Source organism: Acinetobacter sp. A47 (genome assembly GCF_000805455.1).
Lineage (GTDB): Bacteria > Pseudomonadota > Gammaproteobacteria > Pseudomonadales > Moraxellaceae > Acinetobacter.
This window is the reverse complement of record NZ_JSUS01000049.1, coordinates 57,672-115,342: the sequence shown is the minus strand read 5'-3', so window position 1 is coordinate 115,342 and position 57,671 is coordinate 57,672. Positions and strand designations below refer to the sequence as shown.

Sequence of the window (57,671 nt, the reverse complement as noted above, 5' to 3'; positions counted from 1 at the left end):
AATCTGCGGCACGTTGCGTGGTCAGCTCATCATTTAAGGTTTCGCAGGCTGCAGCCACATAGCGTGCTGTTGCCGCCGCACTTAAAGTCAAGGCACGGGTTTCAGCCAGCGGCTTGCCATTATCGCGGGTTTGCAGCTTTGAAAGTTCATCGACACGCGCTTCAATAATGTCGGCCACTTTATATAAAATACGGGCACGTTCATGCGGCATGCTATTGCGCCATTCGGCCTTACGCCAAGCCGCATCTGCCTTTTCAATGGCTTCATTGACATCGTCCAGACTCGCCGTTGAAATTTCAGCATTCACTGACTGATCTGCTGGAAATAAACTTTGAATCGTAGCGCCTTTACCTAATCGCCATTCACCTGCGATATAAATTTCCTTGACCATGATCACATCCTTTAAATCTGAATTGCTTCAACACTGTTGCGGCAAGCGCGAATTACACTTAATGCAGCCAAGGTCGAGGTTTTGGGATTACTCGCCAATGGCACACCGACCAGTTCAATGGTCATTTCACCAAACACGCCTTCTGCCACAATGGTGTGTTTGTTTTTGTTGCTGTTTGGATCAACTGTCAGCTCTACCAGGGTGTCATCCATGCCCAGTCCTGCCAGTGCAATCGTGGCGGCCACATTGGCATTGGCTGGAAACTTCAAGGCAGCTTCTCTGGCAGTGCCACGAAAAAAAACCGTTGCTTCGCTGACCTGATCAAGATCGACCAGCTGTTCTGCATAGCTGCCACGCCAGCTTTTCGGACTCTTACAGCCCTTGTAAGTGACCTTTTCCAGACCGCCTTCTTTGGCTGCCGAGATGCCATCGATCCCTGCAATTGCACCGGCCAATAAATGCAGATGCGCATCGTGTTGTTCTGCCGTGTTTTTCAGTTGAGTTAAAAACTCGTTATCGGCCAGAGTGCCCACTGAAATCAGCCCAATGGTCCAGCCTTTTTCCAGCACTTTTTGCGCATGTTCTTTCACCGCTGCCTGACCCGCCACTTCAATCACATAGTCCGGTGTACCCTGACATTGATCAATTGAAGAAATGACCTGTACATCAGCCGCAACCTGTGCCCGTACTTTGTCTATACTGCGTGCAGGAACCACAATCCATTTAAGTTGCAGGTCTTGGGGCATATGCGCATACACTTCTGCTGCCATGGCGCCAAAACCGATCATCATTAACTGCTTCATGTGACCACCTTATAAATGCTTGTTAAAGCCACCAGAAACATCCAAGGCCGAACCTGTGGTATAGGAAGCTAAAGGCGATGCCAGAAATACCAGCGCACGTGCCGGTTCTTCCGGCTTGCCTAGACGTTGCATTGGAATACCACGGTTTTTGGCAATATTGCCAGTCCACTGCTCCCATGTTGCATTGAGGTCTGAACGGGTTTCAAAACGGCGTTTCCACTGGGCCGATTCCACCATGCCCAACAGGATTGAGTTGACCCGGATGCCGTACTGGGTAAATTCATGCGCCAGTGAATGGGTCAGGTTCAGCAATGCCGCACGTGCAGATGAAGTGGCAATCATGTGTGGTTCAGGTTGCAGGGCCAGCAAAGAATTGACATTGGTAATCGACCCGCAAGCCGACTTTTTTAAATCTTCCAGAAATGCCCGCACAGGATGCAACACACTGAAATACTTCAGTTCAATTTCCTTCATCCAGTCTTCGTCTTGAGTATTTTCAAAATTAGATACACGGCCCTGACCTGCGTTATTGATCAGCATGTCGACATTACCCAGCTGCTGATTGACCTGCTGGGCAAAGCGTTCCACATCTTGTTTATCCAAAACATTGCATGCGCTGGTGAAAATGTTGGCATGCGGATATTTTTCTAAAATATAGTGTTTTGATGTCGCCAGACGCTGCTCATCGCGACCACACCACGCCACCTTGGCGCCTTCTGCAACCAAAATTTCGACTGCAGCCAAACCAATGCCTGACGAGCCACCTGTGACAACTGCTACTTTTCCTTCAACTTGGAAGCTCATATCCATATCTCTCGTTTAAGTCTTAATAGGCCGATAAAACAATGTCGTTGAACTGCTCAGGTTGATCGACATAACTCAGATGACCTGCATCTGTAATGAGATGACATCGGCTCAATTGCATTTCTACAGCCAGTTCCCTGATCGCTTGCGCAGGCGTAATTTCATCCTTGTCACCTGCAATCACCACGCAAGGAACCGTCATTCCTGTTAAATAATTTCGAATTTCGTCATAGGCCAGCAAATAAGATGCCCGGGTAAAACCGTCTAATGTCAGTTGCTCCATCACTTCACTAACCAACGCCAGTGCCTGAGGTTCCTGTTTATAAACCAGATGCGGTCCACGACTGGCTGCCATGCCCGCATTGCCCAGGGTTTTCAACATATTCGGGCGTTTTTGATAGATCTGTGCCTTGGTATCTTCATCGGAACGTTGATAGCCTTGTGCTGCATTGGCAAGCACCAAGGTCTGTACCCGTTCAGGATAAAGATGGGCAACCGCACTGGCCTGTAAGGCACCCAGCGAATGGCCAATCAGCATGGCTTTTTCAATGTTCAGCGCATCCATCAACGCCAATACCCGTACTGCATAATCGCTTGCATTGGGCTGATCTGTGCTTAAGCCATCGGATAAGCCATAACCCGGTGCATCCCAGGCAATGACATGAAAATGCTGACCAAGTGTCTCCAGCTGCTTGATCCAGGATGCTGAACCCGAGCTAATCCCATGTAGCAAAATCAGCGGCTGGCCTTGGCCTGCCTCACGATAGGCTTGCACAGCACCATTGACGACAACGGTTTTAACGGAATAGTGAGTTAAGCGCTCAGTCAGGGTCATCATGTCATTCCTTCAACTTTATGAAATCAATCGGATTAACGTTTAATCTGAGACAATGGATGCTCAGGTGGATAGTTTGGAATGGTCGGTTTGCCTGTCCCCAACATCACACACATCAAGGCATCTTCCTGACCCGGATTGAACAGGCCGCGGTAAATTCCCGGTGGAATTGAAATCAGGTCACGCTCTTTTAACCGGGTTTCAAATTTTTCGCCGTTATGTTCAATAAACAGGTCAATTTCACCACGTAACATGAAAAACACTTCTTCCACATCGTGATGAATGTGCAAAGGCCCTTCGCACTGTGCTGGAAGCACCATGGTGGAGAAGGTAAAGTTTTCGGCCGGAACCGTGTTGCCATCATTGACGACACCAGTTGCTCCTGTGCCCATATAACGCATTTGTGCACGACGATATTTCGGGTCGTAATCGGCCTGAAATTTCAGGGCATCAAAATCATATTTACGGGTTTCAAAGCGTGCGATACGAGTGTTTAACCAGTCTTCTAAACTCGTACCTTCAGGTTGTTTCCATGATTCAAATTGTTGAGTTGTCATGTTTTAACTCCTAGGTTCTTTGATGAATAGTTTGATTAATAACGTTTTAATAACGGAAGCAAGAAGAATGACCCGATCACAGCCACAGCTGCCAAAAAGGTAATTCCCAGATTAAAACTGTGGGTTTGCATCACGATATAACCGATCAGAACAGGTGCAATGGCACTGGCAAAGTTGCCCATTCCGTTGAAAATTCCACCCGCAGTTGCACCGACATCGGCAGTGGTGACACGGGCCAGCAAGGCGAATACAGCTGCGACACCAAAGCCCCACGCCATTGCACTTAAAGACATGGCCGCGATGACTAAAATCGGGTCAGTCATAATGACCATGACATACATAAAGATGCCTGCGACCAATAGCCCGCTAGAGACCTGAATGGCACGGCGGCCCAGTTTGTCGGAAAGGAAAGCTCCAATCACTTCGCCCACCAGCATGGCAATAAACGGCAGACTTGAATAAGCACCAAATTCTTTCAGGTTAAAGCCCTTGTCCTGAATCAGGTAGGACGGTACCCAACTGTTGAGCCCCCACAAATAAGTCATCAAGGCAATATTGAAAATACAGACCAGCCAGAATGCACGGTTCTGCAGTAACAGCCTGGTGTTGTGAACATGCCCTTTAAAATTGACCCGTTTGCTGGTTGACTCCAGCTCAATGGTTTTCTTGAGTTTCAGATGGCGTAAACCAAAAACAATCGCCAGCAGTGCAATCACGGTCAGGCCGGCCATGACAAAAAAGGTTGTATGCCAGTCATGTTTTGCCAGCACGGCTGCGGTAATGGGAAAACCCAGAAATGCACCAACCGGAGTTCCTAGCAGGAACATGGTTGAAGCGCGGGCCTGTTGGCGATCGGTATAGGTCTGTTTCACGATGGCATAAGCCAGCGCAAACAAAGGGCCTTCAGCGAGACCGAGTAATACCCGTAAAATCAACATGCCCGTGTAGTTGGTGGTAAAGCCCATGCAGAACATCAGGATGCCCCACGATGCGACACTCCAGAACAGCATTTTCTTCGGATTAAAAATATCGCCGAGAAAGCTTAGAAATACCGATGAAAAACCATAAGCCAGCAAGAAACTGGTCATCAGCCATCCAAGCTTGGCCTTGTCTTGTGCAATGCCCATGGCACCTTGAAAGTGTGGATCTGCAAATAATACGGCAATACTGATTTTGTCGAAGAATGCCAGTACGACACATACCATCAGGACAAAAGCAGGAACCCAGTGCTTTAATCCACTTTTCTCTTCATTACTCATACTTCATTCCTTCGATTGAGTCATGAACCGGATCTGGGGCTGTTGATATTTCACAAATACTTGCGATGGCTGAAAGGTCAACAGTCCCGAAGGTTTATGGTTTTAATTTCATTACATTAAATTCAGGGTCTGCCAATAAGTCTGGGTCTAACACGGTATTTGACTGCATCCAGCGCTTTGCCAGTTTGACCAGTTTTGAATCATTGATGGCGATCATGTTCAACAAACGGTTCTGATCATCCAGATACAGATAACTGCATTGATCCTCTGCGCTTTTGCGAACCACAATCTGCCCGGTTTTTTCAGCCTGATAGGTACCTAAGATCTGAATATTGCAGTGATACTGATCTGACCAGAGCCAAGGAATATCGCTATATTCGGTTGCAATCCCCAGCATTGATTTTGCTGCGGCAATCGCCTGGTTCTGTGCATTGGCCCAGGACTGGATGCAATAACCAAGCCCGGGATGAATTGCAACATCACCTGCGGCATAAATATCCTGGTCAGATGTCTGCCCAAAGCCATTCACTACAATGCCATCCTTGACGTCCAGACCTGCACTCACGCCCAACTCCTTGGCAATCTCCGCACCGGCACCGACCACCACACAATCGAACAGCTCACTTGCATCCGGATGATTCACCACCTCAACTTTTTGCTGGCCGGCTTCAATCAAATGCAGGTTTTTACTGTTTAAATGAATCCGGGTACCTTGCTGCTCATGCAGATTTTTCAGAAAATCCGAGACATCGGGGCTGACACTCCGTGCACACAGACGCTCGCCATATTCAAAAATATGAACGTCCTTCCCCTGTTTACGTGCGGTCGCAGCAATTTCCAGACCAATCCAGCCACCACCAATGACAGCCAGTTTCTGTGAATGCTGCAAGATTCCGGACAAGCGCTCACAATCCTGAACATTACGTAACGTCACTACATTCGGAATAAACTGCCACGTGTTTACCGGCACACGCGCACGACTGCCTGTGGCAATCAACAATTTGTCATAGGGTAAAACCTGACCATTTTCCAGAATCACCTGCTTCTGCTGGCGATCGACCTGTGTAGCAAGTGCTGGCTTGTGCCATTGAATATTAAAATCCTGTACCTGCTCTGGAGAAAACAGATGCAAGCTTTCATAAGTCGCTTCTTTTGAAAGCACCTGCTTTGATAATGGTGGGCGTTCATAAAACACACGGTCTTCATTGGAGACCACATGTATTTCACCTGAGTATCCATGCTGGCGCAGGGTGCTGACAGCCCAACCGGCTGCCTGTCCCGCTCCCACAATAACGATTCTTTCCATGACTTGCTCTCCCTGCCTGAACTGTTATTTATGCAGGTTTGACCTGACGACGGGTATGATCATCGAGGCCACCTTCAATTGCCCATTCAGTGAATAACTCCAGACGATGTTCTTCTACACGCGGCTGCCATTCTTCAGTCAGGTAGTCATCATTGGTGTAATACTCAAATGCCCCACCAAGCGGTGAATTGACATACCAGAAATAAGCCGAAGAAATCGGATGACGTCCCGGACCAATGAAAGTCGACCAGTCAGAACGGTTCATGTGCAATCCGCCACCAATCACCTCATGAATATCCCGTACCACAAATGCCACATGGTTGAGGCCGGCAGGTTTATTTGGAATCGAAAGCAGGAACAGGTCATGATGGAAACCCTTACCGCGACAGCGTAAGAATGCCCCACGATTGCGATAAGCATCCGACAGAAAGAAACCCAGCTTTTCGATATAGAACTGTTCTGTCTTTGCCAGATCAGGTGTGAAAAACACCACATGCCCAATCGCGACTGGCTGTCCCTTATCATAGACAGGGCTGGCGGCATTGACACGTTGCACGTTGCCGTACTGGTTAATGCCTTCGGTTTTTAAAGCCGGTAAATCTTGGGTAAAGCTTTGCTGGAAACGGATGGTCATACCATTCGGATCGATGCATTGCACCATCTCCGCAGTCGCCTGATAGCCGTCTACATCCTTTAAAGCCGAGGCTAAATTTGCCAAATCCTGATCAGTATCATCTAGCCCCCAAGTCACTTCACGTAAAGTTGAACCTGCCTCAATGGCTTTTGGTAAACGCTGGTCATCACAATCAAATAAATAAATCTTGCTGCCATTTTGGGTCTGGTAAAGATCAGCTCCCTCAATATCTGATGGCTGACATTGCAGGCCAAAATCGGCCAGAAACTTATTCGAGGCAGCTCTATCCTCAACGCCAAACTTTAATATCTCAATCCCTGTAATCATGAGATGACTCCTTAATTAAAGACAAAACCGCCATTTACCGGAATATTCTGCCCCGTCACAAACGAGGACAAATCTGACAGTAAATAAAGGGCTGTTCCGTTCAAATCCTGTGGTAATTGCTGGCGTTGAATCGCACGACCATTGACATATAAATCATGTCGTTCTTGCGGCACATAAGCGGTGGCTTCGACCAAAGTCAGTCCGGGTGAAAGCGTGTTGATACAGATATTGAATGCTCCAAGCTCTCTGGCCATGGAACGGGTCATTGCAGTTAATGCACCTTTGCTGGCCACATAGGCCATGAGGTTGGGAGCGCCCCATAAAGCGGTATCCGAAGCCACATTAATGATCTTGCCAGCGCTGGACTGTTTCAGATAAGGCACCGCCGCCTTGGTCACTAACCATGTCCCTTTGACATTGATGTTCATGACCCGATCCCAGAGATCAGGGTCATATTCCATCATGCTTTTACCACCGACATTGGTTGCCAGTGCAGCACAATTGACCAGACCATCCATACCACCTAAATGCTCTGCCGCTTGCTGAACGGCCTGTTCAATCGAGTCGGCATCGGCCAGATCAATGCTTACCGCCTTCACCTTTAAGCCTTGTGCTTGCAAAGCAGCGGCTTCGTGTTGCGCCAGGTCGGTCAAGATATCCGCCATGACCACTTGTGCACCTGCTTCTGCGATGGCTTGTGCAAAGTCCCGGCCCAAGCCTCTTGCCGCACCTGTGACAAGGACTTTTTTGTCCTGCAACAATGCGACATTAACCATGAACTTCTTCCTGCATTTCAATACGGTTCGACGTATTCAATGCTGCAATTTTCTTGAGCTGTTTTTCCGCTTCTTTTTTCATTAAACGGCGTAAACGGGACAGACCGACATCATGTTGATATAGGAATTCGTGTTGGCGGGCATTCGGTGCAAGATTTTCTAAAATGATGCGATCCTGCTCCAGTACATCCCAGTGCAATTTTTCCAGATGGTTGCGGTAAAGGAAGCGCCAGACATTGCGTTGCCAGCCACTGACTTTACGGCAGCGCCAGAAAAATACACGGGTATTGTTGGCATCAATCGGGGTGGCATAACCGACAATCCAGAACTCGCCACCTGGACCAAAGTCTTTACGATACGGGATGGAAAGACGTAACCAGCTTGCACCTGTGTTGGCATATTCCACCCAGTCAAAATTGACACCCACCTGACCTTCTTTTTCAAATACAAAGCCATGCTCGGTTGAACGATGTTTCATTTCCGCAGTACGGTCACCTTCAGCCATCGAGTGTGAGGTGCAATGCAGATAACTACCGTGCATCGGGTCCATCACATTATCAATCGCATATTGATGATTCACCTTCCAGTCCGCCTGACACAAGAATGAACTCCATTCTTCGCTTGCCAGTTGTTCCGGAAAATCCAACGGCTTCGGCGCTTCATTGACCTCAATGCCGAACCACAGGAAAATTGCACCATGCTGTTCAATGACCGGATAGCTTTTGACACATGAGGTGCCTTTCATCGGGCATTCATGCACTGCCGGTACATCTTCCACCACACCATCATGGCGGACTTCAACCCCGTGATACCAGCAAGCCACACGATTGCCCAGATTCCAGCCTAAAGAAAGGCGTGCACCACGGTGCGGGCAGCGATCTTCCAGCGCATGAACCTGACCTTCTGCATCACGCCAGACCACGATATTTTCACCTAAACGGGTAATGCCTACCGGGTTCGCGGCCACTTCCCAGCTGGCCAGCACCGGATGCCACTGGTCACGTAAACCTAAATCCAAATATTCTTCTACACTCGGCGTTACTGATACTGCTGCGTTCATTACTTTCGTCCCTGAATTAATAACCTAAACGTTGCATTTCTTCTGAGAACTTTTCAGAAGTCCAAAGTTCGCCCGATTCACAGCGGAAACCTTGCTGGTTTAAAGACTGCACCAGATCGCCAAGCTCTGTGACACCTGTAGAGAAAGCCTGAATGAGATGCTGAACAAAATCCTGTTCATAGACGGTTGGTTCTTTATAACGTGTTTGCCACACCAGCAGCTCTGCCTGCCCCGGGATCTGGATATTGTTTATCCCTGCTTCGGTTGCCGGCGTGGCATGAATCCAGTTCGCCAGCTTTTCATTAAAAGTTTTCATGAGATTCCATCCTTAAAATTAAAACTTATAATTGAATCTGAATATCCTGCCCTTCCACGCGTACCGGATAAGTGCACAAATCACGGCAGCCCGGACCACTTTGCAACTCACCGGTCTGAATATCAAAGATCGCCTCATGCAATGGACATTCCACGGTCCGGTCTTCAATAAAGCCTTCGGTTAATAAAGCAAAAGCATGGGGGCAAACATTCTCGATCGCGAAATAATGGTCATCGATAAAAAATACGCCAATTTTCTTACCGTCGACTTCAATGGCTTTCGGCTCGTCTTCGGTGATGTCGTCTTGCTGACAAACTGAGATCCAACTCATCCTTGCATCCTCATTTGTTTTATATATAAAACATTATTTGATATAACAAACTTTAATACAGAATACTCCTATGTTTAAATTTATGTCAAACTAAATAAATTGATAAAATTCATGCATTTGATATTTATTACACATTCTTTTACGTTTTACTAAAAAACTTTTGTTTTACATATAAAAATTATTTTGTCTGCTGATTTGCAGTTACAATAGATTTGCAAGAAAATGAAATATACTGATTTGCGATTTTTGACAGGAAAATTGAACAGATGAATTCAACCATTGAAACAGACTCTCAAGAATCTGATGCAATAAAAAATGAGGAACGCTATTTAGTCCCTGGCTTAGTCCGTGGTTTGGCAATCTTGCAAGCTTTTAACCAGCAAACCCAAGAAATGACAATTACAGAAATTGCTGAAATTCTGGATGTTAACCGTTCCAGTGCCTTTCGTCTGGTTTACACACTTGAGTCTTGCGGCTTTTTACGCAAGGCTTCACAAAAAACCTATGCCCTTGACTCAAAAGTGATGGAGCTCGGCTTTAACAGTTTATCCAGACAATCCTTACTGGATCTGGCCACGCCGTTAATGAAAGAGTTACGTGACCAGACCCAGCTCGCTGTTCACCTCTCGATTCTGGAAGGAACGCATATTGTCTTTATCAATAACATCCAGTCCAACGGAACCTTTACCAGCAATATTGGTTTGGGTACACGCTGGCCCGCCCATGCCACCGTGATTGGTCAAATGCTACTGGCCGATTTAAACGAAGCGGAAATCAAGGAACGCTACAAAGGCTTTAACCAGTGGGAAACCTTCTCTGAACTCACTCCCAAAAACCTCAAGGAACTATTACAGCGTTTAAGCTTTGTGAAGACCCAGCGCTCCATGGTGAGCTGGGGACATTACAATCATGATATGGCAGCCTGTGCCGCCCCGATTTATAAACAGTCCACTCATAAAATGGCTGCTGTCTTATCGGTCAGCTGTCCGCTTGGCAGTTATGATGAACATTATTTTAGACATGAGGTTGCCGAAGCGGTCATTCAGACCGCAGACAAGATTTCCAAATTTATCTACTAATATAAAAAGCAGCTTTCGCTGCTTTTCTTTTAACTCTGAATTGCCAGGTTCTGGTTCTGGCTTAAAGATCCGCTTCTAATTTGTTTTTTAAACGTTTATCCATAAACTGGAATAATGGTCGGGATAGGTTCATTACCCATGTTGGTGCGGTATTCAGTAACGCATTGGCCACCAGTCCCGCTTTACTGCTCACCCGATAAGATTTTTCTTCTATGGCCTTGACGATCCATCCGGCTGCCGTTGGGGTATCCAGCATTTTCATATGCTTATAAATGGCTGTTTTTGATGACATCGGGGTTCTGACCATCGGAAAATACACAATGCTGACATCAATCCCCTGATCTTTCAGCTCCATCGATAAAGAACGGGAAAAAGACTCCAGTGCTGATTTACTGGCCAGATAGGCCGAAAATAAAGGAATGGGAACTTGCGTAGACATGGTCGAAATATTGACAACATGTCCTGCACCATTTTCCAGAAAATGAGGTAATACATGCAGGGTCATATTCACCGCAGCAAAATAATTGATCTGCATGGTACGTTCATAATCATGTAAACGGTCTAGCGACTCAACAATCGGACGACGGATAGATCGGGCTGCATTATTGACCAGCACATCAATCTTTTTATGCTCGGCTAAAATCAATGTGACGCAGGCTTTTAACTGCCCAGGGTCAGTAATATCTGCCGGATAAATAAAGGCCTGCCCAGCTTGTTCCTTAATCGCCTTTTGAATACGTTGTAATTCTTCAGCACGACGTGCAATAAGACAAACCTTGGCGCCTGCTTGTGCAAGCTGAATGGCTGCCTGTTCTCCAATCCCGCTTGAAGCACCTGTAATCAGGATTGTCTTATTGCTTAAATCCATTGTTTTTCTCCTGCAAATAATTATTTGATGGTTGACCTTGCTGTCTTGCCTGCTCACCTGAACAGCTATCCGGGGCCGTCCTCTGCATTGTCTTCCGTGTAAATACAGCCGCTCCAGCTATTCTGGCTAGATAAATCCGGGTTGATGCCGTGATCGCTCAATGTGTCGGGCGACCTTTCTGAGTCCTCGGGTGACAGACCATCTCAACTGGCTTAATACCAGCGTTGAGAGTAAGGGAATGTGACTATCTAACCAGATGCTATAGCTCAAGGAGGTGCGCCCGTCCCGTGCCTCAAACTCCAGACGTCCCAAATGAAAAGGAAATATAGCGTTACTTAACATTTGATACTCAATCATGTGGTTCGGAACGATTTGAGTGACTTCTTCCTGAATAAACTTGAAAGGTCCTATTCCCATATGCCTGACTGAACCAATGCCATCACGATTATGCGGATCTTGAGAATTGCGGATCACCACCGAATGAAGTGGCCACAACAGTGTGTTAAATATGCGATGCTTGCAAAAAACAGGAAAAACCAGTTCTATTGATGCATTAAAATCTTGCCTGACTACAATATATTTGGACATATCCGGGCTTTCCTTTTATCGGTCTTGAATGCTCCCAAGGTGTCATTGTCCTTTAGACACCCCCTCCCACCATGCTTCCAGAGCGAATCCTGTTCCATTCAGTGACCTACACCAGAACAGACTGGCAGATAAACTAGCATGTTTATAGCCAGCATAACTTGACCATTTTTTCAGGATTTAACCTTATGTGCCATTACGCCTAAAAATTAGCATTCGCAGATACCAAACATATTGTAAATAAAGTATACAGGTGCATCTTCGGGATATATATCCGCGATCTCTACAGTAAACAGTGCATTATTACTCAATACAATTAAATTGTTATCACTCTTGCTCAATACCGTTCCACGTTCTATTTTTTTGTCCTTCCGTTGTGCCCGTTCATTATATTTTATAAAAAATACATTCTGTCCCGTCTTTATATTATTCATGTGAATACGCTTATATAATCCACATTTTTTACAAACCCATTTTTTCACTTTTTATCCCAAAATAAAAATATCTTAGTGCAAAAAACAAAAAAATATTTAACAAGATAAACACCAATGATTAACACCATTGACTTTTTAAAATAAAACTCCGGATTATTAAGCATCTAGATGATTTAAACAACAAATATCTTTTACTAACCATTTTTACATTATATATAAACACTTCAGGCCATTTAGCTATAATATACAGACCACCTATCTATCTAAAAAATTAATATCCTACATTTCCTGTTTATACTAAGACACTCATATAAAATAGTTTTATTTTAAAATAATCTATCATAGGCGATATCAGAGTTTGCACATAATAAAAATGTTTCAAAAAAACTGATAACTTATTTCTCAAACTTTCAAAAAAAATCATCTAATATCCAGTAAATCAGGTGTGAAATAAAGTGACTGGAAATGAAAAAACCTCTATTTAACATGTATGCAGAATGGCATCCCCAACAATGTGTCTGGATGATCTGGCCTTATCGTACTGACAACTGGAGACAAGGTGCAGCACCTGCGCAGCACGCTTTTATACAGGTTGCTGAAGCGATTGCCAAAACGACTCCTGTCTATATGGCTGTTCCTCCAGCCGAAATGGAAAAAGCCAAAAGCATCGTGCCGGCCCAGATCACCTTGGTTGCAATCGACAGTGACGATGCATGGATGAGAGATACCGGACCGACTATCGTAAAAGACCAGTCAGGACATAATGTTGCGATTGACTGGGTGTTTAATGCGTGGGGTGGAGAAAATGGAGGCTTGTATTCTCGCTGGGACAAAGACCTCCAAGTAGCCAGTCAGGTTGCCCAATTTCACGCCATTGAATGCTATAAAACAGATCTGGTTCTGGAAGGCGGCGCAATTCATGTCGATGGTGAAGGTACATTACTCACGACCGAAGAATGCTTACTCAATCCAAACCGTAATCCTGGCTTGACCCGTACCCAAATAGAAGATGAATTAGCGAAACTACTCGGGATTAAAAAGTTTATCTGGCTTCCTCTCGGCGTATATAACGATGAAACCGATGGTCATATTGATAATATGTGCTGTTTCGTACGTCCAGGTGAAGTTGCACTACACTGGACCGATGATCAAAATGATCCGCAATACCAACGTTCACTTGCTGCGTTAAAAATACTGGAAAGTACCCAGGATGCTCAGGGCCGTACTTTAAAGGTATGGAAATTGCCCGCCCCGGGCCCGCTGTATTCGACCGAACAAGAAACTGTCAGCATTGAGAAAGGTTTGGCCATTGAACGGTTTGAAGGCAATCGTCTGGCGGGTTCTTATGTGAACTATTTGATCACGAATCAGCAGATTATTTTCCCTTTACTTGACGAGCGCACAGATCAGCAGGCTAAAGCCCTGTTCCAGCAAATGTATCCGGATTACTTGATCACTGGCATAGCTGCACGGGAAATCTTGCTCGGCGGTGGCAATATTCACTGTATTACCCAGCACATTCCTCAATAGTCCGGGATGAATTCAATAGATTTTAAATGACCTTTCAATGACTGATGGTGAGTTACTATGGTTTGGTTATATTTATTTATTGCCAGTTTGTTTGAAATACTCTGGGCAATTGGCTTGAAATATGCCGACAGCCTGCTTGAATGGTCATTTACCATCTTCTTTATTATAGGCAGTTTTGTTTTCTTATTATTTGCAGCAAAAAACATGAAAGCTTCCTATGCTTATGTATTTTTTGTTGTTTTTGGAACAGTCGGAACGTTTATTTTTGACATCTATGTTATCGATAATCCGTTTAATCCGGTTTCATTAATCGCCATTGTGATGATCATTATTGGTGTAGTGAAATTAAAGCAGATCGGAGATTAAAAGATGAGCTGGCTGTTTCTCATTATATCGGGAATACTAGAAATATTTGTGGTGAAGAGTATACGGGATCTGACTCATAAAAAGTATGGCACAGCAGTTCCGCTCTATTGTATCTCGCTCACCTCTTCGTTGCTGTTATTACATATGGCCATGAAAGACATCGATGTTTCGGTTGCTTATGCCGTGTATACAGGTATAGGCGTCGTGGGAACCATACTGATGGGAATCTTATTCTGGCATGAACGTCTCAGCTTTGAGAAGTTTTTTTATGTGGGCATGATTGTTTCCGGTGTCATTATTTTAAAACTCTCAACCTGATCATCTCCAGAGTTAACTACTGAAAAATAAGCACGAGAAAATATTATTTTCAACTTAGATTTGAAAGTTTTTCAATTTTGAGCTGCATTATCAATTTTCAGGCAGCTCTCTAAAATGAAGTTTTTGCCTATCGCCCCTTCCTGATTTGTATCATCCGTTATGAACGAGCACAACTTCATGATTCATAGTACTTATCTTGATATTTTGCTGGCTACAGCTGCTGACTTTCGTATTTCCAAACAGGAATTTATCAAAAAAAGCCCTTTACCCCTCTCTTTTTTTAGTGAAAACCGGCCTGAAAAAATAAGATTTTCCGACTGGATCAGGATTATTTCTGATTTACTCGGTTGCCTTCCCGAGCAAGGCGTTGGATATAGGTTTGGACTGAATTGCCGCGTTACGTCACATGAAGCCTTGGGGTTTGCCATGCTTTCAAATGATACACTGGGCAATGTAATTTTTGACCTGCAGAAATACTTTAATCTCCGCCTTCATAAAATGGAGCTGAATATTCACAATAAAAATGACAAAGTCATCATCACCCTACATCCACTTTATCAACTTCCCAAAGACCTGGATTTAGAAAAAAAGGAGTCGCTAAGCAGGTTTTTCACTGAAGTTGCTCTTGTCAACATCATTACGAATCTTAAAGAGATTACAGAACATGATATTGCCGGATTGCAGGTTCATCTAAAGTGGGACAAAAATCCTTATCATGCTGCTTTTGAAAAGCACCTTCCCCCCTTTAAGTTTAATCAGCAAAAGAACCAGATTATGTTTGACCTGAAATGCCTTGACCTGCCACTCAGGTTTAGCTCGAAAGCAGCTTATCATTTTGCCATTCATCATGTGCAGGAAGAATATCTGATCTCTCAGAACCAGAAAAATACAATTGTTTCCCTGGTCGCCAAAAATATCAAACTGATCCCGCATGAAGGTTTTCCAAGCCTAACAGATACAGCTAAAAAACTGCATGTCTCTGAGAGAGTACTTAAAAGGGAGCTGATGCTGGCCAACACCACATTTTCTTCCTTGATCCAGAGCAAAAAATTTGCGTTGACCAAACAGCTGATTTCATCCAATAAAAGTATTCAGGAAATTTCTGACCTTTTGGGTTATAGCCATATCAATGCTTTTTCCAGAGCTTTTCGGGCATGGACAGGTAAAAACCCTCGAGATTATATTCGGGAACAGAAAAACAGTCATGAATACGTCCATTCCCTGCATTAATACCAATCAAACTCAACTTTTAGGCTGAGGTAACTGAGTTAAAATGTCAGGTGCAGCCATCTCAAATTTCTTGATTAAAAAATCCAGAAAAGAACGAATTCTTGGCGCCAGATATTTATTCTTGTGCATCACCGCATAAATCCCGGCCTCCCTGACAATGCCGTCGGTCAAAAGTGCCTGTAAACTTCCTTGTTTCAGTTCTGTAGCGACATCCCAGATAATCTTTCGGGTAATGCCATGACCAGCCAGCGCCCACATTCTGGCCTGAACACTATCATTGGTTTCCCAGGCATTTTCCATCGGCACTACATAATTCAAAGGCTGGTGATCAAAATTGAAATAATATTCGTTTAAGGGACCGCTATCAGTCACCAGCACAATAAACTTATGCCGGATTAAATCTGCAGGTTGTTTTGGCACACCGTATTTTTCCAGGTACGCAGGTGAAGCACACAGTACCCGCCAGTTTGGGGCAAGATAACGGGCAACCAGCAAATCATTGTCTGGTAAACCAAACCTGATCGCGATATCAATATCATCATGAATCAGGTTGGAATTGGAGTCGGTTAAGGTCAGAGCAATACTCAGGTCCGGGTAAATCTGGCTAAACGCTTCAATCCAAGGACTAATCAGATGACGTCCTAAATCAACAGCAGCAGAAATCCGGATCTTTCCCTTAACTGCAGATTGTTTATCTTGCAAGGCTGTTTCTGCATCATCAATCGCTTGTAAGGCAATCTTGCAATATCTTAAAAAAACCTGCCCTTCATCTGTCAGCCTGAGACTACGTGTAGTCCGGTCAAACAGCTTTGCTTCGAGCGCACCTTCCAGCTTGATTAAACGGGCACTCGCAGCCGCCGCAGAGATGCCGATCTTACGTCCGGCAGCCGTTAAACTTTTCAACTCTGTGGCTTCTACAAACAGCCGCATGTCACCTAAACGATCCGTTGCCATTTTAAACCTGGATTAGAAAATTGTCCTGTTTATGCAGACATTATCAAATTGGCTTAAAGCTTTCAAACTGTTCCCATTCACGACAACCAGCACATTTTCCTGATAAAAACAGAACCTCAATCTGTAAAAGTGAGGCTCTATCGTGTTTTTAATCAGTCCAGATGCATGACCACACTACGGGTGGTTTTCTGCTTTCGCGTCACGATCAGCCCGCAAATGACAACCCCCAAGGTTACGCTTAATGACAAGGTAGTTTCATAACTATATTGCGGTGAAAAAAACATATAGGCCAGTACACTCAGGATCACAATGATCACAAACCAGGTGAGCCACGGAAATAACCACATTTTAAATGGCACTTCGGCACCCGCTTTTTCCAGTCTGGTTCTCAGCCTTAATTGTGAAAATGCAATTACCAGATAGACCAGCAATGCAATTGAGCCTGTACTGGAGAGTAAAAGCCCGAAGACTTTTCCGGGGAAAGCATAATTAATTACACAGCAAACCAGTCCGATAAATGTAGAAGCAAACACAGCAACAGCAGGTACGCCTGCATAATTAATCCTGGTTACCTGACTTGGTGCCTCATGCCGCGTGCCCAAACGGAATAACATACGGGAAGAGGTATAAATCGCTGCATTCATACAGCTTGCCACAGCAATAAACACGACTGCATCAATTATCAGTTTGGTTCCCGGTACATTCAGGCTCATCAGCACATACTGAAAGGTACCGTATTTTTGCAAGTCCGGTGAACGCCAGTCGACCAGAGCAACTGCAATAAACATGGAGACCACAAAAAATAGGATAATACGGTATAGCACCAGATTGGTGGCACGGCGTATTTTTTGCTGGGGATTGGAAGATTCTGCTGCGGCAATCGATACAATCTCGACACCAAAAAATGAAAATGCGGTGATCAGGATCGCGGCCAGAATGCCACCGATACCATGCGGCATAAACCCTGCATTGTTATATAAATTGGCAACACCACTCACATTTTTGGCAAGAGGCCAGATTCCGGCGATCGCCAATGCACCGATAATGATAAACCCAATAATGGCAATCACCTTGATCAGAGAAAACCAGAACTCAAACTCACCAAAACTCTTGGTACTAAAAAAATTGGCCAGACTCAGGAAAACAATAAAACAGAAGGCATAAGTAGACACTGAAAAAGCTGGAAACCATGAATATAAAATCTGTGCGCCTGCAATCGCCTCGACCGGAATCGCCAGTACCCAGAACCACCAATATAACCAGCCGATGGTAAATCCGGCCCAAGGCCCAATGGCTTTACGTGCATAAGTTGAAAATGAACCTGTATCCGGTTCAAGCACCGCCATTTCTCCAAGCATACGCATCACCAGAAAAACCATGATACTTGTGGTGAGATAAGCCAGAATCACGGCGGGGCCAGCCTTGGCAATCGCGGCCGATGAACCGACAAATAAACCTGCACCAATCACACCGCCGATACTAATCATTGTAATGTGGCGATTTGAAAGTCCTTCGCCTAATTTTTTTGTTTTAACGCTATCCATATTTTATTCCTTAAAATAATTAGGTTGTGTGCACTACATTGCTAAATTCCTATGCAAGTAAAAAAGGGAAAACTGCTGTTTCCCCTTAGATAAAAATTAGTTCAGAGTTGGCATCGCAAACTGTTTGGCCTCACGGACCTGTGCCGAAGGCCAGCGTTGGGTAATGGTTTTACGACGGGTATAGAAACGCACGCCATCTGGGCCATAGGCATGCAGATCACCAAATAATGAACGCTTCCAGCCACCAAAACTATGATAGGCAACCGGTACCGGTAACGGCACATTGATCCCGACCATTCCCACCTGGATATGGCTGCTAAAGTAACGTGCGGCCTCACCATCACGGGTATAAATGCAGGTTCCGTTACCATATTCATGCTCATTGATCAGTTGCATGGCCTGCTGCATGGTATCGACCCGCATCACTTGCAATACCGGCCCAAAAATTTCCTGTTGATAGCTGGTCATCTTTGGCGTGACCTGATCAATTAAAGTCGGCCCGACAAAGAAACCATTTTCATAACCGGCGGGTTTGGCATCACGACCATCGACCACAATTTTGGCACCTTGCTGTTCTGCACTCTGAATATAGGCCTGTACCTTATCTTTATGGGCTTGTGTGATCAAGGGACCAAAATCATTATTGCTATCGGCATAATGACCGAATTTCAATTTCTGCATTTCCTGGGTCAGCTTCTCAATCACAATATCTGCAATTTCATCACCAATCGCCACGGCGACTGAAAGCGCCATACAACGCTCGCCGGAAGAACCAAAGGCAGCACCTAATAATGAAGTCACTACATTATCAATATCTGCATCGGGCATAATAATGGCGTGATTTTTTGCACCACCCAGGGCCTGACAACGCTTGCCTGCTGCGGTAGCTGTACGATAGATATACTCTGCGATTGGTGTTGAACCAACAAAACTGACTGCCTGAATTTTTGGATGGTTCAATAAGGTATCGACCGCTTCTTTATCGCCATTGACGACATTAAATACTCCATCCGGTAACCCGGCCTGTTTCAATAACTCAGCCAGGAATAATACCACTGACGGCGCTTTTTCTGAGGGCTTTAAGACAAAACAGTTACCACAGACCAAAGCCATCGGGAACATCCACAACGCGACCATTGCGGGGAAATTAAATGGGGTAATCCCGGCAACTACGCCCAAAGGTTGAAATTCACTCCACGAGTCGATATCTGGCCCGACATTTTTGGAGTATTCACCTTTGAGTAGCTCTGGCGCACCACAGGCATATTCTACATTTTCAATACCACGTTGCAGTTCACCTTTCGCATCGTGGGAAATCTTGCCATGCTCTTGCCCGATCAATTCGCAGATTTTTTCAGCATTTTCTTCCAGCAACTGTTTGAACTTGAACATTACACGTGCACGCTTGATCACCGGTGTGTCACGCCATGCCGGAAAAGCCTGCTCTGCCACCCGAACAGCTTCATTCACTGTCTGGCTATCGGCAATTTCTACCGACTTACTGACCTCTCCTGTTGCCGGATTATAGACGGGCTGTCTTTTTGCTGATCTGGAAACAGCCATCCCGTTGATAAAATGTCCGACTACTGCTGTTGCCTGTGCAGCTTGTCCGGTATGGTCTTGCGTTTGCGTATCAGTTGAAAAATGTTCCAGGTTATTCATCTCTTGTTCCTTATATTGGGTTATTTCTTCCGGTTGATGTGCTGTTTAAGTTAATCGTAAAATTTATTTCACCTGATAAAGTGCATCGCCAACCGCATTCATCAAGCGTGATAACTGGGTCTCGGTGCTATTGAACATTGGGCCAAATTGCAAGGTATCTCCGCCAAAACGCACAAAGAAACCCGCTTTCCAGAGCTTCATACCAAGCTCAAAGCCCCGGATGGTGGCATCACCATCGCGCGGTGCCAGTTGTAGCGCTCCAATCAGTCCACAGTTCCGGATATCCAGAAGGTGGGGTGCGCCTTTTAATTCGTGTAATAACGTTTCAAAACATGGCGCCAATGCCGCTGATTGCGCCAATAAATTCTGCTTTTCCAGCACATCCAGTGTCGCCAAAGCTGCGGCACATGCAACCGGATGGGCTGAATAGGTATAACCATGCGTGAACTCAATTGCATGTTCTGGCAAGTCCTGCTGCATGAAAGCCTGATAAATTTCATGGCTGGCCACAACGCCACCAAGTGGAATAGCGCCATTGGTAATCTGTTTGGCAAAGTTAAGAAGGTCTGGTGTTACCCCGAAATACTCGGCTGCCGTCCATTTCCCCATACGGCCAAAGCCGGTGATGACCTCATCAAAGATCAACAGGATATCGTGCTGGTCACAGATTTCCCGAAGTCGTTTTAAATAACCGGTCGGCGGTACAATACAGCCTGCAGAGCCTGAAACAGGCTCAATAATGACAGCGGCGATATTTGAGGCATCATGTAACTCGATCAGCTTGAGCAGTTCATCTGCGAGCTCAACCCCGCCTGTTTCAGCACAGCCTTTAGTAAAGCTTAAATCGGGCTGCAAGGTATGTGGCAAATGATCCACATCCATCAACTGACCAAACATTTTACGGTTGCCACCGATTCCGCCAAGGCTGGTTCCGGCGACATTGACGCCATGATAACCGCGAGCACGCCCAATCAGTTTGGTCTTGCCGGGTTTCCCCTTGATTCGCCAATAGGCACGCGCCATCTTGATTGCTGTATCGGCAGATTCCGAGCCCGAATCTGTGAAGAATACATGTTGCAATTTTTCAGGCATGTGCTGCACAATTTTTTCAGCCAGCTGGAAAGACAAGGGATGCCCGAACTGGAAGCCAGGCGAATAATCCAGTTTTGCTAATTGCTGGCTCACCGCCTGCTGGATTTCAGGTAAGGCATGTCCTGCCCCGCAAGTCCATAGTCCGGACAAGGAGTCATAGACCTCACGGCCTGTACTATCCACCAAATAGGCACCTTTTGCACCGACAATGATACGCGGGTCTTTATGAAAGTTACGGTTGGCTGAAAATGGCATCCAGTGTGCCTGATAATTGAGGTTCATCTGGGCATTGGGCTGTGCGGTCTGCAATGCTTCATCATGGTCATTTGTGGTGTCGATATCAAACATGATCACTCTTCTTGTTTTGTGGTTCTATCTGGAGTGTACAGCGCAGCATAGTTTTGATAAATTCAAATTAACTTGAGTTTAGATATAAAAAAGTAAAACTAAATGAAACCGAAAAAATTAAATCAAGTGACTGATTTTGATCTAAAACTTCTTAAAATCTTTAAAACGGTTTGCGACTGCCACAGTTTTAGTTCTGCTGAAAGCATCCTCGGCATTAGCCGCTCTGCCATCAGTCTGCACATGAGTGATCTGGAAAATCGTCTGGGCATCCGGCTATGTCAACGCGGACGGGCTGGCTTTGCCCTCACCGATGAAGGACGCGAGATTCTGGAATATATCGAAGTACTAACGGCTTCAATTGAAGACTTCCGTGCCAAAATCAACCAGATGCATAACCAGCTCAAGGGCGAGTTTAATATCGGGATTATTAACAATCTGGTGACTATGCCCAGCCTGTACATTACCAACACCCTGGCCCAACTTGCAGAAGAAAATGCTGATGTGGTGATTAATATCAGTATGAGCACCCTTTCCGATATTGAGTGTCGGGTATTGGACAACCGTTTACATGCAGGCGTGATTCCTCTGGTGACGCCCTTGTCAGGTCTGGATTATTTGCATTTATATGAAGAAAAGTCCTTTCTGTATTGTGGCAAAAATCATCCTTTGTTTAACCATCTGGATGAGATCAAATCGAAGGATCTGAATAACTGGCAAGCAGTGCTACCTAACTATGCCATTACCGCAGAAGCATCAAGACTGCATCAGCTACTGGATTGCACAGCCACTGCCAGTGATCGTGAAGGGATTGCTTTTTTGATCCTGACCGGGAAATTTCTCGGTTTCCTGCCCGATCATTACGCCAAGAAATGGGTAGCGGATGGCTTTATGCAACCTATCTTGCAGGAAGTCATGCATCACAGTACCCCGATTTGTCTGACTACCCATAAAGGCAAGAATTACAACATGATTTTAAAGGCGTTTATGGATATCCTGAAACAGAAAATTATGCCCTCAGTCCCATGATTTTCAGGACTGAGCGCACTGTTCTTTGACATTCATTCACCAGATGAAGCACTCAAGCTTGATTAAAAATCATAACTTGCCATCATGTTGACACGATTATCGGCCCCGTTACGGCCATCAAATGTCTCACGCTCGCCATAAACATACTCCATGCCCAGGGTCACCGGCTTATACGGGTTATACATCGCATTGATCCAGCCCTGCCATAATTCTTTATTCTGGGTAAGATTGCTTTTCTGGATTTCAGCAAAACGATTGTCATCCTTGGCCTTCATATAACCATAACCTAAGGTTGAGCGAAGCTGGGCATTAAACTGATGGGTGATGCCCGCAGAAATCGTATCGAACTCGTTGCTCTGGATCTTGTTTTTATCATCAATTACATAGCTATTATTGGCCCAAAGCAGAAAACGACCATCCCCTTTGACATGGTAATAATCAGCTTTCAAGAAAGTTTGCGGACGCCATTGATATTTGCCCCCTAGCCCGACGCCCCATGCCCATTGCTTGTCGGTACTGGTTTTTTTCTCAGCCATAAACGTTCGGCCAGACACTAGCGAGCCATTGTCAAATTGATGATTGAGGCGTCCCACCAAGGCAGGCATACGCATTTCATTGTCCGGATCTGAAGTTGCGGTATATTTTGGATCTTCAATTGCGACGGCAAAACTGGTGTTTGCCGAGAGCTTGTCGCTATAGCGCAGCATCGGTGAACGTTGCAAGGCACCGCCTACAAAAGTTCCGGCATCCACCGTTTCCGGATAATATTCAGGGGCAATAAATGTTGACCAGGTCTGGCCGATCAACCATTGATCAAGGGTTAAGTAAGCATGACGGATACGGAACTGATCTCGCGTTGCGCCCCCAAAGAAGTCCATTTCCAGCTTACCGCCTACCTCACCGGCAACACTTGGTGTTTTAAAGTTCAGTCCCAGACGCGTCACATTGACGGTTGAGTGCAAACGGTCTTTTTGCTGGGCTTCCTCGGCTGTATGTTTGAGCGGTACAGCACTGATATTGTTATACATGGTCGATGCACCTTTGGCCTGATAAGAGGCATCGGCACGGATATAACCATATAAATTGACCTCTGCACCGCCTTTAGTCAGATTCAGCTTCGGTGCAGTTGTCTCGGTCACTTGCGCTGGAGCTGTCACAGCCACTGGAGTGGCAGCTTGTACGGGTGCTTTTTGCTGCACATATTGCTGCAACATTGCCCTTAACTCTTGTACTTCCTGCCGGAGCTGCGCAATTTCAGCCTGCTCCGTTGCTGCATCAACAGGTGACATCACCGTTATAACCGACAGCGCCAACAGGCTTTTTTGTACCGTTAATCTCAATTTTTCCATTTCAATCATTTTCCTTATTTATCGATCTTGAATAATGCTCAAGCTCATTCTTTATTTGTTTTTCCTTTACCTGAACCGCAATTTCACAGCACATTTTTTTATTTTAAAAATCAAAACTTTTTGATTTATTTGATTTTACCTCCTCTGTTTTAATCCTTTTTTAGGCCTTTTTATTATTTTAAAAATGACAACAGCAAGTGAAAGCCGAAGCGTCCAGATACAGCAATAGTCATGCATCAGCTTAATTTTTCTGTGCAATCAGTCCCTGATAGGCCAAGCTCTGGCTAAAAACATGGCTATGAGCAAACCCGGCTTGTACAAGCAGTTGTTGATAATCCGTTAATGACAGCCTGTAAAAATCCTGTTCCAGACGCTCCATCATCGCCTGACTCTGCGCTGCACTCAGTCCATTGGCCTGACATAACAGTGGCAAGGCTTGCATTTGCAGTGTGTCTTCACAATGCATCAGATCGAAGGTCAATAAAATGCCACTGCTTTTTAAACGCTTTGCGATTTCGGAAAAAAAAGCCGGTTTGAGGGCATGCGGAATAAAATGGGCAACGAGAATACAAAGTGCAGCATCAAAGGTTTGCAGTCCGGAGAAACCATTTGTCTCTCCATGGACAAAGTTGACGCGAGCTTGCTGCCCGATTGCCTGAATATGGGCTTGCGCTTTTTGCAGCATGGCCAAAGAAGGATCAACAGCAGTAAAAGACCAGCCAGAATGCTTGTTCAGTAAATATTCAAGCTCATAGCCTGTGCCGCACCCCACCACCAGAACATGTGCATCAGGCCCCAAATGTGCCTGTAAAATGGCATCGACCTGCTGATGCATCAGTTCGTAGCCTGGAATCAGACAACGGATATGATCATCATAACGCTCCACCACTTTCTGGCTGTTAAAATCTTTGGCCATTTCATTCCCTGTTTTTAGTCACGTGACTCTCAGCAACCGGTAAAATGCTGAGTCATCCCATCATCCTTCATCTTAATCAAAGACTTCTGCCGTCAGGTTTAGCTCGGCGCGCATGATTTCCTGCAATTTGAATTTCTGAGCCTTGCCAGAAGCCGTCATCGGAAATTCGGTAAAAAACCTGACATAACGGGGAACCTTGTTATGTGAAATATGCGCCCTACAAAAGTCACGGATACTGTCTTCATCGCTTTGATGATGTTCATGCAAAATAATGCAGGCACAGAGTTCCTCTCCATAACGGCGATCCGGTAAGCCAATGACCTGAACATCACAGACATCAGGATGGGTATATAAAAAATCTTCAATTTCTTTTGGAAACAGGTTTTCACCGCCTCGGATCACCACATCCTTGATACGGCCTTTGATTTTGATAAAACCGTCTTGATCCATTTCTGCGATATCACCGGTATGCATCCAGCCTGCCGCATCAATGACCTCTCCGGTTTTTTCAGGCTCATCCCAATAGCCTGCCATGACTGAATAGCCACGCACACAGAGCTCACCGAGCACTCCTTGCGGAACAATCTCGCCTTCCAGATCAACAATTTTGACTTCCAGATGCGGATGCACATGTCCGACCGTACTGACCCGTTTATCAATGGAATCATCCATATAACTTTGTACACTGACGGGTGACGTCTCGGTCATGCCATAACAGATGGTGATTTCAGACATATGCATGCGGTCTATGACCCGCTGCATGATTTCTCTTGGACATGGACTGCCTGCCATGATACCGGTACGTAAACTGGATAAATCGAACTCGGCAAATTGCTCATGCTCTAACATGGCAATAAACATGGTCGGCACCCCGTAAGCTGCGGTGCATTTTTCCTGATGGATGGTTTTTAAAGACGCTAGCGGATTAAACACAGCGGCCGGATACACCATGGTTGAACCATGGGTGATACAGGCCAGATTGCCCATCACCATGCCAAAGCAGTGAAATAGCGGAACAGAGATACAGACCCGATCCTGGGGGGTTAACCCGATGCCTTCCCCCACAAAATAACCGTTATTAAGGATATTGTGATGGGTCAGCATGGTTCCTTTCGGATTGCCGGTAGTCCCGGAAGTAAACTGGATATTAATGGTTTCATCAAACTGCAAGTGGCTGGCTAAAGCCTGTAGCTGATCTAATTGCTGTTGCGTCGGTTGTTCCAGCAGGTCGTTAAAACGGTGTATACCGTTATGTTGCTGCTCATCAATTTTAATGACGTATCTTAAATGAGGTAAACGTGCCGAATGAAGTACCTTATCTGTACTGGTTGCCAGTTCAGGTGCAATCTTGCTTAGTAATTGCTGATAATCTGTGGTCTTGAATTGCGCTGCAATAACCAGTCCCTTACAGGCCACCTTGTTGAGCACATATTCCAGTTCATGGCTTTTATAGGCCGTGTTCAGATTGACCAGAATAATGCCGGCTTTGGCGGCGGCAAACTGGGTCACAGTCCATTCCACACAGTTGGGAGACCAGATGGCCAGACGATCCCCCTTTGTTAATCCCAGTTTCAGCAAACTACAGGCAAAGGCATTGACTTCATCCTGCAAGGCCTGATAACTCAAGCGTCTGTTCTGGTGGACACTGACAATGGCCTCCTGCTCGGCATATTGCGCACAGGCCTGATCAAATTGCTCTGCAATTGTCATCCCCAACAGGGGCTGGGTACTGGTTCCAGAGACATAGCTTAACCGTTGTTGTTGCATTGAATCACTCTCCTTGATTCTTTGTAATTCTGTTTTTCATTCATCTAATTATTGTGAGAACAAGATTTTCCAGAGCTCCTGTTGTGCAATCCGGTCATAATGCGGGCCTTACTTCTTCTGTACCGCATCTACACAAAAGTCCGCAATCTGTCTGGAAAAATAGTTTTTGTGCTGCTGATCAAACTTTATATTTTGTGCCGGATCAAGCGGTTCAACCACCACATAGGTCATGGCACCCACCACACACAGTGCTGCGGTATTGAGATCATCCAGAACAAATTCACCACTTGCGTTTCCATCTGCAAAGATTTTTTTAATACTTTGTTTAATCAACTGTTTTACCCGGAAACGCTCATGTTCAACTGTTGAATCTACGGGTTCAAACATGAGTGAATAGGCCAGCTGCGGACTATTCAGCGCCCGCTTTACAAAAGTTGCCACGGCCTTGTGCAGTTTCTGCTTTGCCGACAAATCACTTTCGATAATCGAGTCAATGACCAGCAGTTCAGTGTGAATTGCCTCGGACAAAACCTCAATCAGCACCTGACTTTTATTCTCAAAGTAGCGATAAACCAAGCCGCTGGAAACTCCTGCCTGCTCTGCAATGGTTTGTATCTGTGCGTCTTTGACCCCTCCCTCTGAAATTATTTTTCTGGCTGAACTCAAAATCGCTTTACGATTTTGCTCCATCCGCTCCTGCATCAAAGATGATCGTTTATAGCTCATGAATTTTATTCTCTACCAAACAAAATGAATTGTAAATCATTTTATGAATCACTATTCACTTTTTCAAAAAATCATTGTATGGTACTTCTTAAGTACATACAACAACGCATTTGGCACAACAAATAAAACCCATGGGATGACAATACAATGAACTTACGTAGCTTGAATTTTGGCCTGGATGAAACATTAATTGCACTACAAGATTCGGTGGCTGCATTTTGTGCCAAGGAAATTGCCCCTATTGCCCAGCAGGTCGATCAAGACAATCTATTCCCGGCCCATCTCTGGAAAAAATTTGGGGATATGGGCCTGCTCGGCCTTACTGTTTCAGAAGAATACGGCGGCACCAATCTCGGTTATCTGGCACATATTCTGGTTCTGCAAGAGATTTCACGTGCTTCAGCCTCGATCGGACTGTCTTATGGCGCGCATTCCAACTTGTGTATCAACCAGATCAACCGCAATGGTAACGAGCAGCAGAAACGGAAGTACTTACCCAAACTGATCTCGGGTGACTTTGTCGGTGCCTTGGCGATGTCGGAACCCAATGCAGGCTCGGATGTGGTCAGCATGAAGCTGCGTGCCGAGCAAAAAGGCGATCATTTTGTTCTAAACGGTTCAAAAATGTGGATCACCAATGGGGGCGATGCCGATGTACTGGTGGTCTACGCCAAGACTGATCCACAGGCAGGTGCCAAAGGCATGACGGCATTTTTAATTGAAAAAGACATGAAAGGCTTTAGTCATGGCAGCCATTTAGACAAACTGGGAATGCGTGGCTCCAATACGTATCCGCTATTTTTTGACAACGTCGAAGTACCTGCCGAAAACGTGCTCGGCGGTGTCGGTAACGGCGCCAAAGTGCTGATGAGCGGTCTGGATTATGAACGTGCCGTATTGAGTGCCGGCCCGCTTGGCATTATGGATGCCTGTCTGGATGTGGTGATTCCCTACTTGCATGAACGTGAGCAATTCGGTCAGGCTTTAGGTGAATTCCAGCTCATGCAAGGCAAACTGGCTGACATGTATTCCACCTGGCTGGCGTGTAAAGCTCTGGTCTATGCGGTTGGTGCTGCCTGTGATAAAGCCGACCATGACCGCAGTTTACGTAAAGATGCAGCAAGTGCCATTTTATATGCGGCTGAAAAAGCCACATGGATGGCAGGCGAAACCATTCAAACTTTAGGCGGCAATGGTTATATCAATGAATACCCTGCTGGCCGCTTATGGCGTGATGCCAAACTTTATGAAATTGGTGCGGGTACGTCTGAAATTCGCCGTATGCTGATTGGCCGCGAACTGTTTAATGAAACCAAATAATAATGATAAATCAGGATGCAGCGTATGAACCAGTTACACAGCAAGATCAATGTCCGGAGCGAAGACTTTAAAGCCAACCAGCAAGCCATGCAGGCTTTGGTTGCAGACCTTCAACAGGTGGCGCAAAAAGTCTCGCTTGGTGGTGGTGAAAATGCCCGTCAAAAACATCTGGCCAGAGGAAAACTGTTACCACGTGACCGGATTGACCAGCTGATTGATGTTGGTAGCGCGTTTTTAGAAATTGGTCAACTGGCAGCCTATCAGGTTTATGAAGATGATATTCCGGCGGCTGGCGTGATTGCCGGGATTGGGCAGGTCAATGGCGTGACCTGCATGATCGTCGCCAATGATGCAACGGTAAAAGGCGGCACCTATTATCCGCTTACAGTGAAAAAACATTTACGTGCCCAGGAGATTGCCGAACAGAATCACCTGCCGTGTATTTATCTGGTCGATTCAGGCGGTGCATTCTTACCAATGCAGGACGAGGTCTTCCCCGACCGTGATCACTTTGGACGTATTTTCTATAATCAGGCCCGTATGTCGAGTCTGGGAATTGCCCAGATTGCGGTGGTCATGGGCAGTTGTACCGCTGGTGGTGCCTATGTACCGGCCATGTCCGATGAAACCATTATTGTCCGCAATCAAGGCACCATTTTCTTAGGTGGCCCTCCTCTGGTCAAGGCCGCGACTGGCGAAGTGGTCAGCAGTGAGGATTTAGGCGGTGGCGATGTCCATACCCGCCTGTCAGGTGTGGCAGATCATCTGGCTGAAAATGATGAACATGCCATAGCCATAGCACGGAACATTGTTGCAAACCTCAATAAAAAGCCAAATGAGTTAAATAAACAAATTGATGAACCGTTGTTTGATGCGTCGGAACTCTATGGCGTGGTGCCAAATGATGCACGTAAACCGTTTGATGTGCGTGAAGTGATTGCCCGTATTGTAGACGGCTCACGTTTTGATGAATTCAAGGCACGCTTTGGCACGACCTTGATTACCGGATTTGCTTCGCTTTATGGCATGCCGGTCGGGATTATTGCCAATAACGGGATTTTATTTTCCGAGTCTGCACAAAAAGGTGCGCACTTTATTGAACTGTGTACACAACGCAATATTCCTTTGTTATTCCTGCAAAATATTACCGGCTTCATGGTCGGTCGCCAGTATGAAAATGAAGGGATTGCCAAAAATGGTGCCAAACTGGTGATGGCCGTCGCCACTGCCAATGTACCTAAACTGACCCTGATTATTGGCGGTTCATTTGGTGCAGGTAACTACGGGATGTGCGGCCGTGCTTATTCACCCCGCTTTTTATGGACATGGCCCAACTCGCGTATTTCTGTGATGGGCGGCGAACAGGCCGCAAGCGTCCTCTCGACCTTGAAGCGTGACCAGATTGAGCAAAAAGGTGGCGAGTGGTCAGCGCAACAGGAAGACGAATTTAAACAACCGATTCGTGAACAATACGAGCGCCAAGGCCATCCATACTATGCTTCTGCCCGCCTCTGGGATGATGGTGTGATCGATCCGGCACAAACCCGTCATGTGCTGGGACTGAGTCTTGCGGCTGCGATGAATGCGCCAATCCAGCCAACCAGATTTGGCGTGTTCCGCATGTAAGAGGTGTCTATGCGCTATCAATTTTTACAACTCGAACAACACGATCAGGTTGCCTATGTGTGGCTGAACCGCCCTGAATTGCACAATGCCTTTAATACAATCGTCATTGAAGAATTGCATACCTGCTTTAACGATCTCAATACACGTGATGATATCCGTGTGGTGGTTCTGGCAGGCCGTGGCAAGAGCTTTTCGGCAGGTGCCGACCTCAACTGGATGAAACAGGCAGGTCAGGCCTCTTCGGCAGAAAATGAAGCCGATGCCTTAAAACTGGCGCACATGTTGGATGCACTGGCCACGCTGAAACAACCGACCATTGCCCGTGTACATGGTATCGCCTTTGGTGGTGGTATGGGGCTGGCTTCGGCCTGCGATATCTGTATTGCCAGCACCGACGCCAAGTTTGCAACCTCTGAAGTTCGTTTAGGCCTTGCCCCCTCGACCATCAGTCCCTATGTGATTCGGGCAATTGGTGCTCGGCAGGCTTCCCGTTATTTCTTGACTGCCGAGCGGATTTCGGCACGTGAAGCCAAACAGATCGGTTTGGCACATGAAGTCGCAGATGCCGAAGACCTGGATAAAAAAGTTCAAGAGATTGTTGATGCATTGCTGCTCGGTGGCCCGTCTGCGCAAGCGGCCTCAAAACAACTCATTCAAATGGTGAGCAACCAGACCATGAGCAATGACCTGCTACACAAGACTGCACAGCATATTGCGCAAGTTCGCCAAGGCAGTGAAGCCAAAGCCGGATTAAATGCGTTCTTGAATAAGCATCAGCCTGTCTGGATTTCTCAGCCGAATAACAACAATAACAATCAAGGATAAAGACCATGTTTGAAAAGATTCTAATTGCAAACCGTGGCGAGATTGCCTGCCGTGTAATTCGCACCGCAAAAAAACTGGGTATTGCAACGGTTGCGGTTTACTCCGATGCAGATGCCAAGGCACAGCATGTCAAACTGGCAGATGAAGCAGTTTATATTGGCCAGTCCCCTGCGACGCAAAGTTATTTACAGGTAGAGCGTATTATTCAGGCAGCAATTGATACAGGTAGCCAAGCGATTCACCCAGGCTACGGTTTCCTGTCTGAAAATGACCAGTTTGCCCGCGCTTGCCAGCAACACAATATTTGCTTTATCGGCCCTCCTGTGGAAGCCATTCTGGCGATGGGCTTAAAAGCGACCTCTAAAGCCCTCATGGAAAAAGCAGGTGTTCCTTTAACACCGGGTTATCACGGTAGCAACCAAGATGCCGACTTTTTAAAGCAACAGGCAGACCGCATTGGCTATCCGGTTTTAATCAAAGCCAGTGCAGGCGGCGGCGGTAAAGGCATGAGTCTGGTTGAACGTAGTGAAGATTTTCTGCATGCCTTAGCCTCGTGTAAACGTGAAGCCAAATCAAGCTTTGGTAATGATGACGTCTTGATTGAGCGTTATGTGATTCAGCCACGGCATATTGAAGTACAAGTATTTGGTGATACCCACGGCAACTATGTACATTTATTTGAACGTGATTGCTCGGTACAACGCCGTCACCAAAAAGTACTCGAAGAAGCTCCTGCACCACAAATGCCAAGCGAAAAACTTGATGCCATGCGGCAAGCGGCCATTGATGCTGCACGTGCGGTCAATTATGTTGGTGCCGGTACGGTTGAGTTTATTGTGGAACAAGACGGTACCGCGTATTTCATGGAAATGAATACCCGTTTACAAGTCGAGCACCCGGTGACTGAAATGATTACCGGTGAAGATCTGGTCGAATGGCAACTTCGTGTCGCTTATGGCGAAGCTTTACCAAAACAACAAAATGAATTACAGATACACGGTCATGCGCTTGAAGCACGGATCTACGCTGAAGAACCAGAAAAAGGCTTTTTACCCGCCATTGGTAAAATTGACTATCTGCACTACCCGACTCAAACCCCATATGTACGTGTCGACAGCGGTATTGTGGAAGGCGATGAAATTACGACTTATTACGACCCCATGATTGCCAAACTGATCGTATGGGGTAAAAACCGTGAAGCGGCACTTATTCAGATGCAACATGCCCTCAGCCAGTTCCATGTCGATGGCTTAGGCAACAACATTGCCTTTCTAGAAAAAATTGTTCGCAGCGAATCGTTTAAACAAGCTAGGCTGGATACCAACCTGATCCAGCGTGAACATGATTTTCTGTTTACCGCGCAACAGACCAAACCCGAGCTGATCGTGGCAGCAGCATTTATTGAGTTTCTCAGCAAACTCGAGAGTAATTGCTCAAGCCAGAAACAGCTTTGGCAAGCTCAACCCCTATGGCGTTTAAATATTGCTTATCAGCACCGTATTCAGCTGAACCATCTGGATCAACACATTAAAATCGGTATTCGCTCGGCAGGACAGGGATTTATCGCAGAATATAACGGTCAAAGCTATCCAATTTCAGGTCAATTGCTCGATACACATACCGCGGTGTTAGAGCTTGAGGGTTCCCGGCAAAAACTGGCTTTTAACCAGAGCCAGCAAGGCATTACCTTGTTCCAGAATGGTCAAAGCTATAAGTTTGCTTATATTCGCCAAGATTTTAATCAGGCAGACAGCCATGCTGATGAAGGCCACCTGAAAGCTCCTATGCCGGGCGTGGTCACGCAAGTGCTGGTGAGTGCCAATCATAGCGTGAAGAAAGACGATATTTTAATGACCCTTGAAGCCATGAAAATGGAATATACCATCCGTGCACCTAAAGACGGCGTGATTGTAGATTCCTATTTCCAAGTGGGTGATCAGGTCAAGGCTGGCGATGAGCTTGTAGAGTTTCAGCCTGCTCAGGAGAACGTGGCATGAGCGAGTTTGTCAAAATCATGGAGGTCGGCCCCCGAGACGGTCTGCAAAACGAAAAGCAGGCCTTGACGGTGGAACAACGCTTCAACTTCATTCACGACCTGATCCGTGCCGGCCTAAAATCCATTGAAGTCGGTTCCTGTGTGTCGGCAAAATGGGTGCCGCAAATGGCACAGAGTGACGAGCTCTTTAAGCTGTTACCTCAGACAAACGATGTGCAATTTAGCCTGCTTACCCCCAATATCAAAGGTTTTGAAACGGCTCAGGCGGTAGGCTGCAAAGAGGTCGCGGTGTTTACCGCTGCTTCGGAAAGCTTTACCCGCAAAAATATCAACTGCTCAATCGAGGAAAGTCTTGAGAAATTTAGCGATGTCATGACCGCAGCCAAAGCACACAACATCCGTGTACGTGGCTATGTCTCGTGTATAGTCGACTGTCCTTATGAAGGTGCAATTGCACCTGAGCAAGTGGTCAACGTCGTGAAACGGCTGTATGACATGGGCTGCTATGAAGTGTCTCTAGGCGAAACCATCGGTACAGCGACCCCAGATCGCGTTCAGAAAGTCTGGCAAGCCTGTCTGGCTGAACTGGACAGCAAGGTTCTGGCTGGGCATTTTCACAATACTTATGGCATGGCGATTGCCAATATTTATCAGTCCCTACAGCAAGGCATACGTGTTTTTGATTCATCCCTTGCAGGTCTTGGTGGCTGCCCTTATGCCAAAGGCGCATCGGGTAATGTCGCGACCGAAGATTTGTTCTATCTATTATCAAACATGGGCTTTGAAACCGGGATTGATCTAGAAAAGCTGATGCAGGCCAGCCAGAATATTAGCCATGTACTCAACCGGAAAAGCCTGTCAAATTATGCCAATGCGTATTGGCAAACAAAATGTGCCTAATAATAAATTAAAATAGCTCAGCATCTGGTATAAGGCTTAATATTAGGCAAAGTACCGGATCATCCTCTCTCATCTTTATCTCATTTCATTCAGAAATTGGGATTAAATCCCTCATACAATTTTTTTAAAATTTATCATTTATCTCGGTATGAAATGCCTCTTTCTAAAGAAGCATTTTCTACTTTTAGTTTTAATTCTTATTTTTTGGTTCCTTTATTATCACGCCTCACATCATTTATAAAAAATAATCCGTATCTTGCTGTATTTTTGGAGAAACATATTGCTCTACCCACTCCAGCCAGGTTCGTGTTTTGACATCGACAAAATCCCGTGACGGCAACAAGGTATACACCCCGATATCAGGCGAACGCCAGTCCGGTAGGATACGGCGTAACCGCCCTGCCCGTATGGCATCAATCGCTGAAAAGGTAGGCAGCAAGGCAATGCCCATATCCTGTTGTACCACATCCAGCAGCAATTCAGGCGTATCTGCAATCAATGGGCCATTGATATCAATCTGATAGGAACAGCTATTTTCACTGGTCAGGTGCCATTGCGGGGTGATGGATGGATTGACCAGACGTAAACAGGCATGTTGCTGCAAATCATCCAGTGTGTGCGGTTCACCATGCTTTTCCAGATAGGCAGGTGAAGCACATAACACCGAAAAGATCGTACCAATACGGCGTGCTACAAAGCGCGAATCTGCCAGAGATTCAGTCAGGTAAAGACTGACATCAATGCCCTTGCCTAAAAGATCAGGTACATTTTGCGAGGTTCGATACTCTACCGTCAGGTCAGGATAGGTTTGACAGAACTCCGCCATCATCGGAGCCAGATAATGATGACCAAAGCTGGCCATACTCAGCACCCGTAACCGTCCTTGCGGCTTGGTGGCCATGCCCATGGCCTGTGCTTCAGCTTCCTCCACCATCGCCAAAACCTGACGACACTGCTCGGCATAAGCCTCCCCAATCTCGGTCAGGGCATGTTGCCGGGTGGAGCGTTGTAGGAGTTTTGTACCTAAACGCCCCTCCAGTTCGCTAATTAACCGCGAAACCTGCGCTGTTGTCAGCTCCATCTGTTCGGCAGCAGCCGTGAAACTGCCGCTATCAATCACTTTCAGGAAAGCATGCATGGCATGCAATAGTCCACCCTCAAGATTTTTGCGCATAACGTAAATATCTTTTTCTAAATTACGCATTGTTGCACCAGTTTGGATCTACCACAATGACATTAATGTACATACATTGATCAGCTCTTTTTTTAACCCGGACTGTTCAATCTTTTTTCTTATGATGTACTTGCTCCAAATATTCAACCGGATGTTGAAAAAAACAAGTAGTTCAAACTACATACAATTCTAAGGAGATATAAATGAATATAGCGACAAAAGTTACTCCAAAAATTATTGCCACCAAGGATGTGTCGCTGGACGATAAATATATCAGTGATCACGGTTCAGCCTATATGACAGGCATTCAGGCACTCGTTCGCTTACCTCTGGCACAGACTCGCCGTGATGAATTGAACGGACTGCACACTGCCGGTTTTATTTCTGGTTATCGCGGTTCCCCGGTCGGGAATTATGATAATTTTCTTTGGCAAATTGGCGGTATTCTCAAGGATCACCATGTCGTCTTTCAACCCGGTATCAATGAAGATTTAGCTGCAACTGCCATCTGGGGTACCCAGCAAGCCAATCTGGCAGGTCAGGGAAAATATGATGGTGTCACCTCGTGGTGGTATGGCAAAGGCCCGGGGGTTGACCGTTCTGGCGATGTGCTGCGGCATGCCAACCTGGCCGGCACTGCACCACATGGCGGTGTTGTTGCGCTGTTTGGCGATGATCATTCCTGTAAATCCTCCACTGTGCCGCATCAATCCGAACATGTCATGATCGGTTGTGGCATTCCGATTTTTTATCCGACTTCGGTACAGCATATTCTTGATCTGGGTGTACATGCGGTAGCCATGTCACGTTTTGCCGGCGTCTGGACATCCATGAAACTGGTCAGTGAAATTGTTGAAACTTCGGCTTCTGTTCAGGTCGATCTGGACCGTGTGGTTCCTATCTTGCCTGAGGTCAAATTCCCAGAAGATGGCGTACATATCCGCTGGCCAGATCATGGTATCCAGCAAGAACAGCGTCTGTATCAACACCGCCTGCCTGCCGTGCTGGCCTATGCCCGTGCCAATCAGCTCAATCGCGTGACTTGGCCGTGTGACCATGCCCGTATCGGGATTGTGGCCAGCGGTAAAGGCTATCTCGATACTATTGAAGCCTTGCGTATTCTGGGTATTGAAGATGAAACCGCTCAACAGCTGGGGCTGCGTGTCTATCAGGTCGGGCTGATCTGGCCTCTGGAACCACAAGGGATTCGTGAGTTTGCCAAAGGGTTGCAAGAACTGATTGTGGTTGAAGAGAAACGTCCGATCATTGAAGCACAAATCAAGGATGAACTGTATTCCCTGCCTGATGGGCAACGGCCACGTGTAATTGGCAAGGCCATTCATGGTAAGGGTGAATGGAGTACCTCAATCGAAGAAGCCCCGCTGATTGGACATTATGAGTTCCAGCCTGAACCGATAGCCAAGATGCTGGCGGCGCGTTTTCTGCAACTGGAGCTGCCTGAAAGTTTAAAACAGCAAATTCAGGATCGTGTTGATTTACTGCAAAAAGCAGAACAGGAATCACGCCGTGTGCTGGATCTGGCCGAACGAAAACCGTATTTCTGTAGTGGCTGTCCGCACAACACCTCCACGGTGGTTCCAGAAGGCAGTCGCGCCTTAGGCGGTATCGGTTGTCACTATATTGCGGTGTCACTAGACCGTGGGACTGAAACCTTCTCGCAAATGGGCGGTGAAGGTGTAAGCTGGGCGGGTGCCTCGCATTTTACCAACGAGAAGCATATTTTTGCCAATCTTGGTGACGGCACCTATTTCCATTCCGGCTACCTGGCGATTCGGCAAGCCATTGCGGCCAATATCAATATTACCTATAAAATCCTCTATAACGATGCAGTGGCCATGACTGGTGGTCAGCATGTCGATGGACATTTGAGTGTTGCACAGCTGACGCGCCAGCTGGATGCCGAAGGCATCAAAAAACAGGTGATTGTGACCGATGAGCCGGAACTGATACATGCCGAAGAACACCTTGCACCTAATGTAGAAATCCGTCACCGGAATGATCTGGATGCGGTGCAACGTCAATTACGTGAGATTTCAGGTGTGACTGCCCTGATTTATGTACAAACCTGTGCCAGTGAAAAACGTCGTCGCCGTAAACGCGATATGTACCCCGACCCGGCCCAACGCCTGTTTATCAATAGTGATATCTGTGAAGGCTGCGGTGATTGTTCCAAACAGTCCAACTGCCTGTCAATTGAGCCTGTGGAAACGCCATTAGGCACCAAACGCCAGATTAACCAGAGCAGTTGTAATAAGGATTTCACCTGTGTGGAAGGTTTCTGCCCGAGTTTTGTGACGGTACACACCCGGGATATGAAACGTCCGGCCAAGTTTGAGGGTTTTGCCACAGGCTGGCCTGAGCGGCCCGTCATTCCGCAACTGCATGACATTCCAAGCCGGATCATGGTCGGTGGTGTGGGCGGTACTGGCGTAGTGACGGTCGGTGCTTTACTGGGTATGGCAGCACATCTGGAAGGTAAGGCCACCCGGGTCATGGACATGGCCGGACTGGCACAAAAAGGAGGTACGGTTTACTCCTATATCCAGCTGGCCACTGACGATGAACAGATTTCCTCGACCAAAATCCCTGAACATCAATGTGACCTGTTGATTGGTGCAGATGCCATTGTGGCGGGAAGTAATGCCGCTTTATCACGTCTTAAACCGGATGCCATGGTGATCGTCAATGAAGATGGCTCGCCGACCTCTGACTTTATCAATAAACGTGACTGGTATGCACCGGTCAATGACTTGATTGACCGTCTTCGTGGTCGCGTCCGTCAAGGAACTGTGCTCTCCCTCCCTGCTGCGCGTATTGCAACACAGGTATTAGGCGATGCAATTTTTGCCAACCAGATCTTGCTTGGCATGGCATGGCAAACCGGACAAGTCCCGCTATTACGTGAAAGTATCGAAAAAGCCATCCGGCTGAACGGTACTGCAGTCGATAAGAATCTTGAAGCTTTCCGCGTAGGTTGCCATCTTGCCAGCGACCCGGAACTGGCTAAACGCCTCCTCGACAGTTTGCCAAAACAGGAAAAACCTCTAACACTGGCAGAACTGATCCACGACCGATCAGTCCGGTTGCAGGACTACTGGAATGCTAATTATGCCGATACATACAAGACGCTTGCGGAACAGGCTGCTCAGGCACTGCCAGAAGAGCTGGCCACCACAATTGCGACACAGCTGTATCGCGTAATGGCATATAAAGATGAGTATGAGGTTGCACGCCTGCTTACAGGTGCAAGCTTCAAAAAATCGGTCGAGTCACAGTTTGGCCGTGGTGTACGCTTGTCGTATCATCTTGCCCCTCCAACACTGGGTACCAACGTACGTAAACGTATCTTCGGTTACTGGATGCGTTTCCCGATGATGCTACTTGCACGATTACAGTGGCTTCGTGAAACTTTTCTTGATCCATTTGCACGTCAGGAAGAACGTCGCCATGAACAGGCATGGCGTGACCGTTATATGGACTTTGTTAAAGCACTGGTTGCCGCACCACAACAATATGATTTGAACGTGGCTAAACAGATCGCGCAGTTACCTGCCGAAGTCCGTGGCTTTGGTCATATCAAAATGCAGGCAATGGACGCAGCAAAACAGCGTTGGGATGAGTTGTCCAAACAGCTCTCTGATAAAGTTTAGTGGCAAGGCTGGGCATTTCCAAGCAAAAAGGATATGCTCAGCCAGCTGATCCAGAGTCCATACAAATGGATGCTTGCAAAGTGGCTATTTGCGGGTTTAATAACCTTTCAATGTATCAACCTGATTCAACAAAGCCTGCCCCTGCCTGACACGCTGGTCATTTTCCAGAATCTGGTTGACCACAACTGGCCAGGGTGCATGGGAAGCAACATGCGGAGTGATCACCACTTTTTCATGTTGCCAAAGCGGATGATTTTCAGCCAAGGGTTCTTTTACAAAAACATCCAGAATCGCCCCACGTAAACGTCCAGAATCCAGATAATTTAATAAATCTTGTTCAACCAGATGCTGACCACGTCCACAATTGATGATACAGGCCTGATCAGGAAGTCGATCAAATAAAGATTTTGATAAAATGCCCTGATTACTTGCCGTAAGCGGCAATAAATTAATCAGTATTTCAGCCTGTCCCAAAAATTGATGAAAACCTTCATCACCGGCATAGCATGTGACCTGTGCAATCTGTTTAGGAGTCCGTGACCAGCCAGCAACCGGATACCCCAGTGCAGCAAATTGTCTGGCCATATATGCCCCATTTGCCCAAGCCCCATAATCCCGATTTTCACGTCAGCATGTGCACGTTGCGGATATTGCCGCCAGCGTTGTTGCTTCTTTTGAGCAAAAGCCTGATCGAAAAAACGTTGATAATATAAAATGCCCCATTGCAAATAATCAAACATGCCTTTTTGATGTAATTCATCCACAACACGACAGACTTTATACCGGGTAGCGATTCGAGCCAGATCGAGATGTTCAACGCCTGCCGCCATCGAATGAACCAGTTTTAATGCCGGTAATTTTTCCAGCTGATCAAGATCAGGAAACCATGAAACTGCCGTGGTGGCGAACTGGGCTTGTTCACTCTCTGCCAGACAGTACGAACCTGGGGGAGCATAGTGTAAAAAAGCATCTTCCAGCCATCTTTGAACCTTGGGTACAGTGGTGGCAATTACAATCATGAGCAATATTCCTCACGTTGTTGCTCAATTAAAGAAAGTGCCGCATGCCATGCATTCAAGATAATTTTTTCTACGCCATTGGCTTCAAACTGTCTGCTTGTATGTTCACACACCGCTTCGGAAGGAAAATGTAATTCTGCGCCACCAGCCATTGCCTTGATCTGGGCCTGACAGGCACGTTCCAGAAAATAAATTTCATGGAAGGCACGCTGTACGCTATCTCCTGTTGCCAGCAATCCATGATTTCTTAAAATCATGACACGATGATCGCCCAGGTCCTGAACCAGCCGTACTCTTTCCTCAGTCGATAGTGCGACACCTTCATACTCGTGATAACTGACTTTTTTATAAAACTTCAAGGCATGTTGAGAAATGGGTAACAAACCATGCTTTTGAGCGGAAACAGCAATTCCGTCAGCAGTATGGGTATGAATCACACAATGAATATCTTCGCGGGCTGCGTGCAATGCCGAATGTATGACAAAACCAGCTACATTCACATTTTTTCCCGCATCATAGTTTTCAACAATCTTGCCTTCACCATCAATCTTAACCAGATCGGAGGCTTTCATTTTCTCAAATGGAATTCCATAATGATTGATCAGGAAATGTCCTTTTTCATCTGGTACACGTAGACTGATATGGGTATCGATCAAATCTGTCATACGATAGTACGCAATCAAACGATACAAGGCTGCTAGCTGACAACGGGCTTCCCATTCAGTGACCGAAACCTTCTCTTTTAAGCTCATGTATTATCCTGTGTTCAGGTGCTTATGACATACAGCACTGTTTTGATTATTTTCAAGATGTAAAACATCTTGGATTTTCAATTAACCTAATTAAAGTTGGGTTTTCGCTTTTCCATAAATGCCGCCACGCCTTCTTGATAATTATCCGATCGGCCAGCAATACACTGCAACTCACGTTCCAGCTGTAACTGCTCGGCAAGTGTGTTATCTGTGGCATGGTTGAATGCTTTTTTAATCAATGCAATCGAACTGCCAGGCTGTGCAGCTAACCGCTCAGCCAGTTCAACGACCTGTTGTTCAAAAACCTCATCTTCATAAATGTCCCAAATCAGTCCCCAATTCAAGGCTTTTTGGGCAGAGAGCTTTTCTCCCAGCATGGCCAGTCCTTTTGCACGGGCCAAACCGGCCAGTTGCAGTAAGCTCCACGTACCCCCCGCATCCGGAATTAGACCAACCTTGCAAAAAGACTGTATAAAGGTAGCAGACTGTTTCGCCACGACCAAATCACAGGCCAATGCCAGATTGGCACCTGCACCAGCAGCCACGCCATTCACCGCAGCGATAACGGGCTTGGTCATGTTTGTGATTTTAAGTACCAGAGGATTGTAGAATTTTTCTAAAGCCGCTCCCGCATCATAATCTGGCGCAGCAATAACATCCTTCCCCCGCGATCTTAAATCTTGTCCGGCACAAAAACCTTTGCCGGAACCGGTTATCACAATAACCTTGATCTCGGTAGAATTCGCCCACTGGTCTAAAATAGCAGCAATCTCATAATGCATCTGTTCGTTGAAACTATTGAGCACTTCTGGACGATTCAGCATCAAATAGCCCACACGATTTTTCTGACGTATCAAAATATGTTCAAAATCCATTTATCTCTACCATCCATATAATACCCATCATTGAAGACTGGCCTTAAAATGAAAATGCGTCTTCATCAAGCTCCATCACTGCCTCAGCTCCTGAGGCAATAGCAGCAGCATGCATTTGAGTCCGTGGCAATAATTTCTGGTAGAAAAACTTGGCAGTGCTGAGCTTGGCCTGATAAAACTTTGTATCTGGCACTCCATCTGAAAGCTTTTCAAGTGCCACCTTTGCCATACGGGCCCATAGATAAGCAAATACGACATACCCAGAAAAAAACAGATAGTCGACAGAAACTGCGCCAATTTCTTCCGGATTTTGTCTGGCTTTTTCTGCAATTTTACGAGTGATCGACAACCATTGCTGTTTGAGTTCATCCAGCTTTTCCAAATATACAGACAGTGCTTGATCTGACTGGTTCTGCTCAATAAACTCCTGGATTAAACCCGTCATGTGGTTTAACAGCTTTCCTTCCGTCTTGAGTACTTTACGCGCCAACAAGTCTAAAGACTGGATTTCAGTGGTGCCCTCATACAAGGTGGAAATCCTTGCGTCACGCACAATTTGTTCCATGCCATGTTCAACAATAAAACCATGTCCACCAAAGACCTGCACGCCATGCTTGGCAGATTCATTTCCAGTTTCAGTTAAAAAGGCTTTAGCAATAGGTGTTAATAAAGCCAGTAACTCATCTGATTTTTGTCGTTGTTCAACATCATCTGAGCTCTCAACAATATCGACATGCTGGGCCAATAGATAAGCCAGTGCCCGCCCCCCTTCAGAAAACGCTTTTTGGGTCATCAGCATTGTACGTACAGCCGGATGAACAATAATCGGGTCTGCATTTTTCTGAGGATATTTTGCACCAGATAAAGATCGCATCGCCAGCCGTTCTTTGGCATAAGCTAAAGCACCTTGAAATGAAATCTCGGATGCAGCCAGTCCTTGTACAGCAGTGCCAATCCGGGCTGTATTCATAAAGGTAAACATACAGTTGAGTCCACGGTTTTCAGGACCAATCAGATAGCCTTTTGCAGCATCAAAATTTAAAACACAGGTGGCATTGCCATGAATCCCCATCTTGTGTTCAATCGCACTACACAGCACATTGTTTCGGTTCTGGATATTTCCCTGATCATCGACATTAAATTTGGGCACAATGAACAACGAAATACCTTTGGTACCCGTAGGTGCATCCGGTAAACGGGCCAATACGATATGGATAATATTTTCTGCCAGATCATGTTCACCAGCAGAAATAAAAATTTTTTCTCCGGTAATTGCATAGCTGCCATCGGGATTTGGCACAGCTTTCGTCCGGATCAACCCCAAATCTGAACCTGCATGTGATTCTGTCAGGCACATGGTACCTGTCCAGACTCCGGCAATCAGCTTGGTTAAAAAGCGGTGTTTTTGCTGTTCAGTACCATGATGTTCAATGGTACGCATCGCGCCGTGCGACAGACCAGGATACATGGCCCACGCCCAGTTAGAACCACACAACATTTCTGAAATCGAGATGCGTAGTAAGGTTGGTAAACCCTGACCGCCATATTCCGGGTCTGCAGTAAGCGAGGTAAAGCCGAGCTCTACATATTTTTCATAAGCCGATTTAAATCCCTGTGGCGTTGACACCATACCTTGAGATAAATGACAACCTTGCTGATCTCCCTGCTGATTAATCGGCGCCAACTCATTTACACAAAAATCTGCCGCTGCTTCAAGATACTGATCAATCAGCTCACGGCTAAAGGCTTCCTGATATTTAGGTAATTTTTGATAGTTCTGTTCCGTTTGAAGCAATTCATGCAGTACAAATTGCATATCACGTAAGGGTGCTTGATATAAAGGCATAATTCTTTCCTTCTGACAGGGTCTGGCGCTCAGGCCAACCACCTTGTATTTCCTTCACTGGCTTTTATTGTTCCATCATTCAAAAATATCAAATTAATTTCATATTGCAAAATTAATTTTCATTTTAAACAATTTTATTTTGTAAAAATCGGGATGAACATTCACAGAATATCTATAAGCATTTATATTTTAATTAAAAATATGAAACAACAATACCTAGACATAAAAACCAGAGACAAATAAAAAGTTTTGTATTGCAAAATTTTATTTCGTATAAAAGCAAATTATAGTATGGTAAATCTATTATTCAACAACCTTCAAGGACGATATATGGAGCAGCACAAATACACAGGTCTTGAGTTCTTAACCGCCTTAAAAAATGGTGAAATTCCTGCTTCCCCGATGGCCCACACCATTCCAATGGAATTAATAGAGGTCTCTAAAGGCAAAGCCATCTATAAAGTTACACCTGGGCAGCAGCATCGAAATATACAAGGTGGCGTGCATGGTGGTTTTTGTGCTACAGCTTTAGATACGGCGACAGGCAGTGCGGCCCATACCCTACTTGAACATGGTGTTGGCTATGGCACTATTGATTTAAATGTAAAAATGATCCGCCCCATGCAGGTTGATACGTCTTACTATGCGACGGCCGAGTTGATTAATGCTGGCCGCAATATCATTACTACACAAGGTAAAATTTTAGATGAAAGCGGCAAGGTCTATGCTTTTGCTTCGGCAACCTTAATGATTATTCGCAAATAATAAAATTTTAAAGCTCCTGTTTATGGAGCTTTTTCTTGCTTTGCTATCTTGTTCATTTCATAAAAATCTAAGCGATCAATCACGAAACTTAACATTGCCATCGCTAAACCTAAGGCTGCACATGCTTCCCATCCCCAATGTTTCCAAGCATACACCGCAATAAAAGAACCTAAGGCGGCTCCGCCAAAATATAAGGTCATATAAATTGAATTAATACGGGAACGTGCCTCGGCCGAAATCCGGTAAACCAAATTTTGGTTAAGCACATGAAATGCTGACAAACCGAAGTACGCCATAATCACACCAACAGCGTAGGCAAGCAGAGACTGCTGAGCAAAAAATAGGGGTATCCATGCACTCATTAATAACCCCATGCAAATCACTGCAATTTTATTCTCAAGACCTGCTGCAATTTTCTTGCCCGCCCAAGGGGTCGCAAACACACCAGCCAAGCCGACAATCCCAAATAAACCAATCTGGAAATCGTTAAAATGATAAGGCTCATTCGCCAAAATAAAAGTCATGGTGGTAAAAATCAGAGCCAAAATACCAAAGCCAATTCCCCCCGCCAGACCACGGCGTAGTAAATGCGGCTGGTGAGCTGCTAATGAAAATAGTGAAGCATAAATCTGTAGTATATTGAGTTGATGGGATTTGCGCGTAACTGGTAACTTTACCCACATTACCCAAGCAAACACCAAAATGACAATTCCGCTAATTAAATAAACCGCATGCCAAGACCAAACTGTAGAAAGTAAGCCTGCAATAGAACGTGCCAATAATATTCCCAAGAACAAACCACTCATGAGGGTGCCTACAACTTGAGGACTTTTTTTCGGGCTGGCTAAACCTGCGGCAAAAGGAACCAAAACTTGAGTTGCAATCGAAAAGAATGTGGCTAAAAAGGTAAAGCCATATAAAGCTGGCAAGGTTTGACTTAAAGATAGTCCTACTTGTGCAAGACCAGTACAGCACATGAGCAAGCAAATATACCTGCGCTTTTCAAAAAAGTCGCCTAAGGGAACCAATATAAAAAGGCCAACTGCATATGACAGTTGGCTAATCACAATGGTTAAGGCGACTTGATCGGCATTGACTTTTAATGCTTCTGCAATTGAATAGATTAAGGGCTGGTTATAATAGTTTGAACCCGCGCAAATGCCACATGTCATTGCCATAATAAGAATAAAGCTTTTTGACAATATATTTTCTGCATTGGATTCAACTATTCTTTCCATTTAGCCTGTCCTATTGTTAAAACTTGTACATCGATACAAAGTTAAGACGTGAGACATCCGCTGTTCTGCCGTCAAATACTGCACGTTTACCCTGATGATATTCAAGCCCGATATCGATTTGCTCGGCAGGCGAGTAAAAGACATTGGCAGCATAGTCGGTTAAACGTTTATTCGCATCCTGATTCAGCTTGGCATATTCAGTATTGTCATCATATTCAAATAAAGAAGCAGATAGATTGCTACGCCACTGATCATTGAATTTATATGAATAACCAATATTAAAGCTATGCAGTTTATTCATGAGCAAATCGGTTTTATCCTGGTCTAAAGAGAAATCACCTGCTGCATTCAAAGCCGTTGCATTTGCCAGACCACTTTGGGTGGTATAGGGCATGAACTTCTGATCCCCCACAATATATTGATAGTTCGCCTGAACAGATTGCTGCGGATCAAGTTGGTATTTTAAACCGGCCCCTGCTCCCCAACTGACTTTCTTGACCGTATCTTTGGCAACATCGACTGATTTTTCGTTCACGAAACCTTGCGCCAAAGCTATTAGAGGTCCTTGCTTAAAGGTATATCGCCCCGTCAATGAAGGAAAAGCAGAAACCCGCGATCCGGTATGCTCCAAAGCAACTTTCAGGTCATGATGCTGGTCAATTTTCCAGTCATAACGCACTTGCGGCGTACGGGTATAAGAGGTTCCCATAAACTGGGTGTAATCGACGGACTCGGTTCGCGTTTCCATGTTAGACATGAGTGACCATGTTTGACCAAAGGTCCAGTCTTTATAGGTAAAATAAGCATGGCGTATTCGGAACTTGCCATCACCCGTTCCCATATTGGAACTGTCAAAAAAATCAGCTTCGACATTGCCTGTGACCGCCTTGTCAGGACTGTTGAAATACACTCCAAGACGGCTGGCATTAATACTTGCATCGGAACGGGAATGATTCGCGCGTTTATCATTTTCAAATGGAGTCCGATAAATACTGCTGGTGGTTCTTCCGCCTGAATCGGGTGACGATTTAAAATCAACTGCGGCATCTAGCCGGGCGATTCCGTACACCTTAACATTATCGGTCCAGGTCACCCATGACGGTGCAATCGGCTTTGCCGTCTCGGCAGTGATTTTTTTCTCTACATTTTCTTCAATTTTTGCCTGTTTAACCTGCAAGCCAGTCTGTGTCTGCTTTTGTGCTTGCAGCTCTGCCTTTAATTTTTGCAATTCGGTTTCTAACAGGTTGATCCTTTGCTCTGTTGAAGTTGGTGTATTGGCAAAAAGAGTCCCTGAAGCCGCAGCGCAAGCTGCAGCTAAAATTATTTTTTTCATCTTTTAATCCTTTAAGATACTTGTTTCCGTGTGCTTCAGTTAAGCCACTCGCGCATCAATCAATGGACAGGCTGTCAGCGCCTGTAATTCATCAAAACTTAGGCCGGGTACCATTTCCTTGACATACGCTTTGTGATCTCTAAGCTCGATAATGCATAAATCGGTGTAAATACGGTCGACACATTGCTCGCCAGTAATGGGATATGTGAGTGCTTCAACAATTTTTGCCTCACCTTTTTTGGTGACATGTTCCATATATACATAAATACTTTTAGCGCCCACCGCCAAATCCATTGCCCCGCCTACAGCAGGTACATCATCAGCTTTGCCGGTGTGCCAGTTGGCTAAATCCCCATTCACCGCAACCTGAAAGGCACCAATGACACAAATATCCAGATGCCCGCCACGCATAATGTCAAAAGAATCGCCATGATGCATAAAACAGCCACCCTCCAGCAAGGTCACCAACTCCTTGCCAGCATTGACCAGATCCTCATCTTCTTCGCCGGGTTGTGGCGGCGGGCCAAAAGCCAGAACACCATTTTCAGAATGCAGAAAAATTTCTTTACCCTTTGGTAGATACTTGGCGACATTCGTCGGTAATCCAATGCCCAGATTGACATATGCACCTTCGGGAATATCTTGTGCAATCAGCATTGCAATCTCTTCACGAGAACGTTTTTGAACTGACATCAGATATCTCCCACTTTTACAACATGCTGTACAAAAATTCCGGGGGTAATAATGCACTCAGGATCAAGACTCCCCAGCTCTACGGTCTGATTGACCTGAACAATGGTCGTTTTTGCAGCCTTGGCCATAATCGGCCCAAAGTTTCGGGCAGCTTTGCGGTAAGTTAAATTGCCCCAGCGATCAGCCTTGTCGGCATAGATCAAGGCAAAATCAGCATCAATCGGATATTCAAGCACATAGTTTTTACCGTTAATGGTTCGGGTTTCCTTACCTTCAGCAATTTTGGTTCCATAACCTGTCGGAGTGAAAATGGCTCCCAATCCAGCACCTGCAGCCTGGATACGGCATGCCAGATTACCTTGCGGCACCAGTTCCAGCTCGATTTTTCCGGCACGGTACATCTCTGGAAAAACTGTTGAGCTAACCGATTTGGGAAAGGAGCAAACCAGTTTCTTTACCAGTCCGGCCAAAAATAATTTAGTCAGACCATTAGGGCCGGACGAGGCATTATTATTAATGATCGTCAGCTCTTTTGGCCCCAGATCAATCAGAGCCTCGATTAGTGCTTCAGGTTGCCCGGTGGTACCAAAACCACCTGTCATAATGGTTGCTCCATCTGGAATTTTCTTTAAAACCGCTTCAATATCACTTGTAATTTTATTGATCATTTTATTGTTCTCCTTATTATTCAGCTTTTTGAGGATCGTATAGGCGATCTTTAATGAATAGCGTCGGAATTAATCCACAAATAAAATAAGCGATTCCCATTAAAAGCAAACCAGCACCAATCGAGTTATGCGTTGCCAGATAACCAATCGCAACTGGGGCAAAGATTGCACCAATACGTCCAATGTTAAATGCCCCACCCACTGCTGTGCCGCGAATCGAGGTTGGAAAACTTTCTGTTAGGTAAGTTGCATTGATGGCATAAGGAATCCCGTAGAGAAATCCAAAAATCAGCATTAACCAGCCAATATTTCCGGCCGTATGAAAATAGATAACTACCGGAATAAATAGTGCAGTTCCCATAGTTCCAAAGGCAAATACGATACGCCGGCCAATCTTGTCAGCGATAAAACCGGCAAGAACCTTGGCAAACATCATGGTTAAGAAAGTACCCACCATGTAGACCGCCATTTCCTTAAATTTAATGCCTAACTCTGCTTCAAGATAAGAAGGCAGCCAGTTACTTACACCAAAATAACCGAACAGTAAAAAACCCGAGCTAAATGACCATAACATAAACATCTTGCCGTGCTTTTTGTCTTTAAATAGTGCGATATACGGGTTCTGGCTTTTCTTGGCTGAATAGGCTTCAGGGTTTGCAAGTTTTAATGCCCGGACCTTTTTCCATGATTCTGGCTCAGGTACGAGAAAAAACATTAAAACAGCAAGCAGGATAGGAATAATCGTAATAAAATATAGCATGCGCCAGCCAAACTCAGGAATGATCCATCCTGATAAGCCAGTAATGGTCAGAGAACCCAAGGTATAACCGGTCATGAGCGTAGCAAGCACTGTGGTTCTATATTTGGTTGGAACCAGTTCGGACATAAGTGTATTGCAGGCAATATATAAGCAGCCTAAGCCTAAACAAGTAATTGTTCGCAAAATCACAATTTGTTCATAAGACTGGCTAAACCCGGTACAAGAGGACAGTATTGCAAAAGCAGCTGTAGAAATGACAATAATCCGGACTCGGCCAAAGCGGTCACTTGCCCAGCCACCAATGAGTCCTCCAACGGCCATACCTAAGATTGACCAGCTTCCTAATGCCCCAGCCTGTACACTGGTTAAACCAAACTCAGCCTTTAGACTGGTTAAAGTAAAGGCCAAAATTCCAATATCGGCACCATCACATAACAAGGTAAAAAAACAAAAAATAAATGCCGTAATCCAAATTTTTTTCGGTGTCTGGATCGCTTCCTCGCGACCTATATTTTGTATAAGTGTTTGTGTTGTCATGTCCTTATCCTCAGTAGGAATCATGAGGCATCCTCGCCTCATCACACTTGGTATTTATTAGGAGGTCGCTTCCCGAATCATGTTTTTTGCAATAATAATTTGTTGAACCTGAGTGGTTCCCTCATATAAACGGAACAAACGAACATCACGGTAAAAACGCTCAATCGCATATTCACTGATATAGCCTGCCCCCCCATGAATCTGCACACAGCGGTCGGCAACGCGTCCGCACATTTCGGTCGCAAACATTTTTGCGCAAGAGGCTTCGGTACTCATGTTTTCGCCATTATCACGGCGACGGGCTGCATCCAGAACCATGCATTTGGCCGCATAAATCTCGGCTTTTGAGTCGGCAAGCATGGCTTGTATCAGCTGGAAGTTTGCAATCGGCTGACCAAACTGCTTACGCTCAATGGCATAGTGCAATGCGTCATTTAGCATGCGTTCAGCAACACCCACGCTATAGGCTCCAATGTGCAAACGCCCTTTATCCAGCACCTTCATGGCGGTTTTAAAACCGACACCTTCTACCCCACCAATCAGTGCAGAAGCAGGCACGCGACAGTTTTCAAAAATCACATCACAGGTATGCGAACCCTTTTGCCCCATTTTTTGGTCAATTTTGCCTAAGGTAATACCCGGTGTATTGGCTTCAACTAAAAAAGCAGAGATCCCACCTGCACCTTTAATGTCAGGATTGGTGCGAGCCATAACCGTAAACGTTGCCGCATGAGGTGCATTGGTAATAAAACGTTTGGTTCCGTTTAATATATAAAAATCACCGTCTTTGACCGCCCTGGTTTTTAAAGAAGCAGCATCAGAGCCTGCTTCAGGTTCAGTCAAACAAAATGAACCAATAATTTCACCGCTGGCATAGCGTGGCAGATACCTTTGCTTCTGCTCTTCTGTACCATCAATCAGGATCGCACTAGAACCAATGCCATTATTGGTTCCAATCAAGGAACGGAATGCCGGTGACGTCTGTCCCAGTTCAAATGCGACATTGACCTCTTCTTCCATGGTAATACCCAGCCCACCATATTCTTCCGGAATGGTCAGCCCGAACAATCCCAGCTCACGCATTTGCTGCACGATGTCATCAGGAATTTTGTCCTGTTCTGCAACTTCATGCTCACGTGGAATTAACTCGTTTTTTACAAAATTTCGAATGGTTGAGAGTAACTGCTGCAACATCCCTTCATCACGGATCATCATTGATCTCCCTTTTTATATACTTTTCATCTCATCGTATTCTTTCGCCCTTCCGGTTTGATCTGACTACGATGTTTTAAATCTTGTTTACTGTGGATCTGTTTCATAGTACGAGAACAAAAACCAAAAATTCAAGACTTTTTGAAAATTAATTTCGTTTAACGAAATTTAAAAATTCATCAATATTAAATATCAAATACTTAGAATAATAATCAGGATAAACATCTCTTCAAAAGCTAAAAACCGCTTGAAATAAGTTTCAAAATAAGCATCATTAAAAGAATAAAGTTTTGACATGCGAAACAAGGAATTCAAAAATGAGCAAAACAACAGGGAACAGTTTCATAAAAGTTGACTATTCCACATCCAAACTAGCGATCGTTATAATTAACCGGCCAGAAGCCAAAAATGCCTTAAATACAGAAGTCCGCAAGCAGCTGGCCCAGACATTCACCGAGTTAAGTTTCAATGATGCTATTCATGCCATTGTGCTGACCGGTGGAGAAGAAGTGTTTGCTGCGGGAGCAGATCTCAAGGAAATGGCGACCGCAACTTCAACTGAAATGCTACTCCGTCATACAGAACGCTACTGGAATGCGATTGCCCAATGCCCTAAACCCGTGATTGCTGCCGTAAATGGTTATGCATTAGGTGGGGGCTGCGAACTTGCAATGCATGCCGATATTATTATTGCAGGTAAAGGCGCAACCTTTGGTCAACCGGAAATTAAAGTCGGATTAATGCCGGGTGCTGGCGGTACCCAACGTTTATTCCGTGCTGTCGGTAAATTCCATGCCATGCGCATGATTATGACGGGCGCCATGATCAAAGCCGAAGAAGCTTATACCATTGGTCTGGTTTCACAAGTCACAGAAGATGACCAGACCATTCCAACTGCAATTCAAATGGCACAAAGCCTCGCAAAAATGCCGCCGATTGCCCTGCAACAAATTAAAGAAGTTGCGCTAATGAGCGAAGATGTTCCATTAAATGCAGGCTTAACGCTAGAACGAAAAGCCTTCCAGTTACTGTTTTCGACCGAAGATAAAAATGAAGGCATTCAAGCTTTTATCGAAAAGCGTAAGCCGTCGTATCAAGGTAAATAATTTAGAACCATAATAACAAAGGAATGAAAATGGCCAGAAAAGTATTGATTAGTGCAGCTGGTTCAGGGATTGGACGATGCATTGCCGAAGCATTTTTAAACAATCAGGACGAAGTTTTTGTTTGCGATATTAATGCTAAAAGCCTGGAACAATTTCAACAAGCTTATCCAAAGCTGCACATATATACCTGTGATTTGGCTGATCATGAACAAATTAAACTGATGTTTAGTCAAGCCATTCAGACAATTGGCGGTATCGATATTTTAGTCAATAACACAGGCATCTCAGGCCCGACCGTGGCCGCAGACAAGTTAAGTTTTGAAGATTGGAACACGGTGATTAATTTAAACCTGAATAGCACTTTTTTAATTACCCAGTTAGCCATTCCCTATTTAAAGCAAGCACAGGCAGGCGTGATTATCAATATGTCGTCTATTGCCGGACGCTTAGGCTATCCATACCGACTGGCTTATTCTACCTCCAAATGGGGGCTGATCGGTTTTACCAAAACCCTGTCTATGGAACTCGGTGCAGATAATATTCGGGTTAACGTCATTCTTCCGGGTGCAGTCGATGGTGATCGGGTTCAACGTGTATTACAGGCCCGTGCCGATGTAGCACATACCTCACTTGAAGAAGTGACTCAAAATGCACTGAAAAACCAGTCGCTCAAATATTTTGTCAATCCAGAACATATTGCAGATTTATGCCTATTTTTAGCGTCAGAGAGTGGTCGCTCAATTTCAGGGCAAATCTTACCCATTGATGGTGATAAACAATGCTTAGGCTAAATCACCCAACCCTATTTTTCCGTTTAATTTCAAATATAGATTAATCATCAGGATGATCGACATGACTTATGATATTAAAAGCATGGCTGTGATTGGTGTAGGTGTCATGGGCAGTGGTATTGCTCAAATTGCTGCACAGTCAGGTCATATCACTTATCTATACGACACCAAAGCAGGTGCAGCTGAACAGGCAAAAGATAAACTGGCCGCAACCTTCCAGAAGCTGGTCGATAAGAATAAAATCACAACTGAACAGGCGGCGGCAACAAACAAGAACTTAGTTGTTGCACATCAACTGGAAGATTTAAAAGGCTGTGACCTGATTGTAGAAGCGATTATTGAACGTCTGGATATCAAACAAAGTTTGATGCAGCAGCTTGAAGCAGTGGTTTCTGAACACACCATTTTAGCATCCAACACCTCCTCTCTTTCGATTACTGCAATTGCCGCGAACTGTAATAAACCTGAACGTGTGGCCGGTTTTCATTTCTTTAATCCCGTTCCGCTCATGAAAGTGGTTGAAGTCATTCAAGGCTTGAAAACCGATCCGGCGATTATTCAAGCATTAATTGAACTGTCTCGCGCATTTGGACATCATCCTGTCGTGGCCAAGGATACGCCTGGATTTATTATTAACCATGCGGGTCGCGCTTATGGCACGGAAGCACTCAAAATTTTAAATGAAAATGTTTGTGATATCAGTGAAATTGACCGTATTTTACGCGATGGTGTCGGTTTTAGAATGGGACCATTCGAGCTGATGGACCTCACAGGACTGGATGTTTCCCATCCGGTCATGGAGTCGATTTATCATCAATATTATGAAGAAGCCCGCTACAAACCCAATCCACTGACCAAACAAATGCTGGAAGCAAAACAGCTTGGACGTAAGGTCAAGCAAGGTTTTTATAATTATGCAACGGGTGAAAAAACAGGTGAACAACCTGCCCAGTTTGTAGAGCGTTTAGCACAATACCCTAAAGTTTGGATTGCAGCCGATTTTCCTGAAGATAAAAAACAGCTCGAAGATTATTTAACTCAGCAAAATATCGACATAGACACTAACCCCGAACCTCAAACAGATAGCTTATGTTTGCTCGCTTGTTACGGTGAAGATACAACTCAAGCAGCTATACGCTTAAGGGTTAACCCTGAACAAGCTGTTGCGATAGACATGCTGTATGGTATTGATAAACACCGCACCTTAATGCCCTCACTGATCACAAAAACCGAATATCGTCAGGCCGCCCACTCGATTTTCAATCTGGATGGCGGGATGGTCAGCATGATTGCAGAAAGTATCGGCTTTGTTGCACAACGTGTTTTAGCCATGGTGATTAATTTAGGCTGCGATATTGCTCAACAAAATATTGCAACGGTCGATGATATCAATGCTGCTGTCCGCTTAGGTCTGGGCTATCCATTTGGCCCAATTGAATGGGGCGATCATGTCGGCAGCCAAAAAATCTTACTCATTCTGAACCGTATAACAGCACTTACGCATGACCCACGTTACCGCCCTAGCCCATGGTTACAACGTCGCGTCGCTTTAAATTTACCACTTACTTTTAATTCTGGATTTTGAAAAGGAATTTCTCAATGTTAAATGCTTATATTTATGATGGTTTACGCAGTCCATTTGGCCGTCATGCAGGTGAACTTGCCTCCATTCGCCCTGATGATTTAGCAGCAACGGTCATTCAAAAACTACTAGAAAAAACTGGTATTCCGGGTGCGGATATTGAAGATGTGATTTTAGGTGACACCAACCAGGCGGGTGAAGATAGCCGTAATGTGGCACGAAATGCATTATTACTTGCCGGTTTACCCGTTACCGTACCGGGCCAGACAATAAACCGCCTATGTGCGAGTGGTTTAGGCACTGTGATTGACTCGGCACGTGCCATTACTTGTGGTGAAGGCGATTTGTATATCGCAGGTGGTGTAGAAAGTATGTCACGTGCACCCTTTGTGATGGGTAAAGCAGAAAGTGCTTATAGCCGTGATGCAAAAATTTATGACACCACCATTGGCTCTCGCTTTCCAAATAAAAAAATTATTGCGCAGTACGGCGGTCATTCAATGCCTGAAACAGGCGATAACGTTGCAGCCGAGTTTGGGATTAGCCGTGAACAAGCTGACTTATTTGCCGCTCAATCACAAGCCAAATATCAAAAAGCCAAAGAAGAAGGTTTCTTCGCCGATGAAATTACCCCAATTGAGGTTTTCCAAGGCAAAAAATTGCCGCCTAAACTGGTTTCAGAAGATGAACACCCTCGCCCAAGCTCAACGGTTGAAGCACTCACAAAGTTAAAACCGCTGTTTGAAGGTGGCGTGGTTACAGCTGGTAATGCTTCAGGTATTAATGATGGTGCAGCAGCACTCTTGATTGGTTCAGAAGCAGCGGGTCAAAAATATGGCCTAAAACCCATGGCAAAAATCTTATCTGCGGCGGCGGCTGGTATTGAACCACGCATTATGGGTGCAGGCCCGATTGAAGCCATTAAAAAAGCTGTTGCGCGCGCTGGCCTGACTTTAGATGACATGGACATTATTGAAATTAATGAAGCTTTTGCTTCACAGGTTTTATCTTGTTTAAAAGGTTTAAATGTTGATTTTAATGATCCACGTGTCAATCCGAACGGTGGTGCGATTGCTGTTGGTCATCCACTGGGGGCTTCTGGCGCCCGTCTTGCCTTAACAGTTGCACGTGAACTGCTACGCCGTAACAAGAAATATGCCGTGGTGAGCCTCTGTATAGGTGTCGGTCAAGGATTGGCGATGGTCATTGAAAACGCTTCTTAATCATGTCATTGAAAATCCATTCATCACAACAATACAGGGATGAATGGATTTATTTTGCAGAGCGAAATATAATGGCAAGCTAGTGCTTTATTATATTTGAGGATCGAATGTCTCAGAAATCAGAAACTGAACAACCTATAAATTTTGATGAGATACGCCTAGATCCGATTTCACATATTCATCGCGAAAATAACCCGCAATTTATTGCTTCTCTGGCACGTGGTTTAGAACTGTTACGCTGTTTTTCTGCCAATAACCAGGTACTGGGCAACCAGGAACTGGCAAAAATGACCGGATTACCTAAACCGACCATTGCCCGGATTACCAATACATTGGTGTCGTTAGGCTATTTAAAACAATTGCCGAACTCGACCAAATACACATTAGATATTGGCGTTTTATCTCTCGGTTATGCAGCCTTATCCAATATTTCTATCCGTAATATTGCGCATCAATATATGGAAGAGATGAGTCAGTATGTTCAGGCGCCGGTCGCCATGGCTACACGTGATCGCCTGAATATGGTGTATATCGATGTCGTGCAGACCGAAACTGCCTTAAATATGCGCCGCCCAATTGGTTCGACCTTGCCCTTGCACAGTAGTTCCATGGGACGGGCGTGTTTAGCCGCAACCCCTGAACGTGAGCGTAATTTTTTACTTGATGCACTAAAACAGAAAAATCCTGAAAACTGGTCTGCGATCAAGCGTTCTCTGGAACGTGCATTCCGTGATTATCAGGATTATGGCTATTGCCTGTCTCTAGGCGAATGGCATAAAGAAGTGAACTCGGTCGCCGTACCTCTGGTCAGCTCCAAGCATGGTTTGTATGTGTTTAACTGCGGTGCGCCAAGTTTTCATTTAAACCCGGAAAAACTCGAAGGTGAAATTGGACCACGTTTAATTCATATGGTGCATAACATTCAAGATGTATTGAGTGAAACACATTAATCTCCCGACTGAGCCTTAGCAACATAGGGAATAAGAATTAAATACCGATTTCATCGTGAGCATGACATGATGAAAAGTGCACTCTATACCCCCACCATTATTTTAATGGCAATTGCTGCGGGCATCTGTACTGGCGGTAATTATTTTAGTCAGCCACTTATTCACTCAATTAGTGTAAGTCTAAATTTAACTGAAACAACTACAGCATGGGTGCCCACGCTGGCGCAGATTACCTATGCCTGCGGTTTGCTGTTCCTGATGCCTTTAGGTGACATTCTGGAAAAACGCAAACTGCTGTTTAATTTCATGTTACTGGCAGCATTTGGGCTGATTCTCAGTGGTTTTTCCCCTAATATTTATCTTTTAATCTTGGGAACCATCATTACCGGTCTGTTCTCCAGCTCGGCACAGCTGTTATTACCCCTTGCCGCCAGTCTGGTTCCGATCCAGCAGAGTGGACGTGTGGTTGGTTTCCTGCTCAGTGGCCTGATGATGGGGGTTTTACTGGCACGCACCCTTTCCGGGTTGATGTCTACCCTGTTTGACTGGCATGTAATTTATCAGCTGAGCGGATTTCTGTTACTGGCCATTGCCATTATCCTGTATCGTAATATCGGATTGTTCCCTCCAACCAAATCCGAGAACTACCTTTCCAGCATACGCTCCCTACCATACATTTTTCTGAATAATCCACGCCTCAGAACACGGTCCTATATCGGTGGTTGCACTTTTGCCTGTGTCAGCCTGATTTTTACCACCATGTCATTGCTGTTGGCACCTGCACCGTATTTCTTTAGTGATTTTAGTATTGGTTTATTTGGGTTCGTGGGGATTCTGGGAACCTTTATAGCCAATTTTTCAGGCAAGTTTATTGATCAGGGCTATATCCATAAAATTTCGGTTTATTGCGGCCTTGGCCTGATTTTAAGCTGGCTGTTCTTTCTCCTGCTTCCCTATCATTTTCTCTTTTATGTTCTTGGCTTACTTCTGCTCTACGCAGCACTATCGGCAGTCCATGTCACCAACCAGAGTATTGTATTCAAGCTGAATCAGGAATTACGTTCACGCTTTAATGCGTTGTATATGACGGGGTATTTTGCAGGTGGAGCATTCGGTACTACGGCTGGAAGCTATGCCTGGAAACATTCTGGCTGGACAGGCGTTTGTATTCTGGGACTTGTTTTTGCGGTTTTATGTTTATTTTTCTGTATCAAAGATGCCAAAAGCCAGCATGCTGAGTGATGCTGGCTTTTTAAAGCCATAAGCCTTAACTGATCTCGGTACGGATATTATTCACCATATGTAATAAACGCGGTGCAATATCTTCCTCAAGTTTTTCACGGTTCATGATAAAGCTCGGTCCGCCACAGTTAAACACCAGCAAGCCATGCTGTTCATGAATCAAAGGTACAGCAACCGAGTTGACATCTTTATGCCATTCACCAATCGAGAAACAATAGCCAAAGTCCTGATAATCCTTAAAGGCCTTATCCAGATCGCGGTTAATCTTGATCCAGTCCTCTTTATGCTTGCTACGAATCGCATCCAGCAAAAATTCCCGTTCATCTTCAGGCATCGCAGCCAGACAGGCCCGTCCCATCGAACTTAAATGGATC

The 57,671-nt window shown here is 45.3% G+C and carries 53 protein-coding genes and 1 pseudogene (2 of these 54 cut by a window edge); 19 read left to right on the top strand and 35 right to left on the bottom strand.

From position 1 onward, the window contains the following. From OC23_RS11960 to OC23_RS11905, 12 genes are all read right to left on the bottom strand, one after another. Window positions 1–391, bottom strand: the start of a protein-coding gene (locus tag OC23_RS11960; RefSeq protein WP_038345065.1) for an aldehyde dehydrogenase. Its footprint begins 1,076 nt before the window's first position; the window shows 391 of its 1,467 coding nt (coding positions 1–391); it begins with the start codon at window positions 389–391; its stop codon lies off the left edge, out of view. Window positions 392–402: 11 nt separating this feature from the next. Then, complete coding sequence (locus tag OC23_RS11955) at window positions 403–1,194, bottom strand: aspartate dehydrogenase (protein WP_038345064.1); 792 nt, start codon at window positions 1,192–1,194, stop codon at window positions 403–405. A 9-nt stretch (window positions 1,195–1,203) separates the two neighbouring features. Next, complete coding sequence (locus tag OC23_RS11950) at window positions 1,204–1,998, bottom strand: SDR family oxidoreductase (protein WP_038345063.1); 795 nt, start codon at window positions 1,996–1,998, stop codon at window positions 1,204–1,206. A gap of 22 nt (window positions 1,999–2,020) precedes the next feature. Beyond that, window positions 2,021–2,836, bottom strand: a complete 816-nt coding sequence (locus OC23_RS11945; RefSeq protein ID WP_038345061.1) for an alpha/beta fold hydrolase — start codon at window positions 2,834–2,836, stop codon at window positions 2,021–2,023. A gap of 32 nt (window positions 2,837–2,868) precedes the next feature. Continuing rightward, window positions 2,869–3,390, bottom strand: coding sequence for a cupin domain-containing protein (locus OC23_RS11940; protein WP_038345059.1), 522 nt, complete (start codon window positions 3,388–3,390; stop codon window positions 2,869–2,871). Window positions 3,391–3,425: 35 nt separating this feature from the next. Then, window positions 3,426–4,649 (bottom strand): MFS transporter, encoded by a 1,224-nt coding sequence (locus tag OC23_RS11935; protein ID WP_038345058.1) that lies wholly within the window; start codon window positions 4,647–4,649, stop codon window positions 3,426–3,428. A gap of 94 nt (window positions 4,650–4,743) precedes the next feature. After that, complete coding sequence (locus tag OC23_RS11930; protein ID WP_038345057.1) at window positions 4,744–5,955, bottom strand: NAD(P)/FAD-dependent oxidoreductase; 1,212 nt, start codon at window positions 5,953–5,955, stop codon at window positions 4,744–4,746. 28 nt (window positions 5,956–5,983) lie between these two features. Then, window positions 5,984–6,916, bottom strand: coding sequence for a VOC family protein (locus OC23_RS11925; protein ID WP_038345055.1), 933 nt, complete (start codon window positions 6,914–6,916; stop codon window positions 5,984–5,986). Window positions 6,917–6,927: 11 nt separating this feature from the next. Next, window positions 6,928–7,692, bottom strand: a complete 765-nt coding sequence (locus OC23_RS11920; protein WP_038345054.1) for an SDR family oxidoreductase — start codon at window positions 7,690–7,692, stop codon at window positions 6,928–6,930. Beyond that, window positions 7,685–8,752, bottom strand: a complete 1,068-nt coding sequence (locus tag OC23_RS11915) for an aromatic ring-hydroxylating oxygenase subunit alpha (RefSeq protein ID WP_038345053.1) — start codon at window positions 8,750–8,752, stop codon at window positions 7,685–7,687. Before OC23_RS11915 ends, OC23_RS11920 begins: the two co-directional genes overlap by 8 nt. A gap of 16 nt (window positions 8,753–8,768) precedes the next feature. Next, window positions 8,769–9,068 (bottom strand): recombinase-like helix-turn-helix domain-containing protein, encoded by a 300-nt coding sequence (locus OC23_RS11910; RefSeq protein WP_038345052.1) that lies wholly within the window; start codon window positions 9,066–9,068, stop codon window positions 8,769–8,771. A gap of 25 nt (window positions 9,069–9,093) precedes the next feature. Beyond that, a complete protein-coding gene (locus tag OC23_RS11905) occupies window positions 9,094–9,399 on the bottom strand; it encodes a non-heme iron oxygenase ferredoxin subunit (protein WP_038345051.1) in 306 nt (101 codons plus the stop codon). A 266-nt stretch (window positions 9,400–9,665) separates the two neighbouring features. On the opposite strand from OC23_RS11905, the gene OC23_RS11900 reads away from it, so the two are divergent. Continuing rightward, entirely contained in the window at window positions 9,666–10,478 is an 813-nt protein-coding gene (locus OC23_RS11900) for an IclR family transcriptional regulator (RefSeq protein ID WP_038345050.1), read from the top strand. A gap of 61 nt (window positions 10,479–10,539) precedes the next feature. On the opposite strand, the gene OC23_RS11895 is transcribed toward OC23_RS11900, so the two are convergent. From OC23_RS11895 to OC23_RS19480, 3 genes are all read right to left on the bottom strand, one after another. Next, window positions 10,540–11,346 (bottom strand): SDR family NAD(P)-dependent oxidoreductase, encoded by an 807-nt coding sequence (locus OC23_RS11895; RefSeq protein WP_038345049.1) that lies wholly within the window; start codon window positions 11,344–11,346, stop codon window positions 10,540–10,542. A gap of 126 nt (window positions 11,347–11,472) precedes the next feature. After that, window positions 11,473–11,934 (bottom strand): SRPBCC family protein, encoded by a 462-nt coding sequence (locus OC23_RS11890; RefSeq protein ID WP_038345047.1) that lies wholly within the window; start codon window positions 11,932–11,934, stop codon window positions 11,473–11,475. Window positions 11,935–12,140: 206 nt separating this feature from the next. Further along, entirely contained in the window at window positions 12,141–12,413 is a 273-nt protein-coding gene (locus OC23_RS19480; protein WP_038345046.1) for a hypothetical protein, read from the bottom strand. Between the two features lie 417 nt (window positions 12,414–12,830). On the opposite strand from OC23_RS19480, the gene aguA reads away from it, so the two are divergent. From aguA to OC23_RS11865, 4 genes are all read left to right on the top strand, one after another. After that, window positions 12,831–13,895 (top strand): agmatine deiminase, encoded by a 1,065-nt coding sequence (gene aguA, locus OC23_RS11880; protein ID WP_038345045.1) that lies wholly within the window; start codon window positions 12,831–12,833, stop codon window positions 13,893–13,895. Between the two features lie 57 nt (window positions 13,896–13,952). Next, a complete protein-coding gene (locus OC23_RS11875) occupies window positions 13,953–14,261 on the top strand; it encodes a DMT family transporter (protein ID WP_038345044.1) in 309 nt (102 codons plus the stop codon). Between the two features lie 3 nt (window positions 14,262–14,264). Further along, window positions 14,265–14,579: a DMT family transporter gene (locus OC23_RS11870; protein ID WP_038345043.1), complete on the top strand. Its 315-nt coding sequence runs from the start codon at window positions 14,265–14,267 to the stop codon at window positions 14,577–14,579. Window positions 14,580–14,738: 159 nt separating this feature from the next. Next, entirely contained in the window at window positions 14,739–15,809 is a 1,071-nt protein-coding gene (locus OC23_RS11865; protein ID WP_038345042.1) for an AraC family transcriptional regulator, read from the top strand. 12 nt (window positions 15,810–15,821) lie between these two features. Here OC23_RS11865 and OC23_RS11860 read toward each other — a convergent pair whose 3' ends face one another. The 4 genes from OC23_RS11860 to OC23_RS11845 all read right to left on the bottom strand — a co-directional run bounded on the left by OC23_RS11860 (window position 15,822) and on the right by OC23_RS11845 (window position 21,415). Continuing rightward, window positions 15,822–16,763: a LysR family transcriptional regulator gene (locus OC23_RS11860; protein WP_038345041.1), complete on the bottom strand. Its 942-nt coding sequence runs from the start codon at window positions 16,761–16,763 to the stop codon at window positions 15,822–15,824. Between the two features lie 152 nt (window positions 16,764–16,915). After that, window positions 16,916–18,307: an amino acid permease gene (locus OC23_RS11855; RefSeq protein WP_038345039.1), complete on the bottom strand. Its 1,392-nt coding sequence runs from the start codon at window positions 18,305–18,307 to the stop codon at window positions 16,916–16,918. A 96-nt stretch (window positions 18,308–18,403) separates the two neighbouring features. Further along, window positions 18,404–19,969, bottom strand: a complete 1,566-nt coding sequence (locus OC23_RS11850; protein WP_038345038.1) for a CoA-acylating methylmalonate-semialdehyde dehydrogenase — start codon at window positions 19,967–19,969, stop codon at window positions 18,404–18,406. 63 nt (window positions 19,970–20,032) lie between these two features. Next, window positions 20,033–21,415 carry an aspartate aminotransferase family protein gene (locus tag OC23_RS11845; RefSeq protein ID WP_152607828.1) on the bottom strand — a complete coding sequence of 461 codons (1,383 nt, stop codon included), beginning with the start codon at window positions 21,413–21,415 and terminating at the stop codon, window positions 20,033–20,035. Window positions 21,416–21,511: 96 nt separating this feature from the next. Here OC23_RS11845 and OC23_RS11840 point away from each other — a divergent pair, with 96 nt between their 5' ends. Further along, a complete protein-coding gene (locus OC23_RS11840; protein ID WP_038345035.1) occupies window positions 21,512–22,435 on the top strand; it encodes a LysR family transcriptional regulator in 924 nt (307 codons plus the stop codon). 62 nt (window positions 22,436–22,497) lie between these two features. On the opposite strand, the gene OC23_RS11835 is transcribed toward OC23_RS11840, so the two are convergent. The 4 genes from OC23_RS11835 to OC23_RS11820 form a co-directional block, all read right to left on the bottom strand. Further along, on the bottom strand, window positions 22,498–23,784 hold the full coding sequence (locus OC23_RS11835) for a DcaP family trimeric outer membrane transporter (RefSeq protein ID WP_038345084.1): 1,287 nt from the start codon (window positions 23,782–23,784) through the stop codon (window positions 22,498–22,500). Between the two features lie 241 nt (window positions 23,785–24,025). After that, the gene (locus OC23_RS11830; RefSeq protein WP_038345034.1) at window positions 24,026–24,700 is read right to left on the bottom strand and encodes a class I SAM-dependent methyltransferase; all 675 of its coding nucleotides are present in this window, start codon (window positions 24,698–24,700) and stop codon (window positions 24,026–24,028) included. Window positions 24,701–24,772: 72 nt separating this feature from the next. After that, window positions 24,773–26,467 carry an AMP-binding protein gene (locus OC23_RS11825; protein WP_038345033.1) on the bottom strand — a complete coding sequence of 565 codons (1,695 nt, stop codon included), beginning with the start codon at window positions 26,465–26,467 and terminating at the stop codon, window positions 24,773–24,775. Window positions 26,468–26,575: 108 nt separating this feature from the next. After that, window positions 26,576–27,193 carry a TetR/AcrR family transcriptional regulator gene (locus OC23_RS11820; RefSeq protein ID WP_038345031.1) on the bottom strand — a complete coding sequence of 206 codons (618 nt, stop codon included), beginning with the start codon at window positions 27,191–27,193 and terminating at the stop codon, window positions 26,576–26,578. 147 nt (window positions 27,194–27,340) lie between these two features. Here OC23_RS11820 and OC23_RS11815 point away from each other — a divergent pair, with 147 nt between their 5' ends. From OC23_RS11815 to OC23_RS11795, 5 genes are read left to right on the top strand one after another with little or no spacing between them, the layout of a single operon-like run. Beyond that, complete coding sequence (locus OC23_RS11815) at window positions 27,341–28,513, top strand: isovaleryl-CoA dehydrogenase (RefSeq protein ID WP_038345030.1); 1,173 nt, start codon at window positions 27,341–27,343, stop codon at window positions 28,511–28,513. Window positions 28,514–28,537: 24 nt separating this feature from the next. Next, the gene (locus OC23_RS11810) at window positions 28,538–30,139 is read left to right on the top strand and encodes a carboxyl transferase domain-containing protein (protein WP_038345082.1); all 1,602 of its coding nucleotides are present in this window, start codon (window positions 28,538–28,540) and stop codon (window positions 30,137–30,139) included. A gap of 9 nt (window positions 30,140–30,148) precedes the next feature. Further along, window positions 30,149–30,964: an enoyl-CoA hydratase/isomerase family protein gene (locus OC23_RS11805; RefSeq protein WP_038345029.1), complete on the top strand. Its 816-nt coding sequence runs from the start codon at window positions 30,149–30,151 to the stop codon at window positions 30,962–30,964. Window positions 30,965–30,969: 5 nt separating this feature from the next. Continuing rightward, entirely contained in the window at window positions 30,970–32,961 is a 1,992-nt protein-coding gene (locus tag OC23_RS11800) for an acetyl/propionyl/methylcrotonyl-CoA carboxylase subunit alpha (RefSeq protein WP_038345028.1), read from the top strand. After that, entirely contained in the window at window positions 32,958–33,860 is a 903-nt protein-coding gene (locus tag OC23_RS11795) for a hydroxymethylglutaryl-CoA lyase (RefSeq protein ID WP_038345027.1), read from the top strand. The genes OC23_RS11800 and OC23_RS11795 overlap by 4 nt, the downstream gene beginning before the upstream one ends. Before the next feature lie 235 nt (window positions 33,861–34,095). Here OC23_RS11795 and OC23_RS11790 read toward each other — a convergent pair whose 3' ends face one another. Then, window positions 34,096–35,034, bottom strand: a complete 939-nt coding sequence (locus OC23_RS11790; protein WP_038345081.1) for a LysR family transcriptional regulator — start codon at window positions 35,032–35,034, stop codon at window positions 34,096–34,098. A 203-nt stretch (window positions 35,035–35,237) separates the two neighbouring features. Here OC23_RS11790 and OC23_RS11785 point away from each other — a divergent pair, with 203 nt between their 5' ends. Next, window positions 35,238–38,705: an indolepyruvate ferredoxin oxidoreductase family protein gene (locus tag OC23_RS11785; RefSeq protein WP_038345025.1), complete on the top strand. Its 3,468-nt coding sequence runs from the start codon at window positions 35,238–35,240 to the stop codon at window positions 38,703–38,705. 96 nt (window positions 38,706–38,801) lie between these two features. Here the strand turns inward: OC23_RS11785 and OC23_RS11780 are convergent. The 4 genes and pseudogenes from OC23_RS11780 to OC23_RS11765 all read right to left on the bottom strand — a co-directional run bounded on the left by OC23_RS11780 (window position 38,802) and on the right by OC23_RS11765 (window position 43,197). Further along, a pseudogene (locus tag OC23_RS11780) lies at window positions 38,802–39,724 on the bottom strand (2-hydroxyacid dehydrogenase). Then, window positions 39,721–40,476, bottom strand: coding sequence for a class II aldolase/adducin family protein (locus OC23_RS11775; RefSeq protein ID WP_038345024.1), 756 nt, complete (start codon window positions 40,474–40,476; stop codon window positions 39,721–39,723). Before OC23_RS11775 ends, OC23_RS11780 begins: the two are co-directional and overlap by 4 nt. Before the next feature lie 86 nt (window positions 40,477–40,562). Further along, window positions 40,563–41,351: an enoyl-CoA hydratase-related protein gene (locus tag OC23_RS11770; RefSeq protein WP_038345022.1), complete on the bottom strand. Its 789-nt coding sequence runs from the start codon at window positions 41,349–41,351 to the stop codon at window positions 40,563–40,565. A 43-nt stretch (window positions 41,352–41,394) separates the two neighbouring features. Continuing rightward, window positions 41,395–43,197, bottom strand: coding sequence for an acyl-CoA dehydrogenase C-terminal domain-containing protein (locus OC23_RS11765; RefSeq protein ID WP_038345021.1), 1,803 nt, complete (start codon window positions 43,195–43,197; stop codon window positions 41,395–41,397). A gap of 330 nt (window positions 43,198–43,527) precedes the next feature. Between OC23_RS11765 and OC23_RS11760 the strand changes: the two genes are divergently transcribed. Beyond that, complete coding sequence (locus OC23_RS11760) at window positions 43,528–43,962, top strand: PaaI family thioesterase (protein WP_038345020.1); 435 nt, start codon at window positions 43,528–43,530, stop codon at window positions 43,960–43,962. Between the two features lie 20 nt (window positions 43,963–43,982). On the opposite strand, the gene OC23_RS11755 is transcribed toward OC23_RS11760, so the two are convergent. The 6 genes from OC23_RS11755 to OC23_RS11730 are packed head-to-tail and all read right to left on the bottom strand — an operon-like array spanning window position 43,983 to window position 50,403. Beyond that, window positions 43,983–45,200, bottom strand: a complete 1,218-nt coding sequence (locus OC23_RS11755) for an MFS transporter (protein ID WP_038345019.1) — start codon at window positions 45,198–45,200, stop codon at window positions 43,983–43,985. Between the two features lie 16 nt (window positions 45,201–45,216). Next, window positions 45,217–46,533 (bottom strand): outer membrane trimeric porin-like protein DcaP, encoded by a 1,317-nt coding sequence (gene dcaP / locus OC23_RS11750; RefSeq protein ID WP_038345018.1) that lies wholly within the window; start codon window positions 46,531–46,533, stop codon window positions 45,217–45,219. A gap of 39 nt (window positions 46,534–46,572) precedes the next feature. Continuing rightward, complete coding sequence (locus OC23_RS11745; RefSeq protein WP_038345017.1) at window positions 46,573–47,226, bottom strand: 3-oxoacid CoA-transferase subunit B; 654 nt, start codon at window positions 47,224–47,226, stop codon at window positions 46,573–46,575. Further along, window positions 47,226–47,894, bottom strand: a complete 669-nt coding sequence (locus OC23_RS11740; protein ID WP_038345016.1) for a 3-oxoacid CoA-transferase subunit A — start codon at window positions 47,892–47,894, stop codon at window positions 47,226–47,228. The genes OC23_RS11745 and OC23_RS11740 overlap by 1 nt, the downstream gene beginning before the upstream one ends. A 16-nt stretch (window positions 47,895–47,910) precedes the next feature. Then, the gene (locus tag OC23_RS11735) at window positions 47,911–49,191 is read right to left on the bottom strand and encodes an MFS transporter (protein ID WP_052209166.1); all 1,281 of its coding nucleotides are present in this window, start codon (window positions 49,189–49,191) and stop codon (window positions 47,911–47,913) included. Between the two features lie 57 nt (window positions 49,192–49,248). Beyond that, a complete protein-coding gene (locus tag OC23_RS11730) occupies window positions 49,249–50,403 on the bottom strand; it encodes an acyl-CoA dehydrogenase family protein (RefSeq protein WP_038345015.1) in 1,155 nt (384 codons plus the stop codon). A gap of 317 nt (window positions 50,404–50,720) precedes the next feature. On the opposite strand from OC23_RS11730, the gene OC23_RS11725 reads away from it, so the two are divergent. The 6 genes from OC23_RS11725 to OC23_RS11700 all read left to right on the top strand — a co-directional run bounded on the left by OC23_RS11725 (window position 50,721) and on the right by OC23_RS11700 (window position 57,297). After that, entirely contained in the window at window positions 50,721–51,509 is a 789-nt protein-coding gene (locus tag OC23_RS11725) for an enoyl-CoA hydratase (RefSeq protein WP_038345014.1), read from the top strand. Window positions 51,510–51,538: 29 nt separating this feature from the next. Further along, a complete protein-coding gene (locus OC23_RS11720; RefSeq protein WP_038345013.1) occupies window positions 51,539–52,300 on the top strand; it encodes an SDR family oxidoreductase in 762 nt (253 codons plus the stop codon). A 61-nt stretch (window positions 52,301–52,361) separates the two neighbouring features. Then, window positions 52,362–53,885 carry a 3-hydroxyacyl-CoA dehydrogenase gene (locus OC23_RS11715; protein ID WP_038345011.1) on the top strand — a complete coding sequence of 508 codons (1,524 nt, stop codon included), beginning with the start codon at window positions 52,362–52,364 and terminating at the stop codon, window positions 53,883–53,885. 14 nt (window positions 53,886–53,899) lie between these two features. After that, entirely contained in the window at window positions 53,900–55,105 is a 1,206-nt protein-coding gene (locus tag OC23_RS11710; RefSeq protein WP_038345009.1) for a 3-oxoadipyl-CoA thiolase, read from the top strand. A gap of 107 nt (window positions 55,106–55,212) precedes the next feature. Next, a complete protein-coding gene (locus tag OC23_RS11705) occupies window positions 55,213–56,055 on the top strand; it encodes an IclR family transcriptional regulator (protein WP_038345008.1) in 843 nt (280 codons plus the stop codon). Window positions 56,056–56,121: 66 nt separating this feature from the next. Next, window positions 56,122–57,297: an MFS transporter gene (locus OC23_RS11700; RefSeq protein WP_038345007.1), complete on the top strand. Its 1,176-nt coding sequence runs from the start codon at window positions 56,122–56,124 to the stop codon at window positions 57,295–57,297. Window positions 57,298–57,322: 25 nt separating this feature from the next. Here the strand turns inward: OC23_RS11700 and OC23_RS11695 are convergent, their stop codons facing one another. Next, window positions 57,323–57,671, bottom strand: partial view of an IclR family transcriptional regulator gene (locus tag OC23_RS11695; RefSeq protein WP_038345079.1) — the 3' end only. Its footprint extends 497 nt past the window's final position; the window shows 349 of its 846 coding nt (coding positions 498–846); its start codon lies beyond the right edge, outside the window — the gene reads right to left on this strand; it ends in the stop codon at window positions 57,323–57,325.

What these genes read in the sequence shown, in the direction of transcription:
- OC23_RS11955 (WP_038345064.1), bottom strand. Translation starts at nt 1,194, where the DNA reads ATGAAGCAGTTAATGATGATCGGTTTTGGCGCCATGGCAGCAGAAGTG.
- OC23_RS11950 (WP_038345063.1), bottom strand. Translation starts at nt 1,998, where the DNA reads ATGAGCTTCCAAGTTGAAGGAAAAGTAGCAGTTGTCACAGGTGGCTCG.
- OC23_RS11945 (WP_038345061.1), bottom strand. Translation starts at nt 2,836, where the DNA reads ATGATGACCCTGACTGAGCGCTTAACTCACTATTCCGTTAAAACCGTT.
- OC23_RS11940 (WP_038345059.1), bottom strand. Translation starts at nt 3,390, where the DNA reads ATGACAACTCAACAATTTGAATCATGGAAACAACCTGAAGGTACGAGT.
- OC23_RS11935 (WP_038345058.1), bottom strand. Translation starts at nt 4,649, where the DNA reads ATGAGTAATGAAGAGAAAAGTGGATTAAAGCACTGGGTTCCTGCTTTT.
- OC23_RS11930 (WP_038345057.1), bottom strand. Translation starts at nt 5,955, where the DNA reads ATGGAAAGAATCGTTATTGTGGGAGCGGGACAGGCAGCCGGTTGGGCT.
- OC23_RS11925 (WP_038345055.1), bottom strand. Translation starts at nt 6,916, where the DNA reads ATGATTACAGGGATTGAGATATTAAAGTTTGGCGTTGAGGATAGAGCT.
- OC23_RS11920 (WP_038345054.1), bottom strand. Translation starts at nt 7,692, where the DNA reads ATGGTTAATGTCGCATTGTTGCAGGACAAAAAAGTCCTTGTCACAGGT.
- OC23_RS11915 (WP_038345053.1), bottom strand. Translation starts at nt 8,752, where the DNA reads ATGAACGCAGCAGTATCAGTAACGCCGAGTGTAGAAGAATATTTGGAT.
- OC23_RS11910 (WP_038345052.1), bottom strand. Translation starts at nt 9,068, where the DNA reads ATGAAAACTTTTAATGAAAAGCTGGCGAACTGGATTCATGCCACGCCG.
- OC23_RS11905 (WP_038345051.1), bottom strand. Translation starts at nt 9,399, where the DNA reads ATGAGTTGGATCTCAGTTTGTCAGCAAGACGACATCACCGAAGACGAG.
- OC23_RS11900 (WP_038345050.1), top strand. Translation starts at nt 9,666, where the DNA reads ATGAATTCAACCATTGAAACAGACTCTCAAGAATCTGATGCAATAAAA.
- OC23_RS11895 (WP_038345049.1), bottom strand. Translation starts at nt 11,346, where the DNA reads ATGGATTTAAGCAATAAGACAATCCTGATTACAGGTGCTTCAAGCGGG.
- OC23_RS11890 (WP_038345047.1), bottom strand. Translation starts at nt 11,934, where the DNA reads ATGTCCAAATATATTGTAGTCAGGCAAGATTTTAATGCATCAATAGAA.
- aguA (WP_038345045.1), top strand. Translation starts at nt 12,831, where the DNA reads ATGAAAAAACCTCTATTTAACATGTATGCAGAATGGCATCCCCAACAA.
- OC23_RS11875 (WP_038345044.1), top strand. Translation starts at nt 13,953, where the DNA reads ATGGTTTGGTTATATTTATTTATTGCCAGTTTGTTTGAAATACTCTGG.
- OC23_RS11870 (WP_038345043.1), top strand. Translation starts at nt 14,265, where the DNA reads ATGAGCTGGCTGTTTCTCATTATATCGGGAATACTAGAAATATTTGTG.
- OC23_RS11865 (WP_038345042.1), top strand. Translation starts at nt 14,739, where the DNA reads ATGAACGAGCACAACTTCATGATTCATAGTACTTATCTTGATATTTTG.
- OC23_RS11860 (WP_038345041.1), bottom strand. Translation starts at nt 16,763, where the DNA reads ATGGCAACGGATCGTTTAGGTGACATGCGGCTGTTTGTAGAAGCCACA.
- OC23_RS11855 (WP_038345039.1), bottom strand. Translation starts at nt 18,307, where the DNA reads ATGGATAGCGTTAAAACAAAAAAATTAGGCGAAGGACTTTCAAATCGC.
- OC23_RS11850 (WP_038345038.1), bottom strand. Translation starts at nt 19,969, where the DNA reads ATGAATAACCTGGAACATTTTTCAACTGATACGCAAACGCAAGACCAT.
- OC23_RS11840 (WP_038345035.1), top strand. Translation starts at nt 21,512, where the DNA reads ATGAAACCGAAAAAATTAAATCAAGTGACTGATTTTGATCTAAAACTT.
- OC23_RS11835 (WP_038345084.1), bottom strand. Translation starts at nt 23,784, where the DNA reads ATGGAAAAATTGAGATTAACGGTACAAAAAAGCCTGTTGGCGCTGTCG.
- OC23_RS11830 (WP_038345034.1), bottom strand. Translation starts at nt 24,700, where the DNA reads ATGGCCAAAGATTTTAACAGCCAGAAAGTGGTGGAGCGTTATGATGAT.
- OC23_RS11825 (WP_038345033.1), bottom strand. Translation starts at nt 26,467, where the DNA reads ATGCAACAACAACGGTTAAGCTATGTCTCTGGAACCAGTACCCAGCCC.
- OC23_RS11820 (WP_038345031.1), bottom strand. Translation starts at nt 27,193, where the DNA reads ATGAGCTATAAACGATCATCTTTGATGCAGGAGCGGATGGAGCAAAAT.
- OC23_RS11815 (WP_038345030.1), top strand. Translation starts at nt 27,341, where the DNA reads ATGAACTTACGTAGCTTGAATTTTGGCCTGGATGAAACATTAATTGCA.
- OC23_RS11810 (WP_038345082.1), top strand. Translation starts at nt 28,538, where the DNA reads ATGAACCAGTTACACAGCAAGATCAATGTCCGGAGCGAAGACTTTAAA.
- OC23_RS11805 (WP_038345029.1), top strand. Translation starts at nt 30,149, where the DNA reads ATGCGCTATCAATTTTTACAACTCGAACAACACGATCAGGTTGCCTAT.
- OC23_RS11800 (WP_038345028.1), top strand. Translation starts at nt 30,970, where the DNA reads ATGTTTGAAAAGATTCTAATTGCAAACCGTGGCGAGATTGCCTGCCGT.
- OC23_RS11795 (WP_038345027.1), top strand. Translation starts at nt 32,958, where the DNA reads ATGAGCGAGTTTGTCAAAATCATGGAGGTCGGCCCCCGAGACGGTCTG.
- OC23_RS11790 (WP_038345081.1), bottom strand. Translation starts at nt 35,034, where the DNA reads ATGCGCAAAAATCTTGAGGGTGGACTATTGCATGCCATGCATGCTTTC.
- OC23_RS11785 (WP_038345025.1), top strand. Translation starts at nt 35,238, where the DNA reads ATGAATATAGCGACAAAAGTTACTCCAAAAATTATTGCCACCAAGGAT.
- OC23_RS11775 (WP_038345024.1), bottom strand. Translation starts at nt 40,476, where the DNA reads ATGAGCTTAAAAGAGAAGGTTTCGGTCACTGAATGGGAAGCCCGTTGT.
- OC23_RS11770 (WP_038345022.1), bottom strand. Translation starts at nt 41,351, where the DNA reads ATGGATTTTGAACATATTTTGATACGTCAGAAAAATCGTGTGGGCTAT.
- OC23_RS11765 (WP_038345021.1), bottom strand. Translation starts at nt 43,197, where the DNA reads ATGCCTTTATATCAAGCACCCTTACGTGATATGCAATTTGTACTGCAT.
- OC23_RS11760 (WP_038345020.1), top strand. Translation starts at nt 43,528, where the DNA reads ATGGAGCAGCACAAATACACAGGTCTTGAGTTCTTAACCGCCTTAAAA.
- OC23_RS11755 (WP_038345019.1), bottom strand. Translation starts at nt 45,200, where the DNA reads ATGGAAAGAATAGTTGAATCCAATGCAGAAAATATATTGTCAAAAAGC.
- dcaP (WP_038345018.1), bottom strand. Translation starts at nt 46,533, where the DNA reads ATGAAAAAAATAATTTTAGCTGCAGCTTGCGCTGCGGCTTCAGGGACT.
- OC23_RS11745 (WP_038345017.1), bottom strand. Translation starts at nt 47,226, where the DNA reads ATGTCAGTTCAAAAACGTTCTCGTGAAGAGATTGCAATGCTGATTGCA.
- OC23_RS11740 (WP_038345016.1), bottom strand. Translation starts at nt 47,894, where the DNA reads ATGATCAATAAAATTACAAGTGATATTGAAGCGGTTTTAAAGAAAATT.
- OC23_RS11735 (WP_052209166.1), bottom strand. Translation starts at nt 49,191, where the DNA reads ATGACAACACAAACACTTATACAAAATATAGGTCGCGAGGAAGCGATC.
- OC23_RS11730 (WP_038345015.1), bottom strand. Translation starts at nt 50,403, where the DNA reads ATGATCCGTGATGAAGGGATGTTGCAGCAGTTACTCTCAACCATTCGA.
- OC23_RS11725 (WP_038345014.1), top strand. Translation starts at nt 50,721, where the DNA reads ATGAGCAAAACAACAGGGAACAGTTTCATAAAAGTTGACTATTCCACA.
- OC23_RS11720 (WP_038345013.1), top strand. Translation starts at nt 51,539, where the DNA reads ATGGCCAGAAAAGTATTGATTAGTGCAGCTGGTTCAGGGATTGGACGA.
- OC23_RS11715 (WP_038345011.1), top strand. Translation starts at nt 52,362, where the DNA reads ATGACTTATGATATTAAAAGCATGGCTGTGATTGGTGTAGGTGTCATG.
- OC23_RS11710 (WP_038345009.1), top strand. Translation starts at nt 53,900, where the DNA reads ATGTTAAATGCTTATATTTATGATGGTTTACGCAGTCCATTTGGCCGT.
- OC23_RS11705 (WP_038345008.1), top strand. Translation starts at nt 55,213, where the DNA reads ATGTCTCAGAAATCAGAAACTGAACAACCTATAAATTTTGATGAGATA.
- OC23_RS11700 (WP_038345007.1), top strand. Translation starts at nt 56,122, where the DNA reads ATGATGAAAAGTGCACTCTATACCCCCACCATTATTTTAATGGCAATT.